Origin of the sequence: Streptomyces sp. NPDC050548, from assembly GCF_044457385.1 — a bacterium.
Lineage (GTDB): Bacteria > Actinomycetota > Actinomycetes > Streptomycetales > Streptomycetaceae > Streptomyces.
The window spans coordinates 115,343-172,905 of the sequence record NZ_JBITGV010000020.1; the positions used below are offsets into that span (position 1 = coordinate 115,343).

45 protein-coding genes and 1 pseudogene (1 of these 46 cut by a window edge) are annotated in these 57,563 nt (G+C 71.1%); 23 read left to right on the forward strand and 23 right to left on the reverse strand.

All coding sequences use genetic code 11. The annotated features are described in order from the left end of the window. From ACIBJH_RS39845 to cyc2, 5 genes are all read left to right on the forward strand, one after another. Positions 1–1,355 carry the 3' portion of a S8 family peptidase gene (locus ACIBJH_RS39845; RefSeq protein WP_399121820.1) on the forward strand. 460 nt of this gene lie to the left of the window's left edge, so the window shows 1,355 of its 1,815 coding nt (coding positions 461–1,815); its start codon lies beyond the left edge, outside the window; its stop codon occupies positions 1,353–1,355. A gap of 306 nt (positions 1,356–1,661) precedes the next feature. Then, on the forward strand, positions 1,662–2,309 hold the full coding sequence (locus ACIBJH_RS39850) for a ScbR family autoregulator-binding transcription factor (protein ID WP_399121821.1): 648 nt from the start codon (positions 1,662–1,664) through the stop codon (positions 2,307–2,309). A gap of 22 nt (positions 2,310–2,331) precedes the next feature. Then, complete coding sequence (locus tag ACIBJH_RS39855) at positions 2,332–3,525, forward strand: damage-control phosphatase ARMT1 family protein (protein ID WP_399121822.1); 1,194 nt, start codon at positions 2,332–2,334, stop codon at positions 3,523–3,525. A 48-nt stretch (positions 3,526–3,573) separates the two neighbouring features. Next, positions 3,574–4,539 carry a TIGR03619 family F420-dependent LLM class oxidoreductase gene (locus ACIBJH_RS39860; RefSeq protein WP_399121823.1) on the forward strand — a complete coding sequence of 322 codons (966 nt, stop codon included), beginning with the start codon at positions 3,574–3,576 and terminating at the stop codon, positions 4,537–4,539. A 137-nt stretch (positions 4,540–4,676) separates the two neighbouring features. Continuing rightward, on the forward strand, positions 4,677–6,830 hold the full coding sequence (cyc2, locus tag ACIBJH_RS39865; protein ID WP_399121824.1) for a germacradienol/geosmin synthase Cyc2: 2,154 nt from the start codon (positions 4,677–4,679) through the stop codon (positions 6,828–6,830). On the opposite strand, the gene ACIBJH_RS39870 is transcribed toward cyc2, so the two are convergent. Continuing rightward, complete coding sequence (locus ACIBJH_RS39870) at positions 6,823–8,346, reverse strand: hypothetical protein (protein ID WP_399121825.1); 1,524 nt, start codon at positions 8,344–8,346, stop codon at positions 6,823–6,825. The genes cyc2 and ACIBJH_RS39870 overlap by 8 nt on opposite strands. A 174-nt stretch (positions 8,347–8,520) precedes the next feature. On the opposite strand from ACIBJH_RS39870, the gene ACIBJH_RS39875 reads away from it, so the two are divergent. From ACIBJH_RS39875 to ACIBJH_RS39885, 3 genes are all read left to right on the forward strand, one after another. Further along, a complete protein-coding gene (locus tag ACIBJH_RS39875; protein WP_399121826.1) occupies positions 8,521–9,126 on the forward strand; it encodes a PDZ domain-containing protein in 606 nt (201 codons plus the stop codon). Between the two features lie 125 nt (positions 9,127–9,251). Then, entirely contained in the window at positions 9,252–10,379 is a 1,128-nt protein-coding gene (locus tag ACIBJH_RS39880; protein WP_399121827.1) for an aminopeptidase P family protein, read from the forward strand. Between the two features lie 44 nt (positions 10,380–10,423). Continuing rightward, the gene (locus tag ACIBJH_RS39885; RefSeq protein ID WP_399121828.1) at positions 10,424–11,362 is read left to right on the forward strand and encodes an aminoglycoside phosphotransferase family protein; all 939 of its coding nucleotides are present in this window, start codon (positions 10,424–10,426) and stop codon (positions 11,360–11,362) included. Between the two features lie 107 nt (positions 11,363–11,469). Here the strand turns inward: ACIBJH_RS39885 and treZ are convergent, their stop codons facing one another. Then, positions 11,470–13,218 (reverse strand): malto-oligosyltrehalose trehalohydrolase, encoded by a 1,749-nt coding sequence (gene treZ, locus ACIBJH_RS39890; protein ID WP_399121829.1) that lies wholly within the window; start codon positions 13,216–13,218, stop codon positions 11,470–11,472. A gap of 173 nt (positions 13,219–13,391) precedes the next feature. On the opposite strand from treZ, the gene ACIBJH_RS39895 reads away from it, so the two are divergent. The 3 genes from ACIBJH_RS39895 (at position 13,392) to ACIBJH_RS39905 (ending at position 16,140) form a co-directional block, all read left to right on the forward strand. Next, a complete protein-coding gene (locus ACIBJH_RS39895) occupies positions 13,392–13,943 on the forward strand; it encodes an FHA domain-containing protein (protein ID WP_399121830.1) in 552 nt (183 codons plus the stop codon). 173 nt (positions 13,944–14,116) lie between these two features. After that, a complete protein-coding gene (locus tag ACIBJH_RS39900; RefSeq protein WP_399121831.1) occupies positions 14,117–15,724 on the forward strand; it encodes a M14 family zinc carboxypeptidase in 1,608 nt (535 codons plus the stop codon). Then, complete coding sequence (locus tag ACIBJH_RS39905) at positions 15,721–16,140, forward strand: SSI family serine proteinase inhibitor (protein ID WP_399121832.1); 420 nt, start codon at positions 15,721–15,723, stop codon at positions 16,138–16,140. The genes ACIBJH_RS39900 and ACIBJH_RS39905 overlap by 4 nt, the downstream gene beginning before the upstream one ends. A gap of 35 nt (positions 16,141–16,175) precedes the next feature. Here the strand turns inward: ACIBJH_RS39905 and ACIBJH_RS39910 are convergent, their stop codons facing one another. Then, complete coding sequence (locus ACIBJH_RS39910; protein WP_399121833.1) at positions 16,176–17,468, reverse strand: M14 family zinc carboxypeptidase; 1,293 nt, start codon at positions 17,466–17,468, stop codon at positions 16,176–16,178. Positions 17,469–17,960: 492 nt separating this feature from the next. On the opposite strand from ACIBJH_RS39910, the gene ACIBJH_RS39915 reads away from it, so the two are divergent. Further along, positions 17,961–19,067: a cytochrome P450 gene (locus tag ACIBJH_RS39915; protein WP_399121834.1), complete on the forward strand. Its 1,107-nt coding sequence runs from the start codon at positions 17,961–17,963 to the stop codon at positions 19,065–19,067. On the opposite strand, the gene treY is transcribed toward ACIBJH_RS39915, so the two are convergent. Beyond that, positions 19,064–21,412, reverse strand: coding sequence for a malto-oligosyltrehalose synthase (gene treY / locus ACIBJH_RS39920; protein ID WP_399121835.1), 2,349 nt, complete (start codon positions 21,410–21,412; stop codon positions 19,064–19,066). The two genes, ACIBJH_RS39915 and treY, sit on opposite strands and share 4 nt — an antisense overlap. 74 nt (positions 21,413–21,486) lie before the next feature. Further along, positions 21,487–23,604, reverse strand: coding sequence for a glycogen debranching protein GlgX (glgX, locus tag ACIBJH_RS39925; protein WP_399121836.1), 2,118 nt, complete (start codon positions 23,602–23,604; stop codon positions 21,487–21,489). A gap of 198 nt (positions 23,605–23,802) precedes the next feature. Here glgX and ACIBJH_RS39930 point away from each other — a divergent pair, with 198 nt between their 5' ends. From ACIBJH_RS39930 to ACIBJH_RS39945, 4 genes are all read left to right on the forward strand, one after another. Continuing rightward, a complete protein-coding gene (locus ACIBJH_RS39930) occupies positions 23,803–24,609 on the forward strand; it encodes a Tat pathway signal sequence domain protein (protein ID WP_399121837.1) in 807 nt (268 codons plus the stop codon). 92 nt (positions 24,610–24,701) lie between these two features. Further along, the gene (locus tag ACIBJH_RS39935) at positions 24,702–26,018 is read left to right on the forward strand and encodes a copper amine oxidase (RefSeq protein ID WP_399121838.1); all 1,317 of its coding nucleotides are present in this window, start codon (positions 24,702–24,704) and stop codon (positions 26,016–26,018) included. A 104-nt stretch (positions 26,019–26,122) separates the two neighbouring features. Further along, a complete protein-coding gene (locus ACIBJH_RS39940) occupies positions 26,123–27,364 on the forward strand; it encodes an SAV2148 family HEPN domain-containing protein (RefSeq protein ID WP_201050970.1) in 1,242 nt (413 codons plus the stop codon). Positions 27,365–27,474: 110 nt separating this feature from the next. Continuing rightward, the gene (locus ACIBJH_RS39945) at positions 27,475–28,197 is read left to right on the forward strand and encodes a 3'-5' exonuclease (protein WP_399121839.1); all 723 of its coding nucleotides are present in this window, start codon (positions 27,475–27,477) and stop codon (positions 28,195–28,197) included. A 105-nt stretch (positions 28,198–28,302) separates the two neighbouring features. Here ACIBJH_RS39945 and ACIBJH_RS39950 read toward each other — a convergent pair whose 3' ends face one another. After that, positions 28,303–29,166 (reverse strand): phosphotransferase enzyme family protein, encoded by an 864-nt coding sequence (locus ACIBJH_RS39950; protein WP_399121840.1) that lies wholly within the window; start codon positions 29,164–29,166, stop codon positions 28,303–28,305. 171 nt (positions 29,167–29,337) lie between these two features. Here ACIBJH_RS39950 and ACIBJH_RS39955 point away from each other — a divergent pair, with 171 nt between their 5' ends. Genes ACIBJH_RS39955 through ACIBJH_RS39965 form a run of 3 tightly spaced genes read left to right on the forward strand, consistent with a single transcriptional unit; the run spans position 29,338 to position 32,407 of the window. Beyond that, positions 29,338–30,288, forward strand: a complete 951-nt coding sequence (locus ACIBJH_RS39955) for a carbohydrate ABC transporter permease (protein WP_399121841.1) — start codon at positions 29,338–29,340, stop codon at positions 30,286–30,288. Further along, on the forward strand, positions 30,285–31,118 hold the full coding sequence (locus ACIBJH_RS39960; RefSeq protein WP_399121842.1) for a carbohydrate ABC transporter permease: 834 nt from the start codon (positions 30,285–30,287) through the stop codon (positions 31,116–31,118). Before ACIBJH_RS39955 ends, ACIBJH_RS39960 begins: the two co-directional genes overlap by 4 nt. After that, entirely contained in the window at positions 31,118–32,407 is a 1,290-nt protein-coding gene (locus ACIBJH_RS39965; RefSeq protein WP_399121843.1) for an ABC transporter substrate-binding protein, read from the forward strand. The genes ACIBJH_RS39960 and ACIBJH_RS39965 overlap by 1 nt, the downstream gene beginning before the upstream one ends. Positions 32,408–32,439: 32 nt before the next feature. On the opposite strand, the gene ACIBJH_RS39970 is transcribed toward ACIBJH_RS39965, so the two are convergent. From ACIBJH_RS39970 to ACIBJH_RS40015, 10 genes are all read right to left on the reverse strand, one after another. Beyond that, positions 32,440–35,502, reverse strand: a complete 3,063-nt coding sequence (locus ACIBJH_RS39970) for an AAA family ATPase (protein ID WP_399121844.1) — start codon at positions 35,500–35,502, stop codon at positions 32,440–32,442. After that, positions 35,492–36,346 carry a hypothetical protein gene (locus ACIBJH_RS39975; protein ID WP_399121845.1) on the reverse strand — a complete coding sequence of 285 codons (855 nt, stop codon included), beginning with the start codon at positions 36,344–36,346 and terminating at the stop codon, positions 35,492–35,494. Before ACIBJH_RS39975 ends, ACIBJH_RS39970 begins: the two co-directional genes overlap by 11 nt. A 186-nt stretch (positions 36,347–36,532) precedes the next feature. Then, on the reverse strand, positions 36,533–36,958 hold the full coding sequence (locus tag ACIBJH_RS39980) for a hypothetical protein (protein WP_399121846.1): 426 nt from the start codon (positions 36,956–36,958) through the stop codon (positions 36,533–36,535). Further along, positions 36,955–37,164 (reverse strand): hypothetical protein, encoded by a 210-nt coding sequence (locus ACIBJH_RS39985; RefSeq protein WP_399121847.1) that lies wholly within the window; start codon positions 37,162–37,164, stop codon positions 36,955–36,957. The genes ACIBJH_RS39980 and ACIBJH_RS39985 overlap by 4 nt, the downstream gene beginning before the upstream one ends. 51 nt (positions 37,165–37,215) lie before the next feature. Next, positions 37,216–37,977 carry an NDP-sugar synthase gene (locus ACIBJH_RS39990; protein ID WP_399121848.1) on the reverse strand — a complete coding sequence of 254 codons (762 nt, stop codon included), beginning with the start codon at positions 37,975–37,977 and terminating at the stop codon, positions 37,216–37,218. Positions 37,978–38,034: 57 nt separating this feature from the next. Further along, on the reverse strand, positions 38,035–38,925 hold the full coding sequence (locus ACIBJH_RS39995) for a polysaccharide lyase (protein ID WP_399121849.1): 891 nt from the start codon (positions 38,923–38,925) through the stop codon (positions 38,035–38,037). Between the two features lie 81 nt (positions 38,926–39,006). Next, the gene (locus ACIBJH_RS40000) at positions 39,007–40,806 is read right to left on the reverse strand and encodes a right-handed parallel beta-helix repeat-containing protein (RefSeq protein WP_399121850.1); all 1,800 of its coding nucleotides are present in this window, start codon (positions 40,804–40,806) and stop codon (positions 39,007–39,009) included. Continuing rightward, positions 40,803–42,044, reverse strand: coding sequence for a glycosyltransferase (locus ACIBJH_RS40005; protein WP_399121851.1), 1,242 nt, complete (start codon positions 42,042–42,044; stop codon positions 40,803–40,805). The genes ACIBJH_RS40000 and ACIBJH_RS40005 overlap by 4 nt, the downstream gene beginning before the upstream one ends. Before the next feature lie 260 nt (positions 42,045–42,304). Next, positions 42,305–43,186, reverse strand: coding sequence for a 2-dehydropantoate 2-reductase N-terminal domain-containing protein (locus ACIBJH_RS40010; protein WP_399121852.1), 882 nt, complete (start codon positions 43,184–43,186; stop codon positions 42,305–42,307). Positions 43,187–44,145: 959 nt separating this feature from the next. Further along, the gene (locus ACIBJH_RS40015; RefSeq protein WP_399121853.1) at positions 44,146–46,389 is read right to left on the reverse strand and encodes an MMPL family transporter; all 2,244 of its coding nucleotides are present in this window, start codon (positions 46,387–46,389) and stop codon (positions 44,146–44,148) included. A gap of 399 nt (positions 46,390–46,788) precedes the next feature. On the opposite strand from ACIBJH_RS40015, the gene ACIBJH_RS40020 reads away from it, so the two are divergent. From ACIBJH_RS40020 to ACIBJH_RS40035, 4 genes and pseudogenes are all read left to right on the forward strand, one after another. Then, positions 46,789–47,337: a DUF1697 domain-containing protein gene (locus ACIBJH_RS40020; RefSeq protein WP_399121854.1), complete on the forward strand. Its 549-nt coding sequence runs from the start codon at positions 46,789–46,791 to the stop codon at positions 47,335–47,337. 46 nt (positions 47,338–47,383) lie between these two features. Further along, entirely contained in the window at positions 47,384–48,406 is a 1,023-nt protein-coding gene (locus tag ACIBJH_RS40025) for a ketopantoate reductase family protein (RefSeq protein ID WP_399121855.1), read from the forward strand. A gap of 25 nt (positions 48,407–48,431) precedes the next feature. After that, a complete protein-coding gene (locus tag ACIBJH_RS40030) occupies positions 48,432–49,064 on the forward strand; it encodes a TIGR03086 family metal-binding protein (protein ID WP_399121856.1) in 633 nt (210 codons plus the stop codon). Positions 49,065–49,111: 47 nt separating this feature from the next. Beyond that, positions 49,112–49,231, forward strand: a pseudogene (locus ACIBJH_RS40035) (disulfide bond formation protein DsbA); the annotation flags it as partial. 179 nt (positions 49,232–49,410) lie between these two features. On the opposite strand, the gene ACIBJH_RS40040 reads toward ACIBJH_RS40035, so the two are convergent. From ACIBJH_RS40040 to ACIBJH_RS40070, 7 genes are all read right to left on the reverse strand, one after another. Then, positions 49,411–51,906, reverse strand: coding sequence for a GTPase-associated protein 1-related protein (locus ACIBJH_RS40040; protein ID WP_399121857.1), 2,496 nt, complete (start codon positions 51,904–51,906; stop codon positions 49,411–49,413). A gap of 104 nt (positions 51,907–52,010) precedes the next feature. Continuing rightward, positions 52,011–52,754, reverse strand: a complete 744-nt coding sequence (locus ACIBJH_RS40045) for a sirohydrochlorin chelatase (protein ID WP_399121858.1) — start codon at positions 52,752–52,754, stop codon at positions 52,011–52,013. 10 nt (positions 52,755–52,764) lie between these two features. Beyond that, positions 52,765–53,643 (reverse strand): ABC transporter permease, encoded by an 879-nt coding sequence (locus ACIBJH_RS40050; protein ID WP_359606157.1) that lies wholly within the window; start codon positions 53,641–53,643, stop codon positions 52,765–52,767. Next, the gene (locus ACIBJH_RS40055) at positions 53,630–54,436 is read right to left on the reverse strand and encodes an ABC transporter ATP-binding protein (protein WP_399121859.1); all 807 of its coding nucleotides are present in this window, start codon (positions 54,434–54,436) and stop codon (positions 53,630–53,632) included. The genes ACIBJH_RS40050 and ACIBJH_RS40055 overlap by 14 nt, the downstream gene beginning before the upstream one ends. 13 nt (positions 54,437–54,449) lie before the next feature. Continuing rightward, positions 54,450–55,547 (reverse strand): aliphatic sulfonate ABC transporter substrate-binding protein, encoded by a 1,098-nt coding sequence (locus ACIBJH_RS40060; protein ID WP_399121860.1) that lies wholly within the window; start codon positions 55,545–55,547, stop codon positions 54,450–54,452. Positions 55,548–55,833: 286 nt separating this feature from the next. Then, complete coding sequence (locus ACIBJH_RS40065; RefSeq protein ID WP_399121861.1) at positions 55,834–57,162, reverse strand: sulfate adenylyltransferase subunit 1; 1,329 nt, start codon at positions 57,160–57,162, stop codon at positions 55,834–55,836. A gap of 2 nt (positions 57,163–57,164) precedes the next feature. Next, positions 57,165–57,563: phosphoadenosine phosphosulfate reductase family protein (locus ACIBJH_RS40070; protein ID WP_399121862.1), on the reverse strand; the 399-nt coding region annotated here is incomplete at its 5' end.

Here is a 57,563-nt window from a genome sequence, read left to right on the forward strand (position 1 = left end):
GGGACCTCTTCGAGCCCACGGCCGGCATGAACGTGCCCGCCGCGTGGCCGACTTCGACCGGCAGCGGGGTCACCGTCGCCGTCATCGACACCGGCTACGTCACCCACTCCGACCTCGCCGCGAACATCGTCGCCGGCTACGACTTCATCACCGACACCGCCGTCTCGGTCGACGGCGACGGCCGCGACAGCAATCCGGCCGACCCCGGCGACTACTACGCCGCGAACGAGTGCGGTACGGGCATCGGGGCGAGCAACTCCTCCTGGCACGGCACCCATGTGGCCGGCACCATCGCCGCCGTCACCAACAACGGCAAGGGCATCGCGGGCATCGCCTACGGCGCGAAGATCTCCCCGCTGCGCGTCCTCGGCAAGTGCGGCGGCTACGACTCCGACATCATCGACGCCATCACCTGGGCCTCAGGCGGCACCGTCTCCGGCGTCCCCGCCAACGGCAACATCGCCAAGGTCATCAACATGAGCCTGGGCGGCGACGGCGCCTGCACCTCGGCCACCCAGAGCGCGATCACCGCCGCCGTGAACCGCGGCACCACGGTCGTCGTGGCGGCGGGCAACGACAACGACAACGTCGCCAACCACTCGCCCGGCAACTGCGCCAACGTCATCTCGGTGGCCGCCACCAACCGCGCGGGCGCCAAGGCGTCCTACTCCAACTACGGTACGGGCGTGGACATTTCGGCCCCCGGCGGCCAGACCAGCACCGGCACCGCCAACGGCATCTACTCCACGCTGAACTCCGGCACCAAGACGCCGTCCACCGAGTCGTACGCCTACTACCAGGGCACCAGCATGGCCACCCCGCACATCGCGGGCCTGGTCGCGCTCCTGAAGTCGGCGAACTCCTCGCTCACCCCGGCCCAGATCGAGTCTGCGATCAAGGCCAACGCCCGCGCCCTTCCCGGCAGTTGCTCGGGCGGCTGCGGCGCGGGACTCGCCGACGCGGCCAAGACCGTCCAGGCCGTGAGCGGCAACGGCGGTACGACGACAGGGACCACCTTCTCCAGCACCACCGCCGTCGCGATCCCCGACGCGGGCTCGGCCGTCGAGTCCCCGATCGCCGTCAACGGCCGTACCGGCAACGCCCCTTCGGCCCTCCAGGTCGGCGTCGACATCACCCACACCTACCGCGGCGACCTCGTCCTCGACCTGGTCGCACCGGACGGATCGACGTACCGTCTGAAGTCCGCGAGCACCTCGGACTCCGCCGACGACGTCAAGGCCACCTACACCGTGGACGCCTCCGGTGAGACCGCCAACGGCACCTGGAAGCTGCGGGTCCAGGACACCGCCGCCCAGGACACCGGGACCCTCAACAGCTGGAAGCTCACCTTCTGAGTCCACAGCTCACGCACAGAAACCGACCGGCCGACCCGTAAGGAGAGGCGCGCCCCCGCGGGCGCCTCCCCGGGGCGGCCGGTCGTTCGTATGGCCGAGAACGGTCGCTGACACGTGCCACAGATACCGAAAGTGGTCAAGAGTCGGGGTGTGGGTGACAGAGAGGTGCAAGTGATGGGAACGTGGGGGCTGTTGGTGGTCTTCGAGGGCAAGGTCGAGGACATCGGACGGTGAGCTACTGTGTGCAGGGGGTAAGAAAAAACGGCATGGGCCGTTGTTTTTTCCTTCACGGGAGTGTTTCAGTCGATGGTGAGGCAGCTACGGGCCGAACAGACCCGCACAACGATCATCACGGCCGCCGCCGAGCTGTTCGACCGGCAGGGCTATGAGTCCACCAGCCTCAGCGACATCGTCGACCACGCCCAAGTCACCAAGGGCGCCCTGTACTTCCACTTCCCGGCCAAGGAAGACCTCGCCCATACCATCCTGGAGATGCAGGTCAGGGCCTCGCGGCAGATGACCAAGGACATGGACAGCCGGGGCTACTCCTCACTGGAAACGCTGATACGTGTCACTTTCGGCATGACCCGGCTGGCCGTAGAGGGCCCCATCCCGCGGGCCGGACTCCGGCTCGCCGCAGGGGAGATCGAGGTACGGCCCCCGATGCCGCACCCCTTCACGGAGTGGCTCGACATCGCCGCCCGCAAACTGGCCGGCGCGGTCGCGGAGGCCGACGCGCACCCCGACATCGACGTGGAGGCCGTCGCCCGCACTCTTATCGGCCTCTTCGTCGGTATCCGCGTCATCGGGCGTGCCCTGGAACCGGTTGCCCTCCAGCCCCGCAGAACCGCCGAGATGTGGCACCTGGTGATCCGCGGAGTGGTCCCCGTCCCGCGCCGCGCCCGCTATCTCAGCCTCGCCGCGCGGCTGGAGCGGGAGATCGGCGCCGGCTGACCCGCCCGGTACGGTGAGGCGCATGCCCGAAACCCCCGCCGCGCCCGTGATCCTCGGCAACGAGCCCGGCTCGTTCCCCCACAGCGTGCTGGCCGAACGGCACCCCGCGATCATCCAGCAGGTACGCGACGCCTTCCCCTACGGCCCCGCACAGCACCGCGCCCTCGACGCCCTGCTGAAGAACTGCACCGAGGGCACGGTCCAGCCCCTCCCCGCCGACGCCCCCGACCGCGCCCAGTGGGCCGCCTGGGGCACCGACGAGTACACCGGACAGTCCTGGTACGACATCCCCTGGCTCTGGTCCGAGAGCTACTTCTACCGCCAACTCCTGGGCGCCGTCGGCTATTTCGGCCCCGGCGCCTGGCAGGGCATCGACCCGTTCCGCCCCTTCAAACGCGCCGAACTCGACGCTCCCGAGACGGACGAGGAACTCGCCGCCCTCGACGCGCTGGAGGACAAGTCACCGGCGGAGCGCGGGCAGGCGCTGCTGCACGGCTCCCTCTGGGGCAATCGCGCGGACCTCGGCTTCCGCCTCTCCGCCGCCGGAGCGGAATCGGCCTCGCGGGCCCCCGCCCCGGCCCTGGTCGCCGACGACAGCGACCGGTTGTGGTCGCTCCTCTCCGGCACCCTGTGCCTCGTCGCCGACAACGCGGGCCGCGAACTCATCCCCGACCTGCTGCTGATCGCCCACCTCCTCGACCAGGGGCGCATCGAACGGGCGGTCCTGCACATCAAGCCCCACCCGTACTACGTCTCCGACGCCACCACCGCCGACGTCGTCGACGCCCTGCACCGGCTGACCGGAGCGCCGGGTGCGGCGGCGACGTACGGCCGCCGCCTCTGGTCGGCCATGGCGGACGGCCGCCTCACCGTGCGCGCCCACCCCTTCTCCTGCGCCCCGCTGCCGTACGCCGACATGCCCGCCGACCTCCGCGCCGAGTTCGCCGCGGCCACCCTGACGATCGTGAAGGGCGACCTCAACTACCGCCGCCTGGTGGGCGATCGCCTCTGGGCCCCGACCACACCCTTCGCGGACGTCACCGCCTACTTCCCGGGCCCGGTCGCCGCCCTGCGTACCCTCAAGTCCGACGTGATCACCGGCCTCGACGCCGACACGGAGGCCGCGCTTATCGCGGCGGAGGAGCAGCGCTGGCGCACGGGCGGCACCCATGCGCTGATCCAGGTGAAGGGGATGTCGCCAACCCTCGTTGTGTAGTTGGGTCGTTCACTGACGTTCTTGTCGCACGAGGGGAGTACGACCGAGATGCGTATCGGAGTGGCACCGCACCGTCTGTGGCCCGACAGGGACGAGGAGGTGGACGAGGTCCTTCAAGTCGCCCTCAGAGCGGAGGAGTTGGGGTTCGACCATGTCTTCGCGAGCGGCCACGCGGTGGCCGGTGCGACAGGCGTGACCCCGGACCCGCTGATCCTGCTGGCGGCCGTGGCCGGGGCGACACGACGGGTCGGGCTGGTCACCAGTGTGCTGGTGGCGCCGCTGTACAACCCGCTGATCCTGGCCCACCAGACCGCCACCCTCGACCGCCTCTCCGGCGGCCGTCTCACGCTCGGCGTCGGGACCGGCTGGGACACCGAGGAGTACGCGGCCGTCGGCGTCCCGTTCGCGGGCCGGGGCCGCCGGGCCGACGAACAGCTCGCCGCCGTACGGCAGTTGTGGCGCGGCGAGGGCTCGGCGCGGCTCGGGGTGCTGCCCCGTACCGAGGGCGGACCCGGCGTCTGGATCGGCGGACAGAGCGACGCGGCACTGCGCCGGGCCCTGCGCTTCGGCGACGCCTGGCACGGCTCCGGGGTCGACGCCGAGGGGCTCACCGAGGTGCGGGCGCGGCTCGACGCGCTCGGCGGGGAAGCGGGACGCGATCCCGGTGAACTGGCCCTGACGGCAGGGCTGTTCCTCGTGCCGCCCGGGTTCACGCCCGCCGTGAAGGTGCCGGGACGCCCACTGGGCGGAGCCGACGCGAGCGCCGAGAGCGTCCGGGACGAGCTGGGCCGGCTGTCCGACGCCGGGCTGGTCTCCGCGTCGCTGTGGCTGCCGGTGAGTACGGAGGCACTGCCGGACGCGCTCGCGTGGGTCGGCGAGGAGATCGTTCCGCGCCTGGATGTTGTCGGGCGTCGACAGGTCGGCGACCAGCGCACCCTGCGTCGCCCGGTTCAGCGAGGCGTTGAACGCGGCGGTACCGGCCAGCGCCGCCCCGGGCAGGGAGGGGACACGTGAACCCCGTAGTCTGCGCGCGTAGAAGTGAACGCCACAAGATGCGGGCGAAACTCATGGGTTCACCGCCGATTCACGCGATGGTGTGATCATGTCCCCTGCCCGGGATGGCCGTTGAGGGGCGCGGGTAGGGCCCGGCCATGACCCAGCCGTTCGAACTCCCGCACTTCTACATGCCGTATCCCGCGCGACTCAACCCGCATCTGGACGAGGCCCGCGCCCACTCCTCCACGTGGGCACGCGAGATGGGCATGCTGGAGGGCTCCGGGATCTGGGAGCAGGCCGACCTCGACGCGCACGACTACGGCCTGCTCTGCGCCTACACCCACCCCGACTGCGACGGGCCCGCCCTGTCGCTGATCACCGACTGGTACGTGTGGGTCTTCTTCTTCGACGACCACTTCCTGGAGATCTTCAAGCGCAGCCAGGACCGCGCCGGCGGCAAGGCCTACCTCGACCGGCTCCCGCTCTTCATGCCGCTCGACCTGGCAACTCCCGTACCGGAGCCGGAGAATCCGGTCGAGGCGGGACTCGCCGACCTGTGGGCGCGCACGGTGCCGTCGATGTCCGTCGACTGGCGCCGCCGCTTCGCCGTCGCCACCGAGCACCTCCTCAACGAGTCCCTGTGGGAGCTGTCCAACATCAACGAGGGGCGCATCGCCAACCCCGTCGAGTACATCGAGATGCGCCGCAAGGTGGGCGGCGCACCCTGGTCGGCGGGGCTCGTGGAGTACGCGACCGCCGAAGTGCCCGCCTCCGTCGCCGGATCGAGGCCGCTGCGGGTGCTGATGGAGACCTTCTCCGACGGCGTCCACCTGCGCAACGACCTGTTCTCCTACCAGCGGGAGGTCGAGGAGGAGGGGGAGAACAGCAACGGCGTGCTCGTCCTGGAGACCTTCTTCGGCTGCACCACCCAGGAGGCCGCCGACACCGTCAACGACGTCCTCACCTCCCGGCTCCACCAGTTCGAACACACCGCGTTCACCGAAGTACCCGCCGTGGCCCTGGAGAACGGCCTCACCCCGGACGAGGTCGCGGCCGTCGCCGCCTACACCCAGGGTCTCCAGGACTGGCAGTCCGGCGGCCACGAATGGCATCTGCGCTCCAGCCGCTACATGAACGAAGGCGCCCTCGACAACTCGCCGTTGAACGGACCGACCGGGCTCGGCACCTCCGCCGCCGACATCGGCGCGCTGCTCGCCTCCGCCGGCGCCGAACGGCTGCGCGCCTACACCCACGTCCCTTTCCAGAAGGTGGGCCCCTCCCAACTCCCCGACTTCTACATGCCGTTCCAAGTCGAACTCAGCCCGCACCTCGACGGCGCCCGGCACCGCCTCGTCGACTGGATGCACTCCGTCGGCATGCTGGAGGAGGGCGTCTGGGACGAGGAGAAACTCGCCGCCGCCGACCTCCCGCTCTGTGCGGCCGGCATCGACCCGGACGCCACCGAGAAGGCCCTCGACCTCAGCTCGCGCTGGCTCGCCTGGGGCACCTACGGCGACGACTACTACCCCCTCGTCTACGGCGTCCGGGGCGACCTAGCCGCCGCCCGCGTCACCACGGCCCGCCTGTCCGACTGCATGCCCGTCGAGGGACCGGCGGTCGTCGTACCGGTCAACGCCATGGAACGCGGGCTCATCGACCTCTGGGCCCTCACCACCGCCGAGATGCCCGTCGACGACCGGCACACCCTGAAGGACTCGATCAACACGATGACCGAGAGCTGGGTCTGGGAACTGTCCAACCAGATCCAGCACCGCATCCCCGACCCGGTCGACTACCTGGAGATGCGCCGCGCCACCTTCGGCTCCGACCTCACCCTCAGCATGTGCCGCATGGGCCACGGCCCGAAGGTCCCGCCCGAGGTCTACCGCACCGGCCCGGTCCGCGCCCTGGAGAACGCGGCCATCGACTACGGCTGTCTCATCAACGACGTCTTCTCCTACCAGAAGGAGATCGAGTACGAGGGTGAGGTCCACAACGCCATCCTTGTCGTCCAGAACTTCTTCGGCATCGACTACCCGACCGCGCTCGGCGTCGTCCACGACCTGATGACCCAGCGCATGCGCCAGTTCGAACATGTCGCCGCGAACGAACTGCCCGTCGTCTACGACGACTTCGACCTCTCGGACGAGGCCCGCGAGATCATGCGGGGCTATGTGACGGACCTCCAGCACTGGATGGCGGGCATCCTGAACTGGCACCGCGAGGTCGACCGCTACAAGTCCGGCTACCTGGCCCGCCGTTCACACGGCTTCCTCCCGGACCGGGTGCCGGCGATGCCCTTCAGCTGAGGTCCCGGACCCGCTCGGTCACTTCCTCGGCGAGCTTCCGTGCGGCCGTGGCAGCGGCGCCCGAGAGCTCGCCGAGTATCGCGTCGGCGGCGGCCAGGGTCGCGCGGGCCTCCTCGGGGAGGTCCGCGTCGGCCAGTGCGCGGGTCAGGGCGTAGTGCTCCTCGGCGATGAAGCAGCCTAGGTTCACGCCCCGCCAGTGCCGGAGCGACTCGTCCCCGGGGTCGGCCAGTGTGTCCCGCAGGGTCGCCAACGTCCTTACGGCCTCGGCCAGTTGATCCGTCTCCCGCTCCAGGCGGGCCTGGGTCAGCCGGGCCGAGACACGATCCCACGCCGTCTGCTGGAGGGCGGCGTAGAGGCGCTGGGCGCGCAGCGCCTGGACGCGGTCGCCCAACTGCTCGAACTCGTAGGCCGGCCCGCGCAGGGGAGACGGATCCAGCGCCTTCGGGGTGCCCGGCCGCCGCAGCAGGCTCTGGTCCATCTCGATCTCGTCCAGCCGGCGGATCAGGGCCGCCCGGGCCAACTCGGTGAACCCCTGGTCGGCCGCCAACTCGGTCCAGGTGGACGGGGGTTCGTCGGAGGGGTCCGTACCGAAGAGTGACTCGTCGAGCTCCCGGGCCCACTCCTGGAGGGCTGCCCCGTCCGCGTCCGGCCCCGGCAGCTCGCTCAGCCCGCACGCGGTGTCGAAGTCCGTCTCCCGCACCTCGTGCAGCAGCGGCAGATCCTCGGTGTGGCCGTGCAGCCCCACCAGCACGGCGGCGAGCCGCAGTTCGTCCGTCATCGACGACTCCGTCTCGCGTCGCAGCAGGTGCCGCAGCAGCTCCAGATCGCCGTCCGCGCGGTCGAACTGCGCGGCCCGCAGGGCGAGTCGACGCCGTACGGGGTCTCCGCCCACGGTGTCCCACACCGTACGGTCGCCCGCGCGCAGCGCCGCCAGGTCCGTCCGCCCCTCGGCGAGCACCGGCTCCCACAGCGGGGGCCGGGGATGCCGGTCGAGGAGGGCGTAGGCGCCGCCCTCCTCCGCGTTCAGGAGCAGGAAGTCGGGCTCCGTGCGCAGCAGGGCCGCGTGCAGCATGCCGATCAGCTCGACCGGGGAACGCTCGGTCAGGCCCAGGGCGGCGCGGAGTCGGGGCCGCGCCTCGTCGAGGCCGTAGTCCTCGCGGAACTCGTCCTCCGTCTCCGTGACCGCCGCCAGGATCTTCTCCGGGCCGTCGGACGGGGACAGGTCCAGATGGTCGCGCCAGCCCGGCAGACCGATCACGAGCTCCAGCGCCTCGTCGACACTGGAGCCGATGATCCCGGCCGAGCCCTCGGAGTCGGCGTACAACACGGAACCGTCCGCGCACACGAAGTACGTACCGCCCGCGCCGTCACCGGCCACCGGCCGCAGCGGGGCGCCCGAGGCGAGCCGGACCGGCTCGACGTGGTCCGCTCGCTCCAGGTCGAAGTCGAAGGGGAACGCGGCCAGTTCGGCCAGGTGGGCGTGGAGTCGGAGCAGCCGCAGGGCGTGATCGGTCATGTCACAGAACGTAACAGGCGGTACTGACAACGGGCCCGGGCCAGGGGAGGGAGGCGGCACGCGCACTTGCTGCGCGCAGGACCGGCTTCCCTCTCCTGACCGTCGGTCAGTCTCACTCGTTCGTGGCACGTCGGGCGCCGGTGCGCCGGGTAGAGCATCTGCCGGAGGCGATCCATGGAACAGACTGCGTTGCGTCCCAAGCCGATGCCCGGCCATGAGTCCGGCGACGGCACCAAGCCCGGTACCACCCGGCGCCCGCACGCCGCGCGGCGCCGCGGCCGACGGCTCATCACCCTGCTGTTCAGCGTGTTCGTCGGGACCGTCCTGGTGCTCTCGGGTGTCGGGCTCGGCACAGTCGGCGCCACCGTGATCGGTATGAGCAAACTCGCCGACATGCAGCGCCAGGCGGCCCGGCAACCGGCGCGGACGGCCACCCCGGGCACCCCGGCCGACCGGTCCGCGTCCGCCGCGAGTCCGATGTCGCCGCCTGCGTCGCCCACGTCCGCCACGTCGGCCGGCGCGACGCTCGGGGTAGAGGCCGTGGACGCGGAGAAGGCCGGCGCGCTGATCGTCGGCGTCCACCTGCCCGGCCCCGGGTACACGGCGGGCCTGGTCCGGGGCGACGTGCTGCTCACGTTCGGCGGTGCCCGGATCGACTCGGCGGCCGACCTCGCGCATGCCGTGGCCCGTGCCCACCCGGGGAAGGAGGTCACCGTCACGGTGCGCCACCGCAGCGGAGGCTTCCAGCAGTTCACCGTGGTCCCCGGCTTCGTCGTCTGACGCGCGGCGAGCCACGGAGGGTGCGGGCCGGAAGCGCGTCGTTCCCGTCGATCGGCTCGCGTGGGCCTCCGGGTGCGGGCAGGATGCTGCCCGTAGCCACCTTTCGCCCGTTCTCGGAGGCCTGAATGACCGGTAGCACGCCCGCGCCCTTCACCTCCGCCGACTACCGGGCCCGCATGGACCGCGCCGCGCGGGCCGCCGCCGACGCCGGTCTCGGGGGACTGCTGGTCGCTCCGGGCCCGGACCTGGTGTGGCTCACCGGGTACGCGCCCACCGCGCCCACCGAACGGCTCACCGTCCTCGTCCTGGCCCCCGGACGCTCCCCGGTCCTCGTCGTCCCCACCCTGGAGGCCCCCGACGCCGCCAAGGCCCCCGGCGCCGACGCCCTCACCCTGCGTGACTGGACCGACGGCAAGGACCCCTACGCGGCCACCGCGGCCCTGCTCGACGCGACCGGCCGCTTCGGCATCAGCGACAACGCCTGGGCGATGCATCTGCTGGCACTCCAGAAGACGCTGCCCGACACCACCTACGCCTCTCTGACCGACGCGCTGCCGATGCTGCGGGCCGTGAAGGACGCGGCGGAACTGCGGCTCATGGCAGCCGCGGGTGCGGCCGCGGACGCAACGTACGAGGAGATCCGGAAGGTTCCCTTCGCCGGCCGCCGCGAATCCGACGTCGGTGCCGATCTGGCCGATCTGCTGCGCCAGTTCGGGCACTCCCAGGTCGACTTCACCATCGTCGCCTCGGGCCCCAACGGCGCCAACCCGCACCACGAGGTCGGCGACCGGGTCATCCAGCGGGGTGACATGATCGTCCTCGACTTCGGCGGCCTCAAGGACGGCTACGGCTCCGACACCTCGCGCACGGTCCACGTCGGCGAACCCGACGACGAGGAACAGCGCGTCCACGACCTCGTCCGCGAGGCGCAGGAGGCAGGCTTCCGCGCGGTGCGTCCCGGAGTCGCCTGCCAGGAGGTCGACCGGGCCGCCCGCGCGGTCATCGACGACGCCGGGTACGGCCCCTACTTCATCCACCGCACCGGCCACGGCATCGGCGTCACCACGCACGAACCGCCGTACATGATCGAGGGCGAGGAACAGCCCCTCGTGCCCGGGATGTGCTTCTCCGTTGAGCCCGGCGTCTATCTGCCCGGCCGCTTCGGGGTGCGCATCGAGGACATCGTCACGGTGACCGAGGACGGCGGTCGACGGCTCAACAACACGGCCCGCGAGATGGCCCTGGTGGACTGACGACGACCAGGAGCCCCGACACCCCGAACGGCGACGGCGCGACCATGACCCAGGCACCGACACCCACCGCGGACACCGTCCGACAACTGGTCCGCTCCCTGCTCAAGGACAGTGCGGCCGACAGCACAGGGCCCGAGGTCCGGCCCCTCGCCGAGGGCGGCGGGCACTCCACGTGGTGGGTCGGCACCCGCCATGTGCTGCGCCTCGCCCCGGACCGCGAGGCCACCCTGCGACAGCGCCGCGAACTGCGTCTGCGCGACCTCGTACGGCCGTATCTCCCCGTCGCCGTGCCGACGGGCGTGGCGCACGGCGAGTGGGCGCCCGGGCTCACCTACACGCTGGACACGAGGGTGCCCGGCCGGTCATGCGAGGACCAGGACGTCTCCGCGGTCGGCGAGGCCGACCTCGCCGGGCTGCTCACCGGACTGCGCGAGGTGCCTGTCCGGCAGGCCGAGGCGCTCGGCGTCCCGCGCGCCGCCCCGCGCTCCCTGGAGGCCCTGCGCCGCGCCGCCGAGCAGGCGGCCGAACGGCTGGCCGCCGCCGACGAGTTCGACGCCGCACGCCTCCATCAGCTCACTCAGCCCGGCGCGGTCCAGCTCGCCGCGCAGTCCGCCACCGCGGTCCTCGTCCACCACGACCTCAAGGGCGAGCACCTCGTGGTGAGCGCCGACGGCCGGGTGCGCGGTGTCCTGGACTGGACCGACGCGGCCCTCGGCGATCCCGCGGAGGACATCGCCGGGCTCGCGCTGGCCGTCGGCGCCCCCGCCGCCGTCCGCGCCGCCACCCTCGCCGGCTACGGCGCCCGCCCCTGCCTGCGCGGCCTCTGGCTCGCCCGCTGCGACACGGTGGTCCGCCTCGCCGACCACCTCAAGAGCCGCGACAGCGGTCCTCTTCCCCTCCTGCGGGCCCAACTGCGGCGCACCTGGGAGGCGATCCTGCTGGAGCGGGTGACGGAACTGCGGGACGGGGACGGGGAGTTGTAGCGCGTAAGCGTCTACGTAAACGCTTGCGCGAACGTATGCGTAAACGTCTACGCAAACGTCTACGCAAACGTCTACGCAAACGTATGCGTAAACGCTTGCGCAAGCGTTTACGCCTGCGCCAGCACCACGCACGACTCCCCGGGCAGCCGCAGCAACCCGTCCGCCCCCGGTACCTCCACCGGGTCCCACGCGGCCAGGATCTCCGCCGGGCGGGTGCCCAGGGGGATCGCGGCCGGTTCCTTGCCGAGGTTCACGGCGACGCGTACGTCCCCGCGTCGGAGGGCGAGCCAGCCGGCGTCCTCGTCGTAGGCCACCTTGGTGTCGCTCAGGTCGGGGTCGGTGAGGTCGGGCTGCTCGTGCCGGAGGGCGATGAGGCGGCGGTACCAGGCCAGCACGCGCGCGTGGGGTTCGCGTTCCGGTTCCGACCAGTCCAGGCAGGAGCGGTCGCGGGTCGCCGGATCCTGCGGGTCGGGCACGTCCTCCTCGGCCCAGCCGTGGGCCGCGAACTCCCGCCGCCTGCCCCGCCGTACGGCGTCCGCGAGGTCCGGGTCGGTGTGGTCGGTGAAGAACTGCCAGGGTGTGCCGGCCGCCCATTCCTCGCCCATGAACAGCATCGGTGTGAAGGGCCCGGTGAGCGTCAGCGCCGCCGCGCAGGCCAGCAGGCCGGGGGAGAGCGAGGCCGAAAGGCGGTCCCCTTGAGCGCGGTTGCCGATCTGGTCGTGGGTCTGGCTGTAGCCGAGCAGCCGGTGCGCGGCCACGCGCGTGCGGTCCAGGGGGCGGCCGTGGTGCCGGCCCCGGAAGCTCGAATAGGTGCCGTCGTGGAAGAAGCCGCCCGTCAGCGTCTTGGCGACCGCCGCGAGCGGGGCCCGCGCGAAGTCCGCGTAGTAGCCCTGCGATTCACCGGTCAGCGCGGTGTGCAGGGAGTGGTGGAAGTCGTCGTTCCACTGCGCGTGCAGCCCGAGACCGCCCTCCGCGCGCGGGGTGACCACACGCGGGTCGTTCAGGTCGGACTCGGCGACCAGGAAGAGCGGTCGGCCTGTCTCGGCGGCCAACGCGTCGACGGCGGCGGACAATTCCTCCAGGAAGTGGCACGCGCGCGTGTCCTTCAGTGCGTGTACCGCGTCCAGCCGCAGCCCGTCGATCCGGTAGTCCCGCAGCCATGCCAGCGCGCTGCCCAGGAGGAAGGCGCGCACCTCGTCCGAGCCGGACGCGTCCAGGTTCACGGCGCTGCCCCACGGGGTCTGGTGCGTGTCCGTGAAGTACGGGCCGAACGCGGGCAGGTAATTCCCGGACGGGCCGAGGTGGTTGTGCACCACGTCGAGCACGACGCCCAGACCGAGTTCGTGGGCCCTGTCGACGAACCGCTGCAGCCCCTCGGGGCCGCCGTAGGGCTCGTGCACGGCCCATAGGGAGACGCCCTCGTAACCCCAGCCGTGCAGGCCGGGGAACGGACACAGGGGCATCAACTCGACGTGGGTGATGCCCAGTTCGACGAGATGGCCGAGCCGGTCGGCCGCCGCGTCCAGGGTGCCCTCGGGCGTGTACGTGCCGACGTGCAGCTCGTAGAGCACCGCGCCCGGCAACGGGCGTCCCGGCCACGCGGCGGTGCGCCACGCGTACCGCTCGTGCTCCACGACGGCGCTCAGGCCGTCCGGGCCGTCCGGCTGGCGGCGCGAGCGCGGGTCGGGCAGCGGCGGGCCGTCGTCGACCGCGAACCCGTACCGCGTGCCGTCGCTCGCCTCCGCCTCGCCGCCCCACCACCCCGCGCGGTCGGGATCGCGTTCCAACGCGCGCGTGGCGCCCTCGCGATGGAGCGTCACACGGTCTGCCTCTGGTGCCCACACCTCGAACTGCACGGACGGTTCCCCTTCGTCTGCTCACCGGGATGTAGCCCGTACATCGTGCTTCAAACGAGATCAATCCGCTTTTGAATCCACCCCTTTGGCGCAGGTGTCGTCATCTTCGCGCGCGTGCGGGCCGTTTCCGCGTCTTCTGGACACCCGGGGTTCACTGCCCGACAATCACGAGCGTGACGTCGTCCTTCGAGTTCCACACGTACCCCGCGCGGTTGTCCGACGCGGAGCGCGACAAGGCGCTCAAGGTTCTCCATGACGGCGTCGCCATGGGACGGCTCTCGCACGACACGTTCATCCGCCGCATGGAGCTGGCGCTCGCCGCCCGCCGGTCCGAGGAACTCGTCGCGCTCACCGCCGACCTGCCCACCGAAAGCCGCCTTTCGCGGGCCTTGTTCGGCACCGTGGAGGCCGTCTCCGGGTTCACCGTGCGGCTGCGCAGGGCCTGGCAGGCCGAGCGGCTCCCCAAGCTGCTGCTGCCCCACCCGGGCGGCGGACACTCGCTGCGCATCGGCCGCGATCCCGCCAACGGGCTGCGGCTGACCCACGAGACGGTGTCCCGGGTGCACGCCGAACTCAGCCGCCAGGGTGGCATGTGGGTGCTGCGCGACCTCGGTTCGACCAACGGCACGACGGTCAACGGCCGTCGGGTGATCGGCGCGGCCGTCGTGCGCGAGGGCGATCAGATCGGCTTCGGACGGATGGCGTTCCGGCTCGCCGTGAACTGAGCGCGAACCGAGCCTCAACACAGCCTCACCTCACCTCTGGCCTGGGCATTACCCGATGTGGCGATCTCGGGTGGGCGTGAAATCCCTTTGCGTACGGCGGTGTTGACGTACCCCTCGGGCCGTGACTGACTGTGCGTACACCATGCACATCAGGTGAACCGACGGCACCACTTTTGTGGAGGTGTGCCCTGCCACCACTCCTCCGCTACCCGTCCGTCGACGAGCTGGGGGCCCAGGCCGCCGCGCTCGTCGCCCGCCGCCCCCGGGACGCCCGGCTGCGCCGTGTCGGGACCTCCCGCGCCGGTACGCCCCTGTGGCTGCTCTCCGTGGGCCACGGCAGCCGCCAGGCCCTCGTGGTCGCCGGACCGCACGCCAACGAGCCCGTGGGCGGCGCGACGGTGCTGCGTCTGGCCGAACGGGTCCTCGCCGACCCGCGGTTGAGCGAGGGCGCCGACGCCACCTGGAACCTGCTGCTGTCCCTCGATCCCGACGGCTCGCGCCGCAACGAGGGCTGGCTGCCCGGCCCCTACAGCCTCGGCCGGTACTTCCGGAACTTCTTCCGGCCCGGCTTCCTGGAACAGCCCGAGTGGCTGCCGGACGGCGCGGCCGGGGCCCGACTCCCGGAAACCCGCGCCCTGTTGGAGGTCCAGGACGAACTGCGGCCCTTCCTCCAGTGCTCCCTGCACGGCGTCGACGTCGGCGGCGGCTTCGTCGAGCTGACCCGCGACCTCCCGGGCCTCGCCCAACGCGTCGCGCACACCGCGGCCCGCCTCGGCATCCCGCGCGAACTCGGGCCGTACGACACCCTGTACTGGCCCAGCATCGGTCCCGCCGTCTACCGCATCCCACCACCGCGCAGGGGCGATCTGGCCGCCGCCATCACCGAGGCCGCCGTCGAGTCGACCTGGTTCCACCCGCACCGGCACGGCACGGTCACCGCGGTCGTGGAGGCGCCGATGTGGGGCGTGGCCGGCGTCGAGGACGGCACCCCGCCCGCCGACGCGGACGCGGTCCTGCGCACCGTGAGCCACACCCTGCGCCACGACACCCGCATCCTGGAACAACTCCTCGCGCGCATACGGCCGTACGTGCAGGGCGGTACCGGTGCGGGGGTGGGTGCGACGGAGACGGGGGACGCCCGGTCGGGCGCGGGCGTCAGGGACGTGGGGACGCTCTCCCGGGCCGGCGGGCCGGTGCCGCTGACGGCCGTCCGGCCGGGAACCGGCCCGGTGGGACCGCCGACGGCGGACGCGGCCGACAGCCGCCCCCGGCACGACGTCGGTCGTCCCGCTCCCGCGCCGACGGCCACGCCGGGCCTGCTGCCCCGCACCCTTCTCGTGCCCGATGCCGCGCGGCTGCTCGCGCCGGTCGACGACTACCTGCTGGTGTGCCCCGGGCTCGCCGACGCGTGGGACCCCGATGTCGACACCAGCGCCGCGCGCCCGCTACCGCCGCTCAACACCGCCCATCTCGCGGCCCTGCGCATCGCGGGCCGGCGCCTCGCCCTGCGCACGGCGGGGCTGCTGTACCAGCTCGTCGTCGCCTCCGGGAGCGACCCGGCCGGTGTGCTGCCGGAGCTGGACCGGCTGATCGACGAGTGGTGCGCCGACTACCGGGACGGCTTCGGGGCGCGCTGGATCTCCGTCGCACGCCAGGTCGAGTACCAGTCGCGCGTGGTGCTCAGCGCGTTCGAACTGGCCCGGCGGTACACGCCCGTTCGCTCCCGTTCGGGTGAGCCGGGCTGGGGTACGGAGAGCGCGGTGCCGATGCATCGGGAATGACCCACACCTCCACAGCGACCGCCCTCCGGGGCGCCCTGCTTGCCGCGGCCGTGCTCCTCGCCGCCGGTCAGGCACCCGCCCAGGCGGCCCCCCGACACGGCCTCCAGGGCGACTGGCTCTACCTCACCGTCACCCGGGGCGACAGCAGGTCCAGTGACACACGCGGGACCCTGCTCCTGTGCGACCCGCCCCAGGGCCACGCCCACGCGGCCGAGGCCTGCGCCGAACTGGCCGCGGCCGGCGGTGACATCGACGCCCTCCCGGCCAGAAGCGTGTTCTGCCCGATGATCTACGCCCCGGTGACCGCCCACGCGCGCGGGGAGTGGCAGGGGCGTCCGGTCGACTGCACGAGGACCTTCTCGAACGGGTGCGTCCTGGCGGCGCGGACCGGAGACGTCTTCGCGCTCGACGGCTGAGCGGCGCGGACGAGGCCAGCCCGAGCGGGGTGGGGTCAGGCAGAACGTCGGGCACGCGCGTGTGGCGCCTCGCCGACTCCGTCCGCCTGCTCGCGCGCGTACAGCGCCGCCGCCACGACCGTGCGGGACTGGTGCTCCACCTGATGCTCCAACGGCACCCAGCGGGCGCGGAAGCGCTCCGCGAAGGCGTCGCTCCAGGACGCGACGAGATGCTCCAGCAGGGGCGCCGCGCGGTCGTCGGTCTCCCGCAGCACCCGCAGCAGCATCGCCGCCGCCCGTAACGGCAGCCGGCGTCCGAACGCGTCCACACTGCCGACGTACGCCATCGTGGTGTCGGCCGGAGAGGTGTGCGTCCAGTCCGCGGCCAGACCGGGCACCAGCTCCAGCGCCCACTTGGCGGCCCGCAGCAGCGGCCCGTCGACGCCCTGGAGCCGCGGCAGCGCCTCGGCGAGCACCCGCTCCACCTCCCGCCCGTCCCGCACCAGCCGGCGCGCCAGCCGCCGTAACGCCGCCGCGGGGGCGGGATGGGGCGCCGGGTCGTCCACCAGGTCGCTGGCCCACATCGGGACCTCCACGACCGCGGTCAGACCGCCGTAGCGGTGCGCGTGGTACCAGGTGCTGTGCCGGGCGTCGTCCGGCATGCTCGGGTAGGCCGCGTCCGAACCGGGCGCCGGCATCACATGCACCCCGGGACCGGAGGCGGGCCAGCCCGCCGCGTCCGAGGCGCCGGTCTCCACCGGGATGTGCAGTTCCGCCGCCGACTTGGCGAACGGCTCGGCGAGCCCCGGTATGTCCTTCGTCAACTGCACCCAGCTGCCACCGAGATCGGTGCCGTGCAGGGTCACCTGGAGGTAGGGCCGCAGTTCGTCGATCACCCTGGTCAGGGCCCGGGTCTCGGGCGGCAGTCGATCGGGCGGCAGTACGGAGGGCGACCACTCGGGCTGCTCCGGTCCCGCCGGGCGGAAGAAGCCGAGGTGGTAGTCGAGGAGGCTGCGCGGGGCCGGGGTGACGTGCAGGCTCGCCCCGTCCGGGTCCGCGCAGAGCAGGAAGTGCCAGGAGGTGTCCGACCTCAACTCCCGTTCGCGGACCACCCGTTCGGCGAGTGCGAGGAGGGTGGAGCCGCCGGTCGGCTCGTTGGCGTGGGCGCCCGCGACCACCAGGACGGCACGCCGGGCGTGCCCCACGGACAGCAGATGAAGCGGCCTGCCCGCGCGGGAGACACCTACTTGGCGCAGGTTGCACAGGGCCGGCCGGTGCGCGGCCAACGCCCGCGCGGACGAGACCAGTTCGGCCACACTGGGGTATCGCAACACCGGCAGGAGACTCACCCCCGACTACTCCGCCCCGGCTTCGCAACCGCAGTACTTCACGGCCTCTGTGAACTGTCAAGAAGACCGCGGGGGAGGCTCCAGGGGGCGCCCAGGGGCATTTACCGGCAGCCGGTAGTCGCGTTGGTGCCAGCAGGGGGCCGGGGATTTCCACGGGGTTCCACAGGCGCCCGCACGCACCCCAGGTGAGGTCGTCGTCGTGCACACGCGCGTGCCCCCGCATCACGAACACCGCTCTCCCGGCCCGCCACCGCACGCCCGCGGCTCGACCCGCGCCCCGGGTCCGTACGCGGGTGCGAGCCGGTGGCCGGGGACCCGTCGCACGCCGTGGGCCGTGGCACATCCGCCTCACTCGAACGGCCGTACGGGAGCTGCGGTCCGCGCGGTGCGGTGGTCCGCTGGGAGCAGCCGCGTGCGCGCAGGACGCGGACGACCGGCCGCGCGCCTCCTCGACGGCGCGGGGCACAGCTGCGACCACGGGAGCGGACGGCGGTGCTGTGTCTCACGGACGTGACCGTCCCCCGGACCGCGGGCGCCCCGGCCCGTCCACCGGGCCCGCCGAGCCTGCGGACGGCCGTACAGGACCCGTATCCGCTCTACCGCACCCTCCGCACGCACTATCCGCTGGTCTACGACGAGCCGTTCGGAGCCTGGCTCCTCAGCCGCTACGACGACGTCCGCGCGGCCCTCGCCGACCCGCGGTTCGTCGCCGTGTCCGAAGGGGGGCTCCCGGCCGCACCCGAGGCGGGCCGGCTCGTGGACCGGGTCCTGCGCGGGCCCGCACTGGCCGCCCTGACCGCCGCCGTCGAACGCAGCGCCCATGTCCTCGCCCGGCGCCTCGCCGCCCGCGAGGACGCCGACCTGGTGGCCGAGTTCTGCGACTGGCTGCCCACCGCCACGGCCGTCGCCGCGCTCGGGCTGCCGTACGAGGAGACCGCGCGGGTGCACAGCTGGTGCCGCACGGGACTCGGCCGCTCCGGGGGCGGCCGTCCCGAACTGGGCGCCTTCCTGCGGCCGTTGACGGCCCGGCGCCGCGCTCATCCGGGCGGCGACCTGCTGTCCGTGCTGTGCACCGCGCGGAGCGACGGCGGCCCGCTGTCGGACGACACCGTCACCGGGCTGGTGGGCACGCTGCTCGGCGCGTCCGGCGCGAGCACCGCGCGGGCGCTCGCGTCGTTCATCGCCAACCTCCTCGACCATCCAAGCCAGTTGGACGTGCTCCGCACCCGCCCCGCCCTCGTGCCGGGCGCCTGGGCGGAGTCCCTGCGCCGCGATCCACCGCTGCACATCGTGCTGCGCAGGGCCGTCGCACCCGTCGGCGCGATACCCGCCGGAGCCACCGTCGCCTGCCTGCTCGGCGCCGCGGGACGCGACCCGGAACGCTTCACCGACCCGGACCGCTACGACGCCTTCCGCACCGACCCCGGACCGCTCGCCCACGGCACCGGTCTCGACGCCCTGCTGGCCGCTCTCACGGCCGAACACGGCCTACGGGCCCTCCTGACCGCCCTGCCCGGCCTCCGCCGCGCACCGGGCCCCCGGCACCGGCCCGACGACCTGGTCCGCCGCTCACCCCGGACCCTCCGGGTGCACACCTAGTCCGAGACCTCCAGCAGCACGACCGGCGACAGCTCGAAAAGCTCCGCCACGCGCGCGTGCCCCGTGAACCGCCGCTCCGGAGCGAGCACATCGGCCCACCGCCCCGGCGGCAGCGCGAGCACCGTGTCCCGCCAGCCGCCCGCCTCCGCGAGCCGCGACGACAGCCGGGTGACGGCCGTGACCGCGGCCCCCGAGCGGGCGAAGGCCACACAGTGCGCCGCCGCCGGACCCTCAGCCGCCAGCGGGGCGTACGTCGCCGCGTCGCCGAAGGCCTCGGGACGCCGCGCCCGCAGCCGCAGCGCGGCGGCCGTCACCGCGCCCTTGGTGCCCGCCTCCGGGGGCGGGAACGGCACGGGCCGCCGGTTGTCGGGGTCGACCAGGGCCAGGTACTCGGCCTCGGTGCCCTGGTAGAGGTCCGGTACGCCCGGCATCGTCAGCTGGAGCAGTGCGGCGCCCAGGACGTTCGCCCGGATGTGCGGCTCCAGCGCCTCGCGGAAGGCGGCCACGCGCTCACCTGGCGGCCCGCACGGGCCCGCCGCGACGAACGCCGCCACCGCCTCCTCGTACGACGGCTGCTGCTCCGTCCAGCTGGTGTGCAGACCCGCCTCCCGGACGTGCTTCAACAGGGCACCCTGGACCCGCTCCGCGTCCGCCGTGCCGAGACCGAACACGGTCTGCCAGGCCGCCCACGCCAGTTGCGCGTCCGGCACCCCCTCACCGGTACGGGTCACCTCGGTCAGCACGTCCGCCCAGCGCTCCGGCACCTCGGTGAGCACGGCCAGCGCGGCCCGTACATCGGCGCTGCGCTTGGTGTCGTGGGTCGACAGCACGGTGCCCGACACCGGCCAGTCGCGCTGCACGCGCGCGCAGTACGCGTGGAAGTCCTCCGGGGACACCGCCGGACTGCCCGGGTTCCCGCCCACCTCGGTCGCCGACAGCAGCGGCACATAGCGGTAGAAGGCCGTGTCCTCCACGGACTTGGCCCGCAGCGCGGACGCCGTCTGCGCGAACCGGACCCGGAACTCGACCTCTTCGGGCCCGTCCCCGTACCGCCCCAGCAGCAGATCCCGTACGACGTCGACGGCGCCCGCCTCCTCCGCGACGACGAACGCCTGCCGGGCCTCGGCGGCGGCCTCCTCGGTGACGACGGCCGCGGTGTCGCCCGAGGTGTACGGCCGGTAGACCTCCATGCGCACCAGGAACTCCACCAGCGCGGTCCGCAGCGCCCAGGGGGCCCGGTCGCGCAGCGCGGGCTCCGGGGCCGCGGCGCACAGCCGGCTCGCGACCCGGGTCAGCCGGTCCAGCTCGGCGTCCAGCTCGTGCGTGAGCACCTTGTACGCCGCCCGCCGCACCGTCGCCTCCCAGTGCCCGCCACGGTCCGGCTGCGGGGCCGCGAACCTCCGGTACTGGCCCAGGAGTTCCCCCGCCCCCGCCGGGTCCGTGAACAGCCCGTCGACGTGCCTGAGGGCGTCGTAGCCGGTGGTGCCCGCGACGGGCCAGGACGCCGGAAGACGCTCCCCGTCCGCGAGGATCTTCTCCACGACCGTCCAGCGGCCCCCGGTCGCCTCGTGCAGCCGCCGGAGGTAGTCGTCGGGGTCGGCGAGGCCGTCGGGGTGGTCGACGCGCAGCCCGTCCACGACGCCCTCGCGCAGCAGCTGCAGGATCTTGCCGTGCGTGGCGTCGAAGACCTCCGGGTCCTCCACGCGCACCCCGATCAGCTCCGAAATGCTGAAGAAGCGCCGGTAGTTGAGCTCGGTGCGGGCCAGCCGCCACCACCCGAGGCGGTACCACTGCGCGTCCAGGAGCCGCGGCAACGGCAGCTCCCCGGTGCCCGCGCGCAGCGGGAACAGATGGTCGTAGTAGCGCAGCACGTCACCGTCGACCTCCAGGTGATCGATCTCCGAGCCGACCGGACCGCCCAGCACCGGCAGCAGCAGCCGTCCGCCCTGCGCCTCCCAGTCGATGTCGAACCAGCGCGCGTACGGTGACTTGGGGCCTTCCCTGAGGACCTCCCACAGGGCGTGGTTGTGGCGCGGGGCCATGGCCATGTGGTTGGGCACGATGTCCATGACCAGACCGAGACCGTGCTCCCGCGCGGTGCGCGCGAGGGCCCGCAGACCGTCCTCGCCGCCGAGTTCGTCCCGTACGCGCGCGTGGTCCACGACGTCGTAGCCGTGCGTCGAACCCGGGACGGACTCCAGGACGGGGGAGAGGTGCAGGTGCGAGACGCCGAGCGACGCCAGGTGGGGCACGGCCGCCGCGGCCGCCGCGAACGGGAACTCGGGCTGCAGTTGCAGCCGGTAGGTGGCCGTGGGCACTGCCGGGTCGGGTCGTTCAGGTGTCATGCAGACCTGTGTACCCGCCCGGCCGCCCTTCGTGTCATCGACCCCGGCATCCGGTCCACCGACCAGGCGCCCTCCTAGGTGGGCCGTTGCAGGACCGTCATGCTGCGGTCCACCAGGGTCAGCCGGTCCCCGGCCTTCACCTTCGCGCCCGTGCCCGCCGGCACTCCCTCCGCGCGGCCCGTGTCCACGATCACCTCCCACTGGCGGCCGTGGTTGACCGGCACCACGAAGTCCAGCGTCTTGGGAGAGGCGTTGAACATCATCAGGAAGGAGTCGTCGGCGATGCGCTCCCCGCGCTGCCCGGGCTCCGAGATGGCGTTGCCGTTCAGGAACACCGACAGCGCGGACGCCTGCGCCGAGTCCCAGTCCCGCTGGGCCATCTCCTTGCCCTCCGGGGTGAACCAGGCGATGTCCGACAGCTCGTCGTGGGTGCCCTCCACGGGTCGCCCGTGGAAGAAGCGCCGGCGCCGGAACACGGGGTGCTCCTTGCGCAGCCACACCAACGCGCGCGTGAAGGCCAGCAACTCGGACGACTCGGCGCCCTCCTCGGGCCAGTTCACCCAGGCCAGCTCGCTGTCCTGGCAGTACGCGTTGTTGTTGCCCCTCTGGGTGCGCGCGAACTCATCCCCATGGCTGACCATCGGCACACCCTGCGACAGCATCAGCGTCGCGACGAAGTTGCGCATCTGGCGGGCGCGCAGCTCCAGGACCGCCGGGTCGTCGGTGTCGCCCTCGGCACCGCAGTTCCAGGACCGGTTGTGGCTCTCGCCGTCGCGGTTGTCCTCGCCGTTGGCGTCGTTGCGCTTCTCGTTGTACGACACCAGGTCGTTGAGCGTGAACCCGTCGTGGCAGGTCACGAAGTTGATGGAGGCCAGGGGGCGACGGCCGTCGTCCTGGTAGAGGTCGGAGGAGCCGGTCAGCCGGGACGCGAACTCCGCGAGCGCGCGCCCCTCGCCCCGCCACAGGTCCCGCACGGTGTCGCGGTACTTGCCGTTCCACTCGGTCCACAGCGGCGGGAAGTTGCCCACCTGGTAGCCGCCCTCGCCGACGTCCCAGGGCTCCGCGATCAGCTTCACCTGGGAGACCACCGGGTCCTGCTGGACGAGGTCGAAGAACGACGACAGCCGGTCCACCTCGTGGAACTGCCGTGCCAGGGTGGCCGCGAGGTCGAAGCGGAAGCCGTCGACGTGCATCTCGGTGACCCAGTAGCGCAGCGAGTCCATGATCAGCTGGAGCACGTGCGGGGACCGCATGAGCAGCGAGTTGCCCGTCCCCGTGGTGTCCATGTAGTAGCGGGGATCGTCCGCGAGCCGGTAGTACGAGGGGTTGTCGAGGCCCCTGAAGGACAGCGTCGGGCCCAGGTGGTTGCCCTCGGCCGTGTGGTTGTAGACCACGTCCAGGATGACCTCGATACCGGCCTCGTGCAGCGCCCGTACCGCCGACTTGAACTCCAGGACCTGCTGGCCGCGGTCGCCCCAGGAGGCGTACGCGTTGTGCGGGGCGAAGAAACCGATCGTGTTGTAGCCCCAGTAGTTGTTCAGCCCCATGTCGACCAGCCGGTGGTCGTTCACGAACTGGTGCACCGGCATCAGCTCCAGGGCGGTCACCCCCAGCTCCACCAGATGCTCGATCACCGCCGGATGCGCGAGCGCCGCGTAGGTGCCGCGCAGCTCGTCCGGCAGCCCGGGGTGCAGCATCGTCAGGCCCTTGACGTGGGCCTCGTAGAGCACCGTCTCGTGGTAGCCGCGCCGAGGTCGCCGGTCGTCGCCCCAGTCGAAGTACGGGTTGACCACGACCGACGACATGGTGTGCGGGGCCGAGTCCAGGTCGTTGCGCTTGTCGGGGGCGTCGAAGTGGTAGCCGTACACCTCCTCGCCCCAGGCGATCGATCCGCTGACCGCCTTCGCGTACGGGTCGAGCAGCAGCTTCGCGGAGTTGCACCGCTGGCCGCGCTCGGGGGCGTACGGGCCGTGCGCGCGGAAGCCGTAGCGCTGTCCGGGCATGATGCCGGGCACGTACGCGTGCCGCACGAAAGCGTCGCTCTCGCGCAGTTCCACCGCCGTCTCCGAGCCGTCGTCGTGCAGCAGACACAGCTCTACTCGGTCCGCGGCCTCGGTGAAGACCGCGAAGTTGGTGCCGGCGCCGTCGTACGTGGCACCGAGTGGATACGCCTCTCCAGGCCAGACCTGCATGGTCACGACTCTTTCAGCCGGGCCCCGCCACCGGGGCGCCTTGCCCCTGAGTCTCCCCGAAAGTGAGGGAACCACCTATGACTTACATCCCTCTTACCAAATGACCAGTGCGTACGACGTATGCCGTATGCCGAACCAAGTGGGACAGACACCACTCCCAGAGGTCCGGGGATGGACCCAGGGGGAGTAGGGGGAAATGTGCGAAGGACAGTGCACCGCCACCTGGGCAAAGTGGTGGCGGGTACGGCCATAGCGGTGGCCGGGACCGCCGTGATGGTCGCCGTCACCCTGCCGGGCACGGCGGGGGCCGACGAGTCGGGGGGCACCGGCAAGGCGGCCGGGTCCGCCCAGCAGGCGGCGGACGGAGTGGGCGCGGCACCCGGTGTCGTGCAACGGGCCCCGGCAGAGGGCGAGAAGGGCAAGGGCCGCGACCCGCTCACCGACGACGAGACCAAGCGCGTCGAGCGGCTCGCGGTGAACCAGCAGTTCCTCGACTCCAGTGAGAACGTGGACGGGAAGCGCGGACCGCAGCGCCTCGACGTCGAACTCGCCGACCCGAACCCCGACGAGCTGGACAACCCGAACGCGCCGCGCCGCGCGGACGTGACGTTCTACGACTACAAGGACGACACGGTCGTCACCAAGACCGTCAACCTGGACACCGGCAAGGTCGAGCAGACCGGCACCCAGCACGGAGTGCAGCCGCCGGCGAGCCACGCCGAGGACGTCGAGGCGGCCCAGCTGCTGCTCGCCGACCCGCTGGGCGCGGGACTGAAGGCGGACTACAAGGACGCCACCGGCAACGAACTCACCTCGCCCGACCAGCTGTTGCTGACCGCCATGGTCTACAAGGCCACTCCTGGACGGCAGTCCGGCGTCCTCGACCAGTGCGGCACGCACCGCTGCGTGCGGCTGTTCCCGAAGGTCAAGAACGGGCCGTGGATCGACGCCCGTGACTTCGTCGTCGACCTGAGCGCCCGCAAGGTCGGCAAGCTCACCGGCTGAGCCGATCGCGCCGTCCGCACCGACCCGCGTGGATCGCGCCCTCCTTCGTTCACTGTCCCAACTTGCTTCTCCTGTAAGGGAGTCACTTCTTCATGCGCGTCAACAGAATGAGCCGTGCCCGCAGTCGGGGGGCTGTGGCCCTCACGGTGGCCGCCCTGGCCACCGGTGCCACCGCGGGCGCGGGCCCGGCCGTCGCCCAGCCGAAGGCCGCCCCGAACGCCGCCGTCCCCGGCTGCAGCGCCGCCTACACCATCGAGCAGAAGCTCTCCACCGGCACCACCTGGCGGATGTGCTGGCACTACGAGCGCGAGGCCGGCCTCGTCCTGGAGAACATCTCCTACCAGCCGCCGGGCGAGGCCGCCCCCATCAAGGTGCTCGCCGACGCGAAGCTCGCCCAGATCCATGTGCCGTACGACGACGGCAAGAACGAGTACAGCGACCTCACGCAGTACGGTTTCGGCACCGGCCTGATGAACATGCAGCCCGGCGAGTGTCCCGGCGGCACCATCAAGACCGTCAAGGTCCCGGACGCCATCGACCCGGACCACCCGAACGTCAAGGGCCTCTGCACGACGACCCGTTCGCGCGGCCACGCCTTCCGCATGCAGGGCGACAGCGCCAACAAGGTCTTCCAGACCCAGGGCAAGGACTTCCTCGTCTACACGGTCAACCAGGTCGGCTGGTACGAGTACATCACCGAGTGGCGCTTCCAGGACGACGGCACCATCAACATGAACGTCGGTGCCACCGGCAGCCTTTCGCCCTACGACTACGACGCGGGCGACGGCCGCGGCTGGCCGCTCGGCAAGAACGCCACGGCGTACGCGACGAGCCACCAGCACGACGTCTTCTGGAAGTTGGACTTCGCCCTCGACGGCTCCTCCAAGGGCCGCGTCGAGCAGTACGACTCCGCGGTCACCACGCACGGCGCCAACACCCCCACGAACAAGACCACGTTGACCAAGGTCACCAAGGAACTCGCGGGCGACGCAAAGAACATGCGCTGGTGGCGCATCGTCAGCGCGACCGGTAAGAACAAGGACAACCACGCCCGGTCCTACGAGATAGTCCCCGGCCCCACCACCAAGTACCCGGGCCGCAGCTTCACCCAGCACGACGTGTACTTCACCCAGTACAACAAGTGCGAGCAGTTCGCCAGCGACAACCTGCCCAACTGCGGTGCCGGGCACCCGAAGCAGGTCGACAAGTGGGTCAACGGCCAGACCCTCACCCAGCCCGTGGTCTGGGTGAACGTCGGCTTCCACCACATCGCCCGCGACGAGGACCAGCAGCCGATGCCCGTCCACTGGCAGGGATTCTCGATCGCCCCGCGCGACGTCACCGCCATGAATCCGCTCACTCCCGCCGAACTCGCGAACCAGAACGGCAATGTGAACGGCGGAAGTTGAGAAACGACCCTGTCCATCCGGCTGCACCGCCGACCGGTCCCGGAGTACCCTTCCTTGATCGTTGAGACTGGGGAGAGCTCGGGGGAGCGGAAGGCGGTGCACGGGTGGGCTCGGGAGGGCTGGAGTTGCCCCCTGGTGACGAGGGTCACGAGGGGAACTCCGCAGAAGTCCCGCCCGGCGCGGTGTCCCTGGCACGTCCGATGGACGCGGCTGGTTCCATTGGGCCGGAGTTGGACTGGGACGCCGACGCCTGGCGCGAGGTGCGTACGCGCGCCCAGCGAGCCGGCCGCGCCTACATCTGGCTGAACCTGGTCGAACAGCGGCTGCGGGCCGTCGTAGCGGCCGTCCTGCGTCCCATCTACGAACCCGTCCACGGCGACGAATGGGTCGTCGCCGCGGCCGGTCCGGCCGGCCAGGAATGGGTGCAGCGCGCGGTCGCCGTCCGCGAAGTCAGCCGCCGCAAGGGCTACTTGCTCGACCCGGCCGACGACAACGTCCTCAGCTTCCTGACCCTGCCCCAGCTGCGCGAGCTGATGGTGCAGCACTGGCCCTGCTTCGAGCCGTACTTCGACGAGCGCCGCGACGTCGAACTCGCCCTGGACGAACTGGAGGTGACCCGCAATGTCGTCTCCCGCAACCGCGCCCTGTCCGAGGCCGTCCTCAACCAGGCCGAGCGGGCCTCCGCGAAACTCCTGGAGACCCTCGGCGCCGGCAGCGACGTGCCCTCGGCCCGACGCCTGCCCGTCGACGCGGTCGAGGAACTGATCGGCGACCGGTTCGCCGACGTGGTCGCCGTCCACTCCGACCGGGTGCGGCTGATGCGCCAGTTCCCCGCCGAGGACATCTTCGGCGGCGCCCGCCGCGTCGACGCCATCGGCATCGGCCTCAACCTCCTCGTGCAGAACTTCTCCGGCCGACGGCTGATCCGCCTCGCCGAGTCGGGCTGCCGGGTACGACTGCTGTTCCTCAACCCGGCCTCCAGCGCGGTGAAGCGGCGCGAGCGCGAACTCGGCATAAAGCGGGGCGAGTTGAGCCGCGCTGTCGAGATGAACATCCTGCACATGCGACGGGTGCGGTCCCGGCTGCGCGACCCGGGCGCCTTCGAGATCCAGGTCTTCGACGAGACACCCCGCTTCACGGCGTACCTCGTCGACGGCGACGGCTCGGACGGCATAGCCGTCGTGCAGTCCTATCTGCGCCGCAGCCGCGGCATGGAGGCCCCGGTGCTGGTGCTGCGAAACGGAAGCCGACTCGTCAAGTCGGACGAAATAGACGACAGCGGTCTTTTCCCCACCTATCGCGATGAGTTCGAGCAGATGTGGGCGGATTCGCGACCGGTGTCCTGACCTCTCCGAGGCCGGTCCGGCGCCAAGCGGAACGCGGTCCTCGGATTGTCAGTGGCTCATGCGAAGGTGGAGACCACTGGGGGAAAGCACCACCGAGAAGGGGGGCCGTCATGGCCTGGCACCAGGAGCTGCTCATCGGCTTCGACCTGGAGACGACCGGCACGGAGCCGCGCGAGGCGCGCATCGTCACCGGCGCGGTCATAGAGGTCAGGGGCGGACGGCCCGCGGGCCGCCGGGAGTGGCTGGCGGATCCCGGCGTGGAGATCCCGGCCGACGCCGTCGCCGTGCACGGCATCACGAACGAACGCGCCACCGCCGAGGGCCGCCCGGCCGACGAGGTCGCCGACGCGATCGCGGACGTCCTCACGACCTACTGGAAGACGGGCGTCCCCGTCGTCGCCTACAACGCGGCCTTCGACCTCACCCTCCTCTCCGCCGAGCTGCGCCGCCACGGACTGCCGTCCCTGCGCGACCGCCTCGGCGGCACCGACCCCGCCCCGGTCATCGACCCGTACACGATCGACCGCTCCGTCGACCGCTACCGCCGCGGCAAGCGCAACCTCGAAGCGGTCTGCCAGGAGTACGGCGTGGTCCTCGACACCGCCCACGACGCCTCGGCCGACGCCCTCGCCGCCGCCCGCCTGGCCGGCGCGATAGCCGACCGCCACCCCAAGGTCGCGGCCCTGGGCCCCGCCGAACTCCACCGCCGCCAGATCGAGTGGTACGCGGAATGGGCCGCCGACTTCCAGAGCTTCCTGCGCCGCAAGGGCGACCAGGACGCGGTGATCGACGGCACGTGGCCGCTGCGCGAGCTGGAGGACGAGACGGTCTGAACTTGGGGCCGCCGGAGGCGCCCCCAAGGGGCGCGGGGAACTGCGCGACCAGTCCCAACGGACCCGCAGTCGCCCGAATACCCATCGCCCCCGTTCAATAGGCGCTCAGAACGGGAACCACCGCACCGTCTCGTCCCCGTCCCGCAAAGACCCCACCCGCCGCTCGAACTCGACCAACGCCTCAGGGTTGCTCGGCGCATGCTGCGCAACCCACGCACAGCTGGCCGTCTCCCGTGCCCCGCGCAGCACCGAGCAACCGTCCCACTCCCGCACATCCCACCCGTACGCCTCGGTGAACGAGTCATACGCCCGCGCCGGGAAGGCGTACCGGTCACGAGACAGAGCCATCACCACCAGATCGTGCTCACGCAGATCCGCGGAGAAGGTCTCCAGGTCGACGAGGACCGGCCCGTCCGGACCGACGTGCACATTGCGCGGCAACGCGTCGCCATGGATCGGCCCCGGCGGCAGATGGGGCGTGAGCGCGGCGGCGGCAGCCGCGAAACCGTCGCGCCGCTCCCGCAGATACGCCGCGTCCGCCGGATCGATCGCGTCGCCCGCGAGCCGTAGCCAGCGCTCGACACCGCCCAGCAGCTCGCGGGGCGGGAGTTCGAAGGAGGGGGAGGGGAGCGCGTGGACGAGGCGTAGCAGTTCGGCCAAATCCCGGGGTTCGGCCGGACGTACGGAATCGGACAGCCGGTGCCACACGGTCACCGGGTGTCCCTCGACGAGGCGCGACTCAGGGTCGGCGGCCCGCACCGCCGGCACGTCCGCCTCGGCCAGCCACACCGCGACGTCCAGCTCGCGCCGGGCGCGGTCGAGGAGTTCGGCGTCGCGGCCCACCTTGACGACCAGGTCACCGGCGGCGAACACCGCGTTCTCGCCGAGAGCGAGGAGTCGCGCGTCCCGCGCCGCACCGGGCAGTACGTCCGCCGCGGCCAGTACGTCCCGGGCCCGTGCCTCGTCCATCGTCCGCCTCCGAGTGATCCCTGTGCGTGTGCGTACGGCGTCGGGTTCCCGCCATCCGACGGCCAGTGTCGCATTCGCACAGGTGGGACGGCATGCGAGGTGCCTTGACGAGGCACACGGCGTTCACGACCATGACGGGGCCCGACCGGGCCGCGCAAAGGGGCTGATTCCATGACATCGGTGACGGGGGTATCGGTGACGGAGGCACGGAGGCCGCCGAGCCGCGCGCCCGGCCGGGGCCGGCAACGACGGGCTTCGGACCACGCGGCCTGGTTCCTGGTCCTCCCCGCACTGATCCCGATCCTCGTCCTGAGTGTCGGCCCTCTCCTCTACGGCGTCCTGCTGGCCTTCACCGACTCCCAGTCGGGCCGAACGGCGCCCACGCGGTGGATCGGCGCCCTCAACTTCCGCGACCTGCTGCACGACACACTCTTCTGGGAGTCGTTCCGGATCGGGCTGGTGTGGGCGGTCGGGGTGACGGTCCCCCAGTTCCTGCTCGCCCTCGGTCTGGCCCTTCTCCTCAACCAGGACCTGCGGCTGAGATGGCTGGCCCGGGCACTCGCGATCGTTCCGTGGGCGATGCCCGAGGTCGTCGTAGGCATCATGTGGCGGATCGTCTACAACCCGGACGCCGGCGTCCTCAACGAGACCCTGCACGACGTCGGCCTCGGCAACGGCCGCGACTGGCTCAGCAGTCTGTCGACCGCACTGCCCGCCGTGATCGTCGTAGGCGTGTGGGCGGGCATGCCCCAGACGACGGTCGCCCTGCTCGCCGGACTCCAGAACACCCCGCGCGAACTCCACGAGGCGGCGGCCGTCGACGGCGCCGGAGCCTGGCGCCGCTTCCGCACGGTCACCTGGCCCGCTCTCAGACCGGTGGCGCTGGCGATCACGGCGCTCAACCTGATCTGGAACTTCAACTCGTTCGCCCTGGTCTACGTCCTGACCAGCGGCGGCCCCGGCGGCCGCACCCGGCTGCCCATGCTCTTCGCCTACGAAGAGGCCTTCCGCTACGGCCAGTTCGGGTACGCGGCGGCGATGGGATGTGTGATGGTCGCGGTGATCTCGGTGCTCCTGGCCGTCTTCCTCGTAGGCCGGCTGAGAGGAGGACAGGACCAGTGAAGACCAGTGCCAAGGCCCGCGCCGGACAGTACGCGGCCCTGCTCGCGTATCTCGTCTTCCTCGCCTTCCCCTTCCTCTGGCTGATCTCCACCGCGTTCAAGTCCCCGCGAGAGCTGGGCAGTCTGCACCCCACCTGGATCCCCCGGCACCCCACGCTCGCCAACTTCCGCCAGGCCTTCGACGAACAGCCGCTGCTGCACGCCGCGTTGAACTCCCTGCTCGCCGCGCTCGGGGCCGCGCTGATCGCCGTGGTGATCGCGACCCCGATGGCGTGGGTCATGGCCCGGCGCCGCACACTCCTCGCACGGGCCGCGACCGGGTGGGTGGTGGTCAGCCAGGCGTTCCCGTTCGTGCTGGTGATCATCCCGCTGTTCCTGGTGCTGAAGAACCTGCGGCTGATCGACTCCCTGGCCGGGCTGGTGATGGTCTACGTGGTGTGGTCGCTGCCGTTCGCGCTGTGGATGCTGGTCGGCTATGTACGGGCGGTACCGGCCGAGTTGGAGGAGGCGGCGGCGGTCGACGGCGCCGGGAAACTCCGCACCCTCGTGTCGGTGACGGCACCGCTGCTCGCGCCGGGGATCGTGGCGACGGCGCTGTTCGCGTTCGTCACCGCGTGGAACGAGTTCTTCTTCGCGCTGGTCCTGCTCAAGACCCCGGAGCACCAGACCCTGCCGGTCGTCCTCACCCACTTCATCGGCGCGGAGGGCGTGGCCGACCTCGGCCCACTGGCCGCCGCCGCGTTCCTCGCGACCCTCCCCTCCCTGCTCGTCTTCGCCCTGATCCAACGCCGGATCACGGGCGGCATGCTCACCGGGGCGGTGAAGAACTGATGCGCCCCCGCTGGATCATCGCCCTCATCCTCGTAGTAGGCCTGCTCCTCGCCGGCTGCACGAGCGGAGGCGACCACGGCTCCGCGAACGACAGGATCACCCTCCGCTTCCAGTCCCTGGCCTGGCAGGAGGAGTCCGTCACCGCCAACAAGGAACTGGTGAAGGAGTGGAACGCCACCCATCCGGACGTCAAGGTCGAGTACGTACAGGGCAGTTGGGACAGCGTCCACGACCAGCTGCTCACGTCCTTCGAGGGCGGTGAGGCGCCGGACATCATCCACGACGCCTCAGACGACCTCGCGGACTTCGCCTACGGCGGCTATCTGGCCGACCTCCGGAACCTGCTGCCCACCCGCCTCAAGTCCGACATCCCGCAACGCAGTTGGGAGACGACGACCTTCGGGGACGGCAGCTACGGCGTGCCGTTCCTCCAGGAGCCGAGGGTGCTGATCGCCAACGCGACCTGGCTGAAGAAGGCGGGCGTACGCATCCCCACCCCCGAACACCCTTGGACCTGGCCGGAGTTCAGGACCATCACCCGCCGGCTGAGCGGCGACGGCAAGTACGGCGTGGCCTGGCCGCTCAAGGAGCCGGTGTCCGCCACGCTCAACCTGTCCCTCTCGGCGGGCGGCGAACTGTTCCACCGGGGCGCGGACGGCAAGGTGACCGTCCGCTTCGACGCGGCCGACGAGGTCGTACCGCGCACGATCCACGACCAGGCGGACGTGGACCACAGCGCCTCGCCCACGACGCTCGGCAGCGGCGGCTCGGACACCCTGCCCGGGTTCTTCGGCGGCAAGTACGCGATGGTCCCGCTCGGCTTCTCCTACCGCCAGCAGATCGTGCAGCAGGCGCCGAAGGGCTTCGACTGGCAGGTGCTGCCCGCCCCGGCCGGAGCCGACGGACTCACACAGGGCGTCAGCCCGCAGACCCTGTCCGTCGCCGAGGACAGCCCGCACAAGAAGGAGGCCGCCGAGTTCATCGACTTCCTGCTCCAGCCCAAGAACATGGTCCGCCTGGCCCTCGGCGACTGGATGCTCCCCACCGGCACCCAGGCACTGAAGGACCCCGCCCTGCACACCGCGAAGTACGGCTGGTCCACCGGCACAGCCCTCGCCGACGACCTCACCTCGGCCCCCGCCCAGTCCGTACGCGGCTACCCGGAATGGAAGGACAAGGTGGCAACCCCGGCCTACCAGGAGTACTACAGCGGCGCGATCACCCTCACCGAACTACGCCAACGCCTGCAGAAAGACGGCAACTTGGTACTGGCGAGATACCAACGCTGAGGGACGCCGACCGGGTCGGTCGACGCGATCCGTCACCGGCGCGCGGGCAGCACCGGTGGACCGTACTGGGAGCGCACCACCAGGCTGAGCTGCCCGGTGACGACGGGCGGCAGGACCGGGGCGACGAAGGCCGGGTTGGACTCGTCCATCCTGGTCTCCGGATGGTCCCACTCGTCCAGGAGCGCCGTCCGCAGCTCCTCCGGAGTGTTGTCCTCCCGAGCGACGCCCTGGTAGAGGGCGAACATCTCGCGGGACCGTTCGAGATTGCCGGCGTGCAGGGCGATGAGAGACGCCAGCCAGGTCTTGCCCTCGTGCGGCTTGGGTCGGGGGCTGTTCGGGATGCCGTCGGGGAAGGAGTCGAGTGCCGCCTGCGCCCGTAGCGGGTCGCCCGCTCCCAGCCAGCCGATCGCCTCGTAGATCGCGAGATTGATGACCTTCGGGTGAGCCGTCCGGTGCCGCTTCGCGGTGCGGGCCGAGTCCAGCCACAGCCCGCGGCGCTGCAGCAGCAGTACGTCCGCGAGATTGGCCTGGGCGGTGAGAGCCGGGTTCTCCCTGATCCACCGGGCCGTCCGCACCAGCGGGTCCTCGGTCGGTTCGGCGGCCGCGTAGGGGACGGCGTGGTCGGCGAGCCGGTAGGCGTCCTTGCTCTTCACCCGCTCGCACCCTTCACGGAGCGTCTCCAGCGCCTGTGGCACTCTGCCGAGCTGGACCTGGCACTTGGCGATCTCGTCGTAGATGGCGAACCGCTGCTCCTTGACGTTCTCCAGTGCGATCCGGCCCTCCCGCACGGTGGCTTCCGGGCCCTCCACGTCCCGCACCAGTTTCAGCCGCAGGCTCCACGGATACATCTCGGACCGCCCGCGAGTCGCCTCCCGCGCGTGGACCAGCGCCTTCTCCAGATCGCCGGGCGTGTTGCGGAGCCGTAGCAGCATGGCCAGATGGTGGTGGGTGTACGGCGTGCCGCCGTCGGCGAGATAGGCCTCCATCAGGTCGATCCGGGCCGTCAGTTCCGCCGGGTCCTCGGGCAGGGAGTGGTGGTAGCGCCCCCTGCCGTACTTCCGCTCCAGGTAGCCGCCGACGGCCCGCACCATGCGTGCCAGCTCGTCGGCCAGTCTCCCCTCGGTGAAGTGGAGCCGGGCCGCGGGCAGGGCGAGCGCCAGCCGGTGGTCGCCGGACCGCGAGGGGTCCTTCGCGTAGACGGGACGGGCGTACCAGCGTCCGGCGCGGCCATGGGCGGTCTTCCAGGCCTTCGCGTCCTCGCGCAGGCGGACGCAGACGACTTCGCGTACGGCGGGATGCACCTGGAAACGGGTGGTACGGGAGAACGATGTTTCGTTTTCGACCGTACGGATCTGGAGCAGGAACCGCTTCTGGAGCTGTTTGCGCAGTTCGTGGAGATCGCCGTGATCGCGGGTCATCGCCTGCACCAGGTCCTGGTCGGCCCAGTCCGTCAGTACCGACAGACTGCGCAGGGCGGCCCTGGCCGACGGCGTCAGCCGCTCGGTCGCCTTGGCGACCAGCTCACTCTCGATGCCCTCGACCAGACTGAGGTCGTCTGGCGCCTGGGGCACCTCGCTGGCCGGCAGCAGTTCCTCCAGTGTCCAGTCGCGCTGCTTCACCAGGCTGTGCAGCAGTTGCAGTACGAACGGGTTGCGGCCCAGCCGCTGCACGACCTCCTCGCGCCGCTCCGGGGGGAACCACTCCTCGGCCTCGCCCGACTCCCCGGCGCCGACGAGGATCCGCACGGCCTCCTCGACCGAGGGCGGCGGCAGCTCCACGGGGTCGAATTCCATGGCCCAGACCGGGTCGACCTTCTGGTTGGACACCAGCCACAGGCAGCCGTCCCCGCGCCGGCCCGGCGCCACAGCGGCCCGCAGGTCGTCCCCGACCGGGTTCACCGGCCGGCCGCGCTCGTCGAGCAGTCGCTGGAACTCGTCGATGACCACCAGCACCCCGCAGCCCAGCAGGGTCGTCAGGGCCCGGTCGAGCCGCTGTTCCGCCGCGAGGAGTTCCGCCAGGTCGTAGCGGCCGGTGGCCTCCAGCGCCTTACGCAGGCTGGCGATCAGTTGCCTGGGAGTGTCAATGCGCTGTTCCGGGGCTTCCACGAGCACGGTGGTGCGCTTGTGCTCCAGCCTGGCCTCGTCCATCAGGGGCCATACCACGCGGTCGGTCTTGCCCATCCCCGAGAAGCCGTACAGGAGGGCCCCGCTCCGGCGCTTCTTCGTCCAGCGTTCCCACAGGTGCAGCGCGGCCTTGCGGCGCTGCTCGCCGTCGATGTCAGGCAGCTGGGGCGGTTCGGCGCCGGGGAAGAGCTCGGTCCGGTGGGTAATACTGCGCGGCGTGACACGTGGGGCGGGCCGGGGCGCGGGGGCCGGCAGGGCCAGGAACGGCGGGATGACACCGTTCAGGCCCACCAGATGCCAGTTGATGTGCTGGTGGCCGGGCTTCTCCGGGTCGTCCTGCATGTGCTGCACCACCGTGGACAGGTCCGGCATGCCCTGCGGGGCCAGCGCGTCCACGGCTCGGGTCAGCAGGCCGGGGAACGCCCCGGACTTGGCGAGCTCGTGCTTCTGCGCGGAGGACAGGACCACGAACCCGGACTCGGTGTCCTCCCGCCCCCAGCCGGTTCCCATCTGCTGCACGGCCGACGCGACGAGCTGATCGCCGCCCCGCCCGGAGAAGCAGGTGTCCAGGAGTAACAGGAACCGCCGGACGCGAGTCCCGAGCAGGGCGATGCGGGCCAGTTCCCCGGTGGGCAGGGCGGCCGCGAGGTTGCCGTGGTACTCGGAGGTGAGCAGCACATGTTCGTTGTTGATCTCGTTGACCTCGCCGTGCGAGGCGATGTACATGGCCACCAGGTCCTCGGGTCTGCGGTCCGGGTCGGTGCAGAACTCAAACAGGGCGTCCTTGAGTTGGGTGCCGGAGGGGTTGGTCCCGAGCGTGTGGACGAGCTGGTAGCCGCAGCGTTCCGTGAACAGCTTGATGACGTCGTCCCGGGCCTGCGTGAGCTCGGGCCGGTCGAGACCCGACGCGTGCGGGTAGCGGGGCACCGCCGTCGCCAGCAGGAAGCGGCGAGGGGCGTTCTCAGTGGGCATCCAGGCCTCCCGCGATCGCCTTGCCGGTGAGCCGGTCCGTCAGGTAGGCCGTGGCATCGTGCGCATGTGCCCCGTTGTGTACGAGCACGGAGGTCAGCCGGTGCCCGAACTGCGGCCGGAGATCCTTGACCAGCGCGACGACATCCCCCTCGTCGGCGATGTTCGTCCAGGTGAGCCGCCCGTCGCCGGGCCAGGCCCCGGTCGGTGCCGGGGCGGGGGAGAGCCGGTCGAAGACCATCCGCATACCGAGCGGCGACCCCAGGGTGACCAGGGCCCGGACTCCGTGCCCGGGCAGCGCGCACAGCGCCTCGTAGGCCACCACCGAGCCCAGGGAGTGGGCCACGACCACCCGGGTGTCGGCGCCGATCGCGTCGGTCACCCGTTGCCGGGCCGCGTCCCGGATCTCCGGCTCCAGCAGATAACGGGTGGTCTGCTTCAGGTCGGACACCAGCACGCGCAGCGTGAGTCCGGCGAAGAACCGGGACGCCGACAGGGCCCGCAGCGCCGTCTGCACCGAACGAGGGGTACGTGCAAGGGTGTTGGCGTCCGGTGCGACGACCCCGTCGTCCACCGCGGCGGCGGCCTCCCACCAGGCGTGGAGCAGCTCGGTCTCCGGCCCCTCCGCCACGTCGGCCGCCGTGTACAGGGGATCCCCGACGCCGAGAGTGCGGCCGGGCGGGCGGAACAGGTCACCGTAGAAGGCCATGGACAGGTCGCCGGGGCCGAGTTCCGGCCCGTCGGCCCGCCGCAGCCCGTCCAGCAGGGCCGGCTGCCAGTCCTTCAGCAGGCCTTCCTCGCCCAGCAGTTGCTTGCCCACCCCGTGCACGGTGACCACGTTCGCCATCCGTGTCCTCCTTCACCACAAAACCGCTGAGTTGTCGATCGGACCACACCATAGGTGAACTCGTCCGATACTTCAGGTAGTTCACCAGTGGTCTGTGCGGGCAACGACAGGGAACGAGGGCCCGTTGGTTCCCCCGGAGACCAACGGGCCCTCGAAAGAGTGTTGTTCAGACACTCGCCGGTTCGGTCATCGTGGTCCTGTCCATGGCCTCCACGTTGAGCCGTGGCAGCGGTTCCGTGTTGGAGGGGCGGAGGTGATGACGTTGCGGACGATCGCGGCACCGGGATGCCGGGTCGGTTCGCGGGCCGCGACCAGGCCGACGATCGCCCACGGGGCCACGGGGGTGCCGACCACCTTCAGCCGGCCTTCACCCCTGACTTCCACCAGCGAGTTGACGGGCTCCGGGATGTCGTGGGTCTCCAGCCACGTCCTGATCGACTCCAGCCCCGTGCCCCCACCGATGGGGGCGGCCCCGGCCCGGCACAGTTTGATCCCGTTGTCCCGGGCCGGGTTGTGGCCGGCCGTGATCATCGCGCCGGGCATGTCCAGGCTGCCGGAGGCGTGGTGGAGGTAGTAGAGGTAGTCGGTCGAGCCGCGGCCGGTGTCGATCACGTCGGCCCGGCGGAGTTGGCCCCGGCTGCGAAGGCGGCGGCCAGTTCGGGTGAGGTGGCGCGCATGTCCCGGGCCACGACCACGCGGGGGGCCCGCGTCAGCCGTATGAACAGGGCGCCGATCCGTTCGGCGATCACGGGATCGAGCCGCGTGGGGACTTCTCCGCGGATGTCGTACGCCTTGACCAGACGGGAGTAGTCGGTCATGGGGTGGTGTCTTTCCGGGGAGGACGGGCGGGCAGGGGGCACAGACGTCGGTCAGGCGGCTTCCTCCGTGGTGAGCCAGCCGAAGGCCGTCACCTCCGCGGACGCGGTCTTCAGGTCCTTGGCGTTGTCCACGCCCCGCCAGTAGCCGTTGATCCGGTAGGCCGTCAGCCGGTCCTGCTCGGCGAGGGCCGGGAAGGTGGTGTCCTCGTGGTCCCCGAGATCCGGCAGCAGAGCGGTCACCTCGGGCTCGAAGAGGTAGACGCCCGCGTTGATCCAGTGCGGCAGCACCGGTGCCTCGGCGAACCTGGTGACGCGGTCGTCGCCGCTCAACTCCACGACGCCGTACGGCGATTTGAGCGGAGTGACCGCCACGGTGGCCAGTGCGGAGCGCTCGATGTGGGTGCGGGCCAGGTCGCGCAGCGAGAACCGGGTCAGGATGTCCCCGTTCAGGCCCACCCAACGCTGGTCGAGGTACGGCAGGCGCCACGCCGCGTGCTTGAGCCCGCCGCCGCGACCGAGGGGTTCGTCCTCGACGACGACCCGTACCCGCAGCGGCAGACGGTGGGACGCTAGGTACTCCTTGAGGACATCGGCCAGGTGGCCGCAGGAGACGACGACGTCTTCGATGCCCTCGGCCGCCAGCCAGCGCGCCTGGTGTTCGAGGATGGGACGGCCGGCGACCTCGACCAGGGCCTTGGGGACCCGGTCGGTGTGCGGGCGGAGGCGGCTGGCCCTGCCGCCGGCGAGGATCACTGCCTGACGGACCGGGGACGCGTCCGGGCCGGTCGGGGCAGGGTCGAGCGTGCTGTTCATGGTGTCTCCCGGGGATGGCTGAGCGGATGGTTCGGGGATTCGGACTCCGCCGAGGGGTCAGACGGGTCCGATGTGACCGGTGGATACGGCGAAGCCGGCGAAGTCGGCGTACTGGGCGCGCGGCGTCGCCCAGCTCGGATCGCTGCCGCCGAAGAAGGTGGAGAAGAACACCCCGTCGATGCCGAGCCGGTCCGTCGTACGGAACTCCAGACCGCCGGCGTGCAGGACGCGTCTGTCGTCCAGACTCACGTCGATCGTGCCGTCGGAACGGCCGGGGGTGTTGAGCCGGACGGCCTGTTCCACGCAGACCCAGCGGCCCGTCGGCCAGTGCCACGAACCCCGGCCGAGCGACGTGCCGTGCTCGACGGAGGTCGGCAGATAGGCGTACACCTCGGCCGCGCCGTCGGTGCGCCACATGTAGCGGGTGGACAGGCCGTTGTCGCCGTCGGGAATCCGTCGGCCGCTGGTGACGGTGCCGCCGTACAGGCCGGGCAGCTTTCCGCCCCTGACGAAGTCGAACCCTCGGGGGAAGCGGACGTAGTACCGCAGATGGAGGGCGTCGGCCGGGCCGGACTTCAGGGGCAGGTAGAGCTGTGCGCCGCCCGCCGGCCGGTGGTAGTCGCGGGACACCGTCGGACTCGCCGACAGGGCCGGGTACCGGACGCGCACCACCTGTCCCAACTCGCTGTCGCGCCGCGGCAGGAACACGGCCCGGGCCAGCCCGAACGAGCCGCTGTTCCCCGGCCGGACCGCGGGCCCGAAGAACCGTTCCACGCCGGCCTTGTCGTCGCTCAGGCCGGTGCCGGGGTGAGGGCCGGAGGGGCTGGGTGTGGCGCTGTGGCCGCCCTTTCCGTCGTCGCCCCGGTGCTCAGGGGACGGACCCGAGCACGAGGCGAGCAGGACGACCGCCGCTGTCGCACCGAGCGCGATGAGTCGCCTTCTGCGCATGCTGCCGCTCCTGTCCTTGAAGTACGGGGAAGTGATGGGGTGTTGGGGAGATGGCCGGGGGTGCGGGGGCCGCTTCGACCGTCAGGCGGTGTTGCGCACATGGCGCGCGACCTTGGGCCGAGGAGTGCGGCGATGGCGCACCTGATGGACGGTCTGCAGGGCGATCGCCGCGAGGAGCGCGACGATGGCCGCGAAGCCGAGCCAGGGGAACGGCGGCAGAGTGACCTCGGTGTGGCCGTGGCGCAGGATCTCCCCGTCGCCGGCCATGGCCAGCGGCGCGCGGACCCGGGAGTCGGTGATGTCGATGACGGCTCCGCGGTCGGCTTCGATGCCTTTGCGCTCGGCGAGGACGTCCAGTCCCGTGCCGGTCGCCCGTACCGTCCGGGCGAGGTGTATCCCGCGGTGCGCCTCCGTGATGGTCAGTCCGTCGAGGCGGGCCGGGGCTCCCAGATCGACGGCCGTGCTTGCTCCGGAGACCGAACCGCCCTTGATCCGCAGCCCTTTCGACGCGGACGCCAGGCCTTTCCCGGACGCGTTCTCGACCCGCACCGAGGTCAGTGAGACTCCGGTGGTGGTGGCTGCCGCCGTCACTCCGGTCCGGCTGTCGCTGATGGTCACGTCGCGCAGGGCGGCATCATGTGCCCTGCCGTTGACGGAGATTCCGGTGCGGGAGCCGTCGATCCGTGTCCCGGTGACGGTGACCTGGGGACCGGACACGGAGATTCCCCGCGCGAAGTCGCTCACCGTTCCGTCCATGACGGTGGCGGAGCGGATGTCCTGGTCGAGCGAGATTCCGGTGCGGCCACCGCTCAGCCGGGGCTTGTGGACGGTCACCCGGCTGCCGGGGCCGGTGACGGAGACCGCGACCTTCGTGTGCCGCACGGTCGCGTCGGAGACGGCGCAGTTCACACAGGACAGAAGCCGTATGCCACCGCCCCGGTCGGATCCGGAGTCGGCCCCGACGAGGCTGAGACCGTTCTGCGGGGTGGCCCGGATCCCGATGCCCTTGTCGTCCCGGGTGGTGACCCGTGACAACGTCCGCCCGTCGGTGCCGCCGACGGTGACGCCGTTGCGGCCGTTGCTCCGAGCGGTGAGCCCGGTGACAGAGGTTCCCGTGTCGCCGTTCAGGACGAAACCGTCCTCGGCGGAATCCTTGGCGGTGACGTCGTCCAGACGCACCCCGGCGGAGCCGGCCAGCCGCAGGCCGGTGCGGTTGCCCTGGAAGGTGGAGCGGACCGCCGAACCGGTGCCGCCCTTCCCCCAGGTGACACCGGAGAACCGGGAAGGGGCCCGGCCGGACAGCCCGAAACCGGAGACGGTGCTGTCGGTGATGTCGAGCCGGCCGCCCGCCCCCATGTAGAGGTAAGGACGTACGGGCGTGTCGTCCGCGACGTCGCCCCCCTCGGGGCCGGCCGCGGTGAGCGTGGTGTCGCGTATGTCGAGCGTTGCCCTGCTGCCGCGTATCCACGTTCCCGAAGCCGCGGAACTCCCCGCGGTGAACAGCACCTTCCTGGTCACCCGCCCGATCCGCAGGGTGGTCCCGGGAGTGAGCAGCACCGCCGCCCCGACCCGTACGGCGGACGGGTCGTCGCCGTCCTGAGTGATCCAGCCCGGCCCGGTGTTGGCGGCCAGCCAGCTCATCCGGACATCCCCCGTGCCGGGCGTACGGCGGGATTCGAGGACGCCGTGGCGGACGAGGTCCACGACACCCGGCCGGATCACGACGAGCCGGTCCGGCCTCCCGTTGCGCTGCCAGGCGGCGAGGTCGGACTGCGCGGGATCCGCGGCCGTCGCCGGGGCCACCGCGGCGGACACGGCGGACAGAGCGGTGAGCGCGGTCACCGTCACGGCCATGGACATCCTGATGGCGGTGGTCCTCACGCGGTCACCTCGCTCTCCGCGGGCTGTGCCGCGCTCTGGCTGGTGCGTACGACAACGCCGTTCTCGACGGAGACCTGACGGGTGAGCCAGCGCTGCTTGCGGATCGTGGCGAGTGCGCAGAGCTTGACCGCGGCCATGGCGAAGGAGACCAGCACGAAGCCGGGGACGAGGAAGAACGAGGACGGCTTGCGGACCAGGTGGGGGAGGATCTTCATGGACCGGCTGACCCACCACCAGACGGCCAGACAGGCGACGAAGAACCAGTCCTGGCGGATCACGGCAAGGGTCATGAAAGCCGGGGCGAGGAGCAGGGTGAAGCCGCTCACCCCTTTGTCGATCATGGTGAAGGCGAGGAACGGATGGCGCCAGACCCAGCGCCGGGACAGCGCTCGCAGATCCGACCGCCAGGTGTTGCGCGCCCAGCGCAGCCGCTGCTTGAGGAAGATCCTCAGCGTGCCGGGGAACGTCGACCAGACCCTTGCGGAGCGCTGCATGAAGGCCAGGTGTCCGCGTTCCAGGATCAGTGTGGTCAGCCGTTTGTCGTCACCGGACATGCACGGGACGCCCATGAAGGTCTCGGCCATGAAGTCGTCGGAGATCTCCAGCAGCAACTCCCGGCGGTAGACGGCGGTACGCCCCGACAGACACGAGACGGCCCGGCCCATCACACTCTGCGAAGCGTTTTCGTCGAAGTACCGGTAGTCGAGGAACATGTCGTTGACCCGTTGAAGGAAGCCCTGCGGGTTGTAGACGTTCTGCCGGGTGCCCACCCCGCCGATCCTCGGATCGGCGAAGGGCATGCAGGTCTCGGCCGCCACGTCGTGGGCCCAGATGGTGTCGGAGTCGACGAGGGCGACCAGGTCCGTGCTCGCCGCCTCCCAGCCGCGCACCAGGGCATCACGTTTGCCGGGGACGTCGGTGACGACGACGGTCACCGGATAGCGCGCGGCGATGTCCTGGCACGCGTGATCGGTCGCGTCGATGACGAGGATGACCTCCTCGACGTCGTTCGCCAGCCAGGACGCGATGGCGTGGGCGAAGATCGTGGGGTCCTCCTGGTAGACCGGGACGACCACGCTCATGGGGAGCCGGAAGTCGTTCTTGACCGGCTTGTACAGGACGGCGGGCGCACGGCGCAGCAGCCAGCAGGTCCAGCGCACCAGGCCGAGGACGCCCAGCGGCAGATAGATCAGGTAGTACCGGAGATCAACGAGGGTGTTGTCGAGAAGTCCGTTCATGGAGCCTGTTCTCAAGAGGCCCGCACGGCCGACGGGCAGCGGGGGAGAGGTGCCGGGCGGACGGCCGGGAAGGTGCGGGGGAGCGGTGGACGCGCGGAGCGCGCCGGAAGCCGGGGCTCGGGCGGGGGCGGCCTCGGGGCAGGAGGCACCCGCTCCGGAGAGGGGGGAAAGAGGGGTGGTCCCGGAGCGGGGCGAGAGCCCCGGGCACCCGAGCCCCGGCGGTCCTTGGAAGCGGGGCGCGTGTCGCGTGGCGCCGGTGGTCAGCGCATGTCGGCCGGTTCGCCGGCCGCCGTGGCCATCCGGTCGTTGACCTCGACCACGGCCTTGAGCAGCGGCATGCGCAGACCCATGGAGTCGGCCACGCCCAGGAAGCCCTGGGTGTCCTTGGGCAGGCACACCCCGCCGTAAGGGGTGCCGCCGCGAATGCCGTAGAGGGGGTTGAGGGATCCCTCGGCGGACCGTGCCACGGTCTGGGCGATGGGGTCGAGCTCCAGTCCCAGCTCCTTGGTCACCAGCCACATCTCGTTCCAGAAGCTGATCTTCGTCGCGTTGTAGATGTTGTGCGCGCACTTGATCAGTTCGGCCTCGGCCGGGTTCGAGAAGAACCGTATGTCGCCGCCGAACGGCTGGAGCAGTTCTCCGAGCCGTTCCCGGGTCCGCACGCTGCGGGACGCGACGACCGTCATCCACGGGTGCCGGAAGTCCTCCACCGCCGACGCGGCGCGCAGGAACTCCGGGTTGCTCGCGACCGTGAACCCCTCGCCGGGCGTCCTGCCCGAGTGCAACTCCAGTAGTGGCTCCACCACTTGCTCCGCCGTGCCCGGCGGAACCGTCGACCGCACCACGACGACGTGGGACTCGTACGACTCCCGCAGCGCCTCTCCCACCGACACGGTGCCCGTCTCGAACGCGGAGAGGTCGTAGGTGTGCCCGACGTTGGGCGTCGGCAGCGTGAGGATGATGAACGAGCTCGGCTCGGCGCGCAGGTCGAGCCTGCTCTGTGCGTCCAGGCCCTCCGAGCGGAGCGCCTCCAGCCGCTGTTCGTCGACGTCGATGAACGTCACCTTGTGGCCGGCGTGGAGGAACCCCCTGCCTGTCGCGGTTCCCACGACACCCGAGCCCACAACGAAGATTCGCGCCATGCGAAGTTACCTCCTGTGAAGTGTCCGACACCGGCCTGCGGGCAATGGAGAAGCCCGCGAGCACGGTTCATGAGTGCGAGGTACGGGAAAAGGAAGCGCCGTTATGACCTTGCACGCCGGAGTAGACGGACCACTCCGTCAATGGGTTCCGTCGCCCATGGAGAGAACCCGGTTTTGGAGGCTCAAGGAGAGGGCTTTTGTCTGAAATTCACAACCTGAGAAGCGAAGAACGCGCAGCTCAAATCCGGTTTGAAGATTCTTTACCAAAACTCCGGATTGATGGCGGAAGTGTTGCTCTGAGACTGGCCATGCCACATTGCGGGGCCCAGTGTCAATCCTCCGCATCGCCCGGAGCCTGCTTTTCCGTACCCGGTTGGGCGGGTTGAATTCTGTCGAATGGAGTGCGAAATTCCACCGGCCGCGTCATTTGAAAGGGAGGGCGTTTGTGATTTCCCGGCATATGAGAACGCTGTGAGAATATCCTGGGATCGAGGGTGCCTTTTCCGGCCGGGTCCGGGACGGGTGGCCCATGCAATCGGTGATCGCGCGGTGCCGTGCGGGCGTGATCGACGCGGTCCCACCTGTGCTGTTGACTCGGTGCGGTCGTGCCGTTGCGCCTCAGGTCCGCTCCGGGGCCGATACCGGGGGTGCGACGATCGTGCCCCCGTGACAGACCCTGGCGTTGTGTCGAGCGGGGCGAGCCATTGACGATCTCGGACCGGGGTGAATTGCCTGGACGTCCGGGCCGGCACCGAGCGCGGTGGCGCCTGTGGTGGTGATGGGGATACGGGAGTAAAGGTCAATATCTGTGGGCGTGTTGCCCGGTGCGACCTGCCGCCGCCAGGGTCGCCCGCAGCCGGACATGGCGGCAGCCCACCGGGTCCGGACGGGCCGGAACCGGTGGGCATGCCTGCCTCTGCTTCACCGAGGGCAACCAACAGGCCCTCGGCCAGCGGGAGTTACACCCGCAGGCGCTCGCCCTCGCCGGCCACCGTGGACGGGATCGGCTCCGGAGCCTCGTCGTGGGTGAGATCGGGAAGGCGGTGGAGCCACTTCGGGAAGTACCAGTTGCGCTCGCCCAGCAGCGCCATCACCGCCGGGAGCAGGACGCCCCGGATGACCGTCGCGTCGATGAGGACCGCAGCCGCGAGGCCGACGCCCATCTGCTTCATCGACTGCATGGACAGCGTGCCGAAGATCGCGAACACGGCGACCATGATGATCGCGGCGCTGGTGACGACGCCCGCCGTGGTGACCACGCCGTGCTGGATCGCGTCGCGGGTCGTACGGCCGCGCAGCCTCGCCTCGCGGATGCGGGAGACGACGAACACGTGGTAGTCCATCGACAGGCCGAACAGGATCACGAAGAGGAACAGCGGCAGCCAGGTGACGATCGCGCCGACACCCTCCGCGCCCACCAGCGAGGCGCCCCAGCCGTGTTGGAAGACGGCGACGAGGATGCCGTAAGCGGCGCCCACCGAAAGGAGGTTGAGGACGATCGAGGTGATCGCGACCGTCAGCGAGCGGAACGACAGGAGCATCAGCAGGAAGGCGAAGACCACGACGAACGCGAAGACCGGTACGACCGATCCGAGGAGCTGGTCGTTGAAGTCGTGCGAACCGGCGACCTGTCCGGTGATCGGCGCCTGGACCCCGTCGACCTTGCCGAGCGTGGCGGGCCGTACCTCGTCACGGAGTTTCTCCAGGCTCTTGGCCGCCTTGTCCTGGTCGGAGCCGCCGACGAGCGGGACGTAGACGAAGGCGACGTTCCGCGCGTCGTGCAGCTTGATGTCGACCGGGCCGAGCGAGGCACCCGAACTGACCGCCTCCGCCTTGAAGTCGGCGAGGGCCTGCTTGACCTCCGGCGCGTTGATGTCCTTCGCCTTGACGACCACCTCGGCCGGTTCGGAGCCGCCGGGGAAGGCGTCGTTGACGCGGTTGTAAGTCCCCACGATCGGGAGGGAGTTGCCGAACTCCTGGTCCAGGGTGAGGTTTTCGGTCTTCATGCCGATTGCGGGGGCGGCGATCGCCAGCAGCGCGCCGGCCGCGACGAGGACGGAGACCAGCGGCTTGGCGAGGACACCCTTGAGGACGGCGGTCCAGAACCGGCTCTCGCCGTTGCCCCGGCGGCTGCGTCGGCGCAGGAACGGTATGCGGCCCTTCTCCACCCGCTCGCCCAACAGCGAGAGCAGCGCGGGCAGTACGGTCACCGAGCCGACCATGGCGACCGCGACGACCATCAGCGAGGCCAGGCCCATCGCCTCGAACTCGGCGAGCCCGGTGAACAGCATGCCCGCCATCGCCACGCACACCGTGACACCGGAGACGATGATGGCGCGGCCACTGGTCGCGGCGGCGATCCGCAGCGCGGCCCCGGCGTCCCGGCCGGCCTCGCGCTCCTCGCGTTCGCGGCGCAGATAGAACAGGCAGTAGTCGACACCCACGGCCAACCCCACAAGCAGCATCACGGAGTTGGCGGTGTCGCTCATCGGCTGGACATGGCTGACGATGCCCATCAGACCCATCGTCGCGATGATCGCGGTCATCGCCAGAGCCACCGGCAGCAGCGCCGCGACCAGCGCGCCGAAGGCGATGAGGAGGATGCCGAGGGCGACGGGGACCGCGGAGTACTCGGCCTTCTTGAAGTCGTCGCCGAACGCGTCCTTGTACTGCTTCGCCATGCTGGCGCCGCCGATCTCCTCGATCCGCAGCGAGCCGTGGTCCTTCTGCACCCCGGCGACGGCCTTCAGTACCGGCTCCACCCGGTCGCCCGCGGTGTCCGCGTCGCCCCGCATGTCGAACTGGACCAGCGCGCTCCGGCCGTCCTTCGAGACCGTCTTCGTGTCGTACGGCGAGGTCACGTCGGTGACCTTGCCGGTCCCCTCGACGGCCTTGACGACGGCGGTGACCGCGGTGCGGAAGTCGCTGTCCGTGGAGGTGACCGACGCGTCCTTCGACTGGAGCAGGACGGTCTCACCGGCCGGTTCCTTGATCCCCGCGTCGTCGATGATCTGGGCGGCGGTGTGCGTCTCGCCCTTCAGCTGGTCGCTCTCTTCGACGTCCACCCGGCCCGCCGCCGAACCGATTCCCATCGCCAGCACCACGAACAGCACCCAGATGCCGACCGCGGCCCACCGGTGCCGGGCGCTCCAGCCACCGGCCCGGGCGGCGAGACCTCGCACCCGCGAATCTCCGTTCCCCATGACGGGCTTGCCCCCTTGCGCACGGTGACAGCCCCCTGCCGCCACCTCATGGATCGAAGGTATGCGCGGAATAAGAACGTCCCCTCGTGCTGACCGGTGAAGTACGGGGTGCCCGGCTCCTCCGCACGGACCCCGGGCCCTCACCACTGGGGAGGACGGCGGCCCCCTACATCTATCCGGGCGCCTCGGGGGCGGTGATCAGGGTGTCCGATGCGTCGGCAGGGGTCCGCTTTGTTATTAGGAAAGCTTGTTGAACAAGTCACAGGTGCTGGTAGGTGTGCCCTCAGGTGTTGATCCGGAGCCACCTCATCCGCCAGAGTTTCCGCGCACCCACGCACCACATGAAGCGGCCGTCGTGCCCACCCCCACGGGGCACGAAGGCCGCTCTATGGTGTGCGGATGACGACGACGTATGCGGCGCTGCTGCGCGGGATCAACGTGGGCGGCAACAAGAAGCTCCCGATGGCCGAGCTGCGCACGCTCCTCGAAGGCCTCGGGCACGACGACGTCCGCACCTACCTCCAGAGCGGCCAGGCCGTGTTCACGAGCGGTCACGGGGACGAGGAGTCCCACGCGGCGGAGATCGCCCGGGCCGTCGAGGAGCGGTTCGGCTTCACGGTCGACGTCGTCGTCCGCGACCACGTCTACCTGAAGGCCATCGCCGACAACTGCCCGTTCCCGGCCGCCGAGTTGGAGGCCAAGCAGCTCCACGTCACCTACTGCTCGCAGCCGGTCGCCGAGGACCGCTTCGCGGAAATCGACCAATCCGCCTTCCTCCCCGAGGAGTTCCGCCTCGGCGACCGCGCGCTGTACCTCTACGTCCCCGACGGCCTCGGCCGCTCCAAGCTCGCCGTCGAGCTGGCCAGGCCGCGCCTGAACAAGGGGCTGATCGCCACCACCCGGAACTGGAACACCGTGCTCAAACTGGTGGAGCTGACCGGCGGTTGAGATCCCTCCTGGAGGGAGAGATCCACGCTGTGCGAGGCTCGTCCCCATGCGCTACATCATCATCGGAGCAGGGGCGGTCGGCGGGGCCATCGGTGGCCGGCTGGCCGAGGTGGGGTGCGAGGTCGTCCTCGTCGCGCGGGGTGCGCAACGGGCGGCGCTGGCCGAGCACGGGCTGTGGCTCAAGGTGCCGGACGGGGAGTCGACGTACCGGCTGCCGGTCGTCGAACAGCCCGCAGAACTGGGCGAGTTGAGGCCCGACGACATACTCCTGCTCGCCGTGAAGACACAGGACAGCGAGGCCGCGCTCGCGGCCTGGGGACCCGCGCCGGTCGCCGGCGGCGGCACGGCGGCCGAGCGGCTGCCCGTCGTCTGCGCGCAGAACGGGGTGGAGAGCCAGCGCCTGGCGCTGCGCCGCTTCCGGCGGGTGTACGGCGTCTGCGTGTGGCTGCCCGCGTCCTTCGTCGAGCCCGGCGTGGTCGCCGCGGAGGGCGCTCCCCTCACCGGCATCCTGCACCTGGGCCGTTATCCGCACGGCACCGACGAGACCGCCCGGCTGATCGCGGCCGACCTGGAGAAGTCGCGGTTCGAGGCGCCGGTCGTGCCCGACGTGACGCGCTGGCAGTACTCCAAGCTCCTCGGCAACCTCGCCAACGCGATCGAGGCGGTCTCCGGGCCGCTCGGCAGCGAGGAGAGCTTCGCGTTCTACGGGCGGGTGCGGGCCGAGGGCGTGGCCGTACTCGACGCGGCCGGTGTCGCGTACGCGAGCGCCGAGGAGGAGAAGGAGGCGCGCGGCGACAGGATCCAGCTGGCGGAGGTCGAAGGCGCACCGCGCGGCGGCGGCTCCTCCTGGCAGTCGCTGAACCGGGGCACCGGCACCATCGAGGCCGACTACCTCAACGGCGAGATCGCGCTGCTGGGGCGGCTGCACGGCGTACCGACACCACTCAACGACCTGCTGCAACGGCTGGCCAACGGCTTCGCGCGCGAGCGCAGGGCGGCCGGTTCGCTGCCGTTCGACGAGCTGGTCCGCCTCGCCGACGAGGCCGTCGCGTTTGTTCAAGAGTCCTGACGGCGCGCTGCCTAGCGTGGGATGCATGACCAACGACGACCTGCACCCGGACGAAACGAACCACCACGACCTGCACCCGTACATGATCGAATGCGCCACCGAGGCGGCCCGTGTCGCGCGCGGTGTCCGTACGACACAGCTCGACGACCCGACGCACTGTCCCGACTGGGACGTCCGCGCCATGGTCAACCACTGGGTCCTCTACACCTCGCACGGCCTGGAGCACCGCGCCCTGCGCAAGCAGCTCTCCGAGGAGCTGACCGCCCGCGACTTCACCGCCGACCCGGACTGGGCGGAGGCCTACGCCGCCCAGCTGGACCGGGCCGTCGCCGCCTGGGCCGACCCGGCGGTGTGGGAGGGCGAGATCGACCTCGGCATGGCGAAGATGCCGGCCGGTGAACTCGCCCCGATGATCATCAAGGAGCTGGCGGTGCACGGCTGGGACGTCGCCACGGCCACCGGCCAGGAGTACCGCGTCTCGGACGGCGCGGCCCGCCTCGTCCTCGACGTGGTCGAGAAGCACGGCGCGCTCTACCGCCAGTACGACGGCTTCGCCGACCCGGTGCCGGTACCGGACGACGCCCCGGTCTTCGAACGGGCCCTCGCGTCCAGCGGACGGGACCCGAGGCAACGGGCCATGAGCAAATCGGACCACTGAAAAGACGAGTGATCGGGTCGCTGCTGGAGGTCGAGCGCGAGCGCCCGCGGGCCATTCCGCGCGGCGCGAAGGCCGCCGAACTCTTCGACAGTTTCCGGGTGTTGGCCACGCACCCCGACCTCTTCGAGCTGAAGCGGACGCGTGCCGGGGGACTGTTCTTCGACTGAACCGGTGAGTTGAAGTCGCGCAGTGACATAAACGCGACGAGTGGCGCAGTACAGAGAGCGACCCCCGCGACACGGCTCACGCCTGCGGGGGCCGTGCTGCGGACGGGCCGTCCGGGGTCCGACATCACAGGGGAGTGCCGGACTTCGGGCGGCGCCTCCCCACCGGTCGCCGGGATCGTTCACCCGCCGGGATGTTCGGCACGCCGACCCCGCCCCGACAGCCGTCCCGCGAGGCGCCCGAGCGTGCCCGGGCGGTTCCAGGCACGGAACGCGTCGAGTTTGCCGCGGCCCGAGCGGTCCAGCGCCGCCTCGACCTCCCCCTGCTCCCGCGCGGACAGCGCCCGCACGACCGGCCGCAGCACCTTGGCCAGCAGGGCGGTACGGGTCTCGTCCCAGCCGGGATACGTGCCCGGGAACGCGCTCCAGTCGCAGAACCGGTCGGCGAGATATGCGGGGTCGGTCCGCAAGCGGTCCCCCACCCGCTCCGAGCGGGCCGCGCGCTCGTACGCCGCGAGCAGCCGCGGCTCGCCCGAACGGGCCAGCGTGTACAGCTCGTTCTCCGGTGCCGCCCTCTCCAGAAGCCGCGACGCCAGGGCCTGGAAGGCGCGTTCGGCGACGGTGTCCGGCACCGGATCGGCGACGGCACCGGCCGTGAGGTCCAGCACCCGGCCGACCCACTCCTCGCCCTCGCTCCCGGTGCCCAGCCGCCCGGTGAACTCCAGCAGGAGCAGGGCCGTTCGCCGGCCCGGCCCCAGTTCCGTGGTGAAACAGCGGAGCAGATCGGTGGCGAGCGCCGGTATGCCGGGGTCGTCCGGGGGAGCGGCGAGTGCCGCCTCGATCAGCAACTCCCGGGTGCCTGCGGCACGGTGGGTGTCGGAACCCAGCTCCTTCAGCAGCAGGCTCGCCTCCGCGCCGGTCGGCAGTGCACCGCCGGGCCAGGTGAGGCGGAGAGCCGTACGCAGCACCGTCGGATCGGCGTGCGGCGAGACCCCGGCCGTGCGGAGCAGACCGTGGAACCGGTCGAGCCGATTGTCCGACCCGTCCGACCCGTCCGGCGAGACACACATCCGCAGATGCGGAAAGCCGGACTGCTGGAGGTCCAGCGGCAGCCCCGAACTCTTCAACACCCCTGCGGCAGAAGCCGGTTCGGCGGCGGCGAGCGTGTCGAGCGAACCGAACAGCGCCACCCGGAGCCCGGGGTGGGTGTGCACCGCGTCGAGGAGCGCGGGCGGACAGCCCACGCCGGGAGCCTCGCCGTTCGACGGGGACGCGGCCGGGGCGGTCACCGACTCCCGCGCCAACCGCTCGGCCAGTTGCGGCAGTTCGTCCTGGCAGTCGACGTCGAGCAGGTCGGCGGCCCGCAGCAGCGCGAGCGGCCGTCCGGCGGCCGGTTCGGCCGTGTCCGCGATACCGGCCCGCAGGGCGGGCGCGAGATCGCGGGCCAGGTCGTCGTGGTCCCGCGCGGTGAGGGACCCGGCGCGCAGCGTGGGCACCGGCCCATGGGCGAGGACCGCCGACGCCAGCACCCGCGCGGCGAGCGGCGCCGACACCGCGGCCGTCACCCGCCCGTCCAACCGGGCCAACAACGCGGCCAGCGCCACCTGTTCGGCCGCACCGGGCAGCGTGTCCGAGGGGGAGCCCAGATGCGGCACCGGGCCGCCGCACAACCCGGCGACCAACGCGGTCAGGGTGTCGTCCGGCAGCGTGCCCACCTGCTCGGCCGCCCAACTCGCCGCCACCGCACGGGCGTCCGTACGCAGGTCGATCCCCGCGACGAGGGCGGCCACCGCCAACGGGCCCAGATCGTCGGGGTCGTTGTGGAACAGGTCGGGGCGACCCGCGCGCCAGACGCGGGCGCACACCTCGGCCCAGGTGTCCGTGACCGGGCCGGACGGCGGGCGGCGCGTGCAGTCGTGCACGAGGTAGCGCGGGTCGTCGGCGACGGGCTCGGAGGACGGCAGCGCGCCGACGAGCTGCTGGCGGGCCTGCCGGGGGTCGCGGCTGTACGTCGTGAAGGTGAGCCGGTGCGCCTGTTCGCGGGGCAGGACCGTGCAGGCGAGCGCGATCCACCGGGCCACGTCGGCGCTGTGCTGCTCCACCACCACGATCTGCCCGGCGCCCGGATCCGCGGCCGCCGCCCGCACATCGGCGAAGAACGCGGCGAGCCGCTCGGCCCGGGACACCGCGAACGGGACCAGCGCCTCCTTGCGCAACAGCCCCGAGGGTTCGACGCGGTCGACGGGCTCGGCCCTGCCGTCCGGCGGAGCCGACTCGGCCCAACGCGGGGACTCCCAGGTGGAGATGGGCAGGACGCCGTCCGGCAGCCGGGTCCCGGCCGGCAACAGGACGGCATGCGCGTGGAAGGACACCGGACCCCCGGCCCAGTCCGTGCCGGTACACACGGAACGGCTCAACAGCCGCCCGCCGTCGGCGAGTTCGCTGAAGCCGAATACCGTCGGGAACCTCTTGAGCTGCTCGGCGTCGGGCTGCTCGGGGCTGTCGGGCGGTGGCTCGTACCCGAGGAGCCGCTCGGCCTCCCGCAGCACGCCCGGCGGCACCTGCGCGCCGACCACCGTGAACCGGGGGCCGGAATCCTCGGAACCGGACGGCGCCGAGGTGTAGTGCAGCTGGGCCGGCACAGGCCCTTCACGATGCCCGAACTCCTGACCCGCCACGTGTACTTGCTCCCCGATAGCCTGCAGAGGCACCATCCCAGCAGATCCGGGAGCCGGGGGAGACCCCTTTCCGGGAAACCGGGCAGGTGGGAACCGTGAACGCGCTACGCGCCGACGGCCGCGAGCACCGGTGTCAGGGCTGCCGCGTCGTAGCGCTCCAGCAGAACGCGCGCCACCTCCGGTGCCGGGCCGAGCACCTCGGCCAGCACATCCGCGTCCACCGCGCCCCGCGCGATGCGGTCGGGGAGGAAGCCGGGGGCCAGGACGTACGGGGCGACGGCGACGCGTTCGCAGCCCAGGGCCCGGAGTTCGCGTACCGCGTCCTCCGTGCGTGGCAGGGCCGCGGAGGCGAACGCGGGGCGCACGGCGCACCAACCCGTGCGCCACCACTCCCGCGCCAGGCCGTCGATCACCGCGATCGCCTCCGGGTCGGTGGACCCCGCCGAGGCCAGCACGATCCCGGTCGTGGACTTGTCGGCGGGCGTCAACCCGGCCTCGTACAAACGCCGTTCGAGAGCCCGCAACAACAACGGCGAGGGGCCCAGTACCTCCGCCTGCCGGATCCGCAGCCGTGCCGGTGCCTCCCGCAGGACCGCGGGGATGTCCGTCTTCGCGTGGAACGCGCGGGTCAGGAGCAGGGGGAGCGCCACCACGTCCCGCACGCCCTCCGCCGCCAGCGACTCCAACACCCCTTGCACGGAAGGGATGTTGAAGTCCAGGAAGCCGACCTCCACGCGCAGCCCGGGCCGCCGTGACCGTACCCGCCGGACGAGGGCGTGGACGGTCGCGGCGTGCCGCGGATCGCGGCTGCCGTGGGCGATGACGAGGAGGACCGGCCTCTGGTGCACGGGAATCAGCTCAGCTCTTCACCAGCAGACCGCGGCTGCGCAGCACCCACCGCTCCAGCGGGCTGAAGATCAGCAGGTCGATGGCGATACCGACGAACAGGATCAGGATGATGGCCTCGAAGACCATCGCCATGTCGCTGTTGGTACGGCCGTTCTCCAGCAGTTGGCCGAGGCCCACGCCCAAGTCCGGGAACTGCGCGATGATTTCGGCCGCCATCAGCGAGCGCCACGAGAACGCCCAGCCCTGCTTCAGGCCCGCCACATAGCCGGGGAGCGCGGCGGGCAGCGTGACGTGCCAAATGCCCTTGACGCCGGTCGCGCCCATCGTGCGGCCCGCCCGCAGGAACAGCGGCGGCACCTGGTCGACGCCGGACACCAGGCCGTTGGCGATCGAGGGGACCGCGCCGAGCAGGATCACCGCGTACATCATCGAGTTGTTCAGACCCAGCCAGATGACGGCCGGCGGCACCCACGCCACCGACGGCAGCGACTGGAGGCCGGACAGGATCGGGCCGATCGCCGCGCGCACGAACTTCACCCGCGCCACCAGCAGACCCAGCGGGGTGCCGATCAGCAGCGCGAAGAAGAAGCCCAGCAGACCGCGCGAGACGCTGGTCCAGATGTAGCCGAGGAGATCGCCCTGCAGCCAGGCGTTCTTGAACTCGGTGCCGACGGCGCCCGGCGAGGGCAGCTTGCTCGGGTCGTCGACGATCGGGGTCAGGATCAGCCAGACGACCAGGACCACCGCGAGGGCGACGATCGGCGGGAAGATCTTGTTGACGAAGGTCTGCCGGAAGGTCGGACGGCCGGTGACCGTGGTCTCCAGGGCGTCGAGGCCCGCCTCGACGCTCCCGGCGTCCTTGACCGTCGTCGTCTCAGTGCTGGCCATGACGGCGGATCTCCCCACGCAGTACATCGGTGATCTCAAGGGACAGTTCGGCCACGGGCGCGTCCTCGATGCGGCGCGGCTGCGGGATGTCCACCGTCCACTCGCGGGCGATCCGGCCGGGCCGCGAGGACAGCAGGATGACCCGCTGGGCGAGCCGTACCGCCTCCCGCACGTTGTGCGTGACGAACAGGACCGACAGGCCCGTCTCGCCCCAGATACGCGTCAGTTCGTCGTGCAGGACGTCCCGCGTGATGGCGTCGAGCGCCGCGAACGGCTCGTCCATCAGCAGGATGCGGCTCTCCTGGGCGAGCGCGCGGGCCATGGCCACGCGCTGTCGCATACCGCCGGACAGCTCGTGCACCCGCTTGCCGTACGCGCCCGGCAGCCGGACCAGGTCGAGCAGCTCCTCGGTCCGACCGCGCCGCTCGTCCTTCGGAACTCCCCTGAGTTTCAGGGCGAGTTCGATGTTCTTGCCCGCGGTGAGCCAGGGGAACAGGGCGTGCTCCTGGAACATCAGGGCGGGGCGGCCGTCCGTGGTGATGGACCCGGTGGTGGGCCTGTCGAGGCCCGCCACCAGGTTCAGCAGGGTGGACTTACCGCAGCCCGAGGCCCCCAGGAGGGTGACGAACTCGCCGGGCGCGACATCGATGGTGATGTCGTCCAGGACGAGCTGCTGCCCGCCCGGCGTCGCGAAGGACTTCGAGACGTGCTCAAGGCGTGCCGCGTGCTCGACCGACGCGGGGGTCTCCTTGGCGAGGGTCGTGGTCATGGTCGTCACCTCCTGGGAAGTCATCGGGATCCCTCGATCAGCTCGTGCCGAGACCGGCGGCGTCGACCGTGCTCTCACCGTCGGCCTTGAGGACCTTGTTGAGGAGCGTCAGGTCGTAGATGCCGCTCAGGTCGGGCTTCTCCAGCAGGCCCGCCTTCACCGCGTGCTCCGCCTCGGTGTTGAGGGTGGAGGCCAGCGGGTCGTTGGTGAACTGGATCGAACTCCACGCCGGGTCAAGGATGTTGGTGGGCAGCGCCTTGCCGGAGTCGGCCTCCAGCTGCTTGTTCGCCGCGGCCTTCGCCTCGGTCGGGTTGGCGTTGATCCACTTGTTGGCCGCGACCGAGCCCTTCAGCACGGCCTCGACGACCTTCGGGTGCGCCTTGAGGAACTTCTGCGACACGATGATGTTCGTGATCACGAACTTCTTGTCGGGCCACAGCGTCGACTCGTCGAGCAGCACCTTGCCGCCCTCGGCCACCAGCTTCGACGCGGTCGGCTCCGGCACCCACGCGCCGTCGATCGAACCGGCCTTGAAGGCGTCCGGGGTGATCTTGTTGTCGGTGCGGACGACGGTGACGTCACCCTTGCCGCTCTGCGCGTCGACCTTCCAGCCCTGGTCCGCGATCCAGTTGAGGAACGCCACGTCCTGCGTGTTGCCCAGCTGAGGCGTCGCGATCTTCTTGCCCTTGACGTCCTTCAGGGACTTGATCTTCTTCGGGTTGACGACCAGCTTCACGCCGCCGGAAGCCGAACCGCCGATGATCTTCAGGCTCTTGCCGTCGGACTTGGTGTAGCCGTTGACCGCCGGGGAGGGGCCGATGTAACCGATGTCGATGGAGTTCGAGTTGAGCGCCTCGATCTCGGAGGGGCCCGCGTTGAAGGTCGCGTACTCGGCCTTGGTGGCGCCCAGTTCCTTCTGGAAGAGGCCCTGTTCACGGCCGACCAGCGCGGTCGCGTGGGTCAGGTTGCCGAAGTAGCCGATCTTCACGGAGGCGAGACCGTCGATCTTGGAGGACCCGGCGGCGACCTTCTCCTTGGAGTTGGTGCTCTTGGAGTCCGACCCGTAACCGCACGCGGCGAGGGTGAGCAGGGGGAGCGCGGCGACCACGGCTATGCCGCGGCGCAGAAATGTCATGGGGGCGCCCCCATTCGAGCGAAGTCGAGAAAGGGGGAGGTTGACAGGCACGGGAGGGGTTCCTCTCGTTGGCCCGGCGGTCACGGTCTCAGGTCGTGGCCGGGAGGTCGGCAGGTCTTCGTTTTCGTCGTGTCCGGGACGGCAGGTGGGAGGACGGGGCGCGCAGGCAGTGCGCGTACGTCAGCCCGCACATCGCGCCACTCCGCCCTGCCCGCTGCCGAGGGCGCCGCTGCCGACGCGGCCGCCCTCCTTCGCGAACGTGGAGTAGAAGTCCCTCGACGTCATGTCAGAAGTCCCAACCGTCGTCGTCCGTACCGTCCTTGACCGGCTCGGGCGCCGCGAACGACTCGCCGACCATGCCGGCGGTCAGCGTCGTGCCGTCCGCCGGGTCGATCAGGATGAACGAGCCCGTGCGCCGCGAGTCGGCGTACGAGTCCACCGGCAGCGGCTCCGCGGTGCGGATCTTCACGCGGCCGATGTCGTTGGCGACGAGCTGTCCCGGATGCGGGTGCAGGGACAGGTCGTCGAGCGTGAGGCGGGACGGGATGTCCTTCACGATCGCCTTGACCGTGCGGGTGCCGTGCTTGAGGAGCACCCGGTGGCCCACGGTCAGCGGCTGGTCGGCGACATGGCAGACGGTCGCCTCGATGTCCTGCGTGGTCGCCGGGGCGTCCTTGCTGGGCACGATCAGGTCACCGCGCGAGATGTCGATGTCGTCTTCCAGAAGGACGGTCACCGACTGCGTGGTCCACGCTGTGTTGACCGGCTTGCCGAGCAGGTCGATGGCGGAGATCCTCGTGGCCCGCCCGGACGGCAGCACCGTCACCGCCTCGCCCACACGGAACGTACCGGCCGCGATCTGGCCCGCGTACCCCCGGTAGTCCGGCAGATCGGCGCTCTGCGGCCGGATCACGTACTGCACGGGCAGCCGCGCGTGGCAGTGGCTCAGATCGTGGGCGACCGGCACCGACTCCAGGTGCTCCAGGAAGGTCGGCCCGCCGTACCAGTCCATGTGCGCGGACGGCTCCACCACGTTGTCCCCGGCCAGCGCCGAGATCGGGATCGCGGTGATCTCCGGGACGCCCAGCTCGCTCGCGTACGCCGTGAACTCCTCGGCGATCGCGGCGAACACGGACTCCTTGTACTCGACGAGGTCCATCTTGTTGACCGCGAGCACCACGTGCGGCACCCGCAGCAGCGCGGCGATCGCCGCGTGCCGCCGGGTCTGCTCGACGACACCGTTGCGCGCGTCGACGAGGATCACCGTCAGCTCGGCGGTGGAGGCACCCGTCACCATGTTGCGGGTGTACTGCACGTGACCGGGGGTGTCGGCGAGGATGAACCGCCGCTGGGGCGTGGCGAAGTAGCGGTACGCCACGTCGATGGTGATGCCCTGCTCGCGCTCGGCGCGCAGTCCGTCGGTGAGGAGTGCGAGGTCGGGTGTGTCCTGGCCGCGGTCGGCCGACACCCGTTGTACGGCTTCGAGTTGGTCGGTGAGGACCGACTTGGAGTCGTGCAACAGCCGTCCTACGAGCGTGGACTTGCCGTCGTCGACCGAACCGGCCGTCGCGAACCGCAGGAGGGTCGTCTCGGTGAGTTCCGTGATGGTGCTCATGGTTAGAAGTACCCCTCGCGCTTGCGGTCTTCCATCGCGGCCTCGGACAGCTTGTCGTCGGCCCGCGTCGCGCCCCGCTCGGTCAGCCGGGAGGCCGCGATCTCGGTGATGACCTGCTCCAGCGTCACCGCGTCGGAGTCGACGGCACCGGTGCAGGACATGTCACCGACGGTCCGGTACCGGATGAGCCGCTTCTCCACGGTCTCGTCCGCCTTCGGCCCGCCCCACTCACCGGCGGTCAGCCACATACCGCCACGCGCGAACACCTCACGCTCGTGCGCGAAGTAGATGTCGGGCAGCTCGATGCCCTCGCGGGCGATGTACTGCCAGACGTCCAGCTCGGTCCAGTTGGACAGCGGGAACACGCGCACGTGCTCGCCGGGCGCGTGCCGCCCGTTGTA

Bases quoted from the DNA above. Each gene is read 5' to 3' on its own strand.
- ACIBJH_RS39850 (WP_399121821.1), top strand. From the start codon at position 1,662: ATGGTGAGGCAGCTACGGGCCGAACAGACCCGCACAACGATCATCACG.
- ACIBJH_RS39855 (WP_399121822.1), top strand. From the start codon at position 2,332: ATGCCCGAAACCCCCGCCGCGCCCGTGATCCTCGGCAACGAGCCCGGC.
- ACIBJH_RS39860 (WP_399121823.1), top strand. From the start codon at position 3,574: ATGCGTATCGGAGTGGCACCGCACCGTCTGTGGCCCGACAGGGACGAG.
- cyc2 (WP_399121824.1), top strand. From the start codon at position 4,677: ATGACCCAGCCGTTCGAACTCCCGCACTTCTACATGCCGTATCCCGCG.
- ACIBJH_RS39870 (WP_399121825.1), bottom strand. From the start codon at position 8,346: ATGACCGATCACGCCCTGCGGCTGCTCCGACTCCACGCCCACCTGGCC.
- ACIBJH_RS39875 (WP_399121826.1), top strand. From the start codon at position 8,521: ATGGAACAGACTGCGTTGCGTCCCAAGCCGATGCCCGGCCATGAGTCC.
- ACIBJH_RS39880 (WP_399121827.1), top strand. From the start codon at position 9,252: ATGACCGGTAGCACGCCCGCGCCCTTCACCTCCGCCGACTACCGGGCC.
- ACIBJH_RS39885 (WP_399121828.1), top strand. From the start codon at position 10,424: ATGACCCAGGCACCGACACCCACCGCGGACACCGTCCGACAACTGGTC.
- ACIBJH_RS39905 (WP_399121832.1), top strand. From the start codon at position 15,721: ATGACCCACACCTCCACAGCGACCGCCCTCCGGGGCGCCCTGCTTGCC.
- treY (WP_399121835.1), bottom strand. From the start codon at position 21,412: ATGACACCTGAACGACCCGACCCGGCAGTGCCCACGGCCACCTACCGG.
- glgX (WP_399121836.1), bottom strand. From the start codon at position 23,604: ATGCAGGTCTGGCCTGGAGAGGCGTATCCACTCGGTGCCACGTACGAC.
- ACIBJH_RS39935 (WP_399121838.1), top strand. From the start codon at position 24,702: ATGCGCGTCAACAGAATGAGCCGTGCCCGCAGTCGGGGGGCTGTGGCC.
- ACIBJH_RS39945 (WP_399121839.1), top strand. From the start codon at position 27,475: ATGGCCTGGCACCAGGAGCTGCTCATCGGCTTCGACCTGGAGACGACC.
- ACIBJH_RS39950 (WP_399121840.1), bottom strand. From the start codon at position 29,166: ATGGACGAGGCACGGGCCCGGGACGTACTGGCCGCGGCGGACGTACTG.
- ACIBJH_RS39955 (WP_399121841.1), top strand. From the start codon at position 29,338: ATGACATCGGTGACGGGGGTATCGGTGACGGAGGCACGGAGGCCGCCG.
- ACIBJH_RS39965 (WP_399121843.1), top strand. From the start codon at position 31,118: ATGCGCCCCCGCTGGATCATCGCCCTCATCCTCGTAGTAGGCCTGCTC.
- ACIBJH_RS39970 (WP_399121844.1), bottom strand. From the start codon at position 35,502: ATGCCCACTGAGAACGCCCCTCGCCGCTTCCTGCTGGCGACGGCGGTG.
- ACIBJH_RS39975 (WP_399121845.1), bottom strand. From the start codon at position 36,346: ATGGCGAACGTGGTCACCGTGCACGGGGTGGGCAAGCAACTGCTGGGC.
- ACIBJH_RS39985 (WP_399121847.1), bottom strand. From the start codon at position 37,164: ATGACCGACTACTCCCGTCTGGTCAAGGCGTACGACATCCGCGGAGAA.
- ACIBJH_RS39990 (WP_399121848.1), bottom strand. From the start codon at position 37,977: ATGAACAGCACGCTCGACCCTGCCCCGACCGGCCCGGACGCGTCCCCG.
- ACIBJH_RS39995 (WP_399121849.1), bottom strand. From the start codon at position 38,925: ATGCGCAGAAGGCGACTCATCGCGCTCGGTGCGACAGCGGCGGTCGTC.
- ACIBJH_RS40005 (WP_399121851.1), bottom strand. From the start codon at position 42,044: ATGAACGGACTTCTCGACAACACCCTCGTTGATCTCCGGTACTACCTG.
- ACIBJH_RS40010 (WP_399121852.1), bottom strand. From the start codon at position 43,186: ATGGCGCGAATCTTCGTTGTGGGCTCGGGTGTCGTGGGAACCGCGACA.
- ACIBJH_RS40015 (WP_399121853.1), bottom strand. From the start codon at position 46,389: ATGGGGAACGGAGATTCGCGGGTGCGAGGTCTCGCCGCCCGGGCCGGT.
- ACIBJH_RS40020 (WP_399121854.1), top strand. From the start codon at position 46,789: ATGACGACGACGTATGCGGCGCTGCTGCGCGGGATCAACGTGGGCGGC.
- ACIBJH_RS40025 (WP_399121855.1), top strand. From the start codon at position 47,384: ATGCGCTACATCATCATCGGAGCAGGGGCGGTCGGCGGGGCCATCGGT.
- ACIBJH_RS40030 (WP_399121856.1), top strand. From the start codon at position 48,432: ATGACCAACGACGACCTGCACCCGGACGAAACGAACCACCACGACCTG.
- ACIBJH_RS40050 (WP_359606157.1), bottom strand. From the start codon at position 53,643: ATGGCCAGCACTGAGACGACGACGGTCAAGGACGCCGGGAGCGTCGAG.
- ACIBJH_RS40055 (WP_399121859.1), bottom strand. From the start codon at position 54,436: ATGACTTCCCAGGAGGTGACGACCATGACCACGACCCTCGCCAAGGAG.
- ACIBJH_RS40060 (WP_399121860.1), bottom strand. From the start codon at position 55,547: ATGACATTTCTGCGCCGCGGCATAGCCGTGGTCGCCGCGCTCCCCCTG.
- ACIBJH_RS40065 (WP_399121861.1), bottom strand. From the start codon at position 57,162: ATGAGCACCATCACGGAACTCACCGAGACGACCCTCCTGCGGTTCGCG.